This is a genomic window from Xylophilus rhododendri (genome assembly GCF_009906855.1).
Taxonomy (GTDB): domain Bacteria; phylum Pseudomonadota; class Gammaproteobacteria; order Burkholderiales; family Burkholderiaceae_C; genus Xylophilus; species Xylophilus rhododendri.
The window spans coordinates 5,505,353-5,558,992 of record NZ_CP047650.1; the positions used below are offsets into that span (position 1 = coordinate 5,505,353).

Annotated in this window: 55 protein-coding genes and 3 pseudogenes (1 of these 58 running past the window's edge); 29 read left to right on the forward strand and 29 right to left on the reverse strand. The window is 65.6% G+C overall.

Going from position 1 to position 53,640, the window contains the following annotated elements; translation table 11 throughout:
• Positions 1-129: 129 nt before the first annotated feature.
• The 7 genes and pseudogenes from GT347_RS25440 to GT347_RS25465 all read left to right on the forward strand — a co-directional run bounded on the left by GT347_RS25440 (position 130) and on the right by GT347_RS25465 (position 6,002).
• Positions 130-1,160, forward strand: a pseudogene (locus GT347_RS25440) (methionine ABC transporter ATP-binding protein).
• On the forward strand, positions 1,157-1,828 hold the full coding sequence (locus tag GT347_RS25445) for a methionine ABC transporter permease (protein ID WP_160554844.1): 672 nt from the start codon (positions 1,157-1,159) through the stop codon (positions 1,826-1,828). Before GT347_RS25440 ends, GT347_RS25445 begins: the two are co-directional and overlap by 4 nt.
• Positions 1,829-1,866: 38 nt before the next feature.
• The gene (locus GT347_RS25450) at positions 1,867-2,658 is read left to right on the forward strand and encodes a MetQ/NlpA family ABC transporter substrate-binding protein (RefSeq protein ID WP_160554845.1); all 792 of its coding nucleotides are present in this window, start codon (positions 1,867-1,869) and stop codon (positions 2,656-2,658) included.
• Positions 2,659-2,690: 32 nt separating this feature from the next.
• Complete coding sequence (epsC, locus tag GT347_RS25455; protein WP_160554846.1) at positions 2,691-3,572, forward strand: serine O-acetyltransferase EpsC; 882 nt, start codon at positions 2,691-2,693, stop codon at positions 3,570-3,572.
• 123 nt (positions 3,573-3,695) lie between these two features.
• Positions 3,696-4,025, forward strand: coding sequence for a low molecular weight protein tyrosine phosphatase family protein (locus GT347_RS27770; protein WP_229722515.1), 330 nt, complete (start codon positions 3,696-3,698; stop codon positions 4,023-4,025).
• Between the two features lie 234 nt (positions 4,026-4,259).
• Positions 4,260-4,565, forward strand: a complete 306-nt coding sequence (locus GT347_RS25460) for a hypothetical protein (RefSeq protein WP_160554847.1) — start codon at positions 4,260-4,262, stop codon at positions 4,563-4,565.
• 1,044 nt (positions 4,566-5,609) lie between these two features.
• A complete protein-coding gene (locus GT347_RS25465) occupies positions 5,610-6,002 on the forward strand; it encodes a hypothetical protein (RefSeq protein WP_160554848.1) in 393 nt (130 codons plus the stop codon).
• Positions 6,003-6,446: 444 nt separating this feature from the next.
• On the opposite strand, the gene GT347_RS25470 is transcribed toward GT347_RS25465, so the two are convergent.
• The 4 genes from GT347_RS25470 to GT347_RS25480 all read right to left on the reverse strand — a co-directional run bounded on the left by GT347_RS25470 (position 6,447) and on the right by GT347_RS25480 (position 8,672).
• Positions 6,447-6,890 (reverse strand): hypothetical protein, encoded by a 444-nt coding sequence (locus tag GT347_RS25470; RefSeq protein WP_160554849.1) that lies wholly within the window; start codon positions 6,888-6,890, stop codon positions 6,447-6,449.
• Between the two features lie 538 nt (positions 6,891-7,428).
• Positions 7,429-7,659: a hypothetical protein gene (locus tag GT347_RS27775; RefSeq protein ID WP_229722517.1), complete on the reverse strand. Its 231-nt coding sequence runs from the start codon at positions 7,657-7,659 to the stop codon at positions 7,429-7,431.
• Positions 7,660-7,741: 82 nt separating this feature from the next.
• Positions 7,742-8,227, reverse strand: a complete 486-nt coding sequence (locus GT347_RS25475; protein WP_160554850.1) for a hypothetical protein — start codon at positions 8,225-8,227, stop codon at positions 7,742-7,744.
• A gap of 82 nt (positions 8,228-8,309) precedes the next feature.
• Positions 8,310-8,672 (reverse strand): YunG family protein, encoded by a 363-nt coding sequence (locus tag GT347_RS25480; RefSeq protein ID WP_160554851.1) that lies wholly within the window; start codon positions 8,670-8,672, stop codon positions 8,310-8,312.
• Between the two features lie 453 nt (positions 8,673-9,125).
• On the opposite strand from GT347_RS25480, the gene GT347_RS25485 reads away from it, so the two are divergent.
• The 3 genes from GT347_RS25485 (at position 9,126) to GT347_RS25495 (ending at position 10,636) form a co-directional block, all read left to right on the forward strand.
• Positions 9,126-9,482 (forward strand): hypothetical protein, encoded by a 357-nt coding sequence (locus tag GT347_RS25485; RefSeq protein WP_160554852.1) that lies wholly within the window; start codon positions 9,126-9,128, stop codon positions 9,480-9,482.
• Between the two features lie 75 nt (positions 9,483-9,557).
• On the forward strand, positions 9,558-10,187 hold the full coding sequence (locus GT347_RS25490; RefSeq protein ID WP_160554853.1) for a class I SAM-dependent methyltransferase: 630 nt from the start codon (positions 9,558-9,560) through the stop codon (positions 10,185-10,187).
• A 173-nt stretch (positions 10,188-10,360) separates the two neighbouring features.
• Positions 10,361-10,636, forward strand: a complete 276-nt coding sequence (locus GT347_RS25495) for a hypothetical protein (protein ID WP_229722518.1) — start codon at positions 10,361-10,363, stop codon at positions 10,634-10,636.
• Here the strand turns inward: GT347_RS25495 and GT347_RS25500 are convergent.
• Positions 10,574-11,095, reverse strand: a complete 522-nt coding sequence (locus GT347_RS25500) for a DUF4265 domain-containing protein (RefSeq protein WP_229722520.1) — start codon at positions 11,093-11,095, stop codon at positions 10,574-10,576. The two genes, GT347_RS25495 and GT347_RS25500, sit on opposite strands and share 63 nt — an antisense overlap.
• A 15-nt stretch (positions 11,096-11,110) precedes the next feature.
• A complete protein-coding gene (locus GT347_RS25505) occupies positions 11,111-11,683 on the reverse strand; it encodes an SMI1/KNR4 family protein (RefSeq protein ID WP_160554855.1) in 573 nt (190 codons plus the stop codon).
• Positions 11,684-11,946: 263 nt separating this feature from the next.
• On the opposite strand from GT347_RS25505, the gene GT347_RS25510 reads away from it, so the two are divergent.
• Entirely contained in the window at positions 11,947-13,113 is a 1,167-nt protein-coding gene (locus GT347_RS25510) for a GGDEF domain-containing protein (protein ID WP_160554856.1), read from the forward strand.
• Between the two features lie 74 nt (positions 13,114-13,187).
• Here GT347_RS25510 and GT347_RS25515 read toward each other — a convergent pair whose 3' ends face one another.
• From GT347_RS25515 to GT347_RS25525, 3 genes are all read right to left on the reverse strand, one after another.
• On the reverse strand, positions 13,188-13,805 hold the full coding sequence (locus GT347_RS25515) for a glutathione S-transferase family protein (protein ID WP_229722522.1): 618 nt from the start codon (positions 13,803-13,805) through the stop codon (positions 13,188-13,190).
• A gap of 91 nt (positions 13,806-13,896) precedes the next feature.
• The gene (locus GT347_RS25520; protein ID WP_229722523.1) at positions 13,897-14,133 is read right to left on the reverse strand and encodes a YciI family protein; all 237 of its coding nucleotides are present in this window, start codon (positions 14,131-14,133) and stop codon (positions 13,897-13,899) included.
• Between the two features lie 90 nt (positions 14,134-14,223).
• Entirely contained in the window at positions 14,224-14,643 is a 420-nt protein-coding gene (locus GT347_RS25525; RefSeq protein WP_160554859.1) for a YunG family protein, read from the reverse strand.
• A 164-nt stretch (positions 14,644-14,807) separates the two neighbouring features.
• Here GT347_RS25525 and GT347_RS25530 point away from each other — a divergent pair, with 164 nt between their 5' ends.
• Both GT347_RS25530 and GT347_RS25535 read left to right on the forward strand, forming a co-directional pair.
• The gene (locus GT347_RS25530) at positions 14,808-16,034 is read left to right on the forward strand and encodes an MFS transporter (protein WP_160554860.1); all 1,227 of its coding nucleotides are present in this window, start codon (positions 14,808-14,810) and stop codon (positions 16,032-16,034) included.
• Between the two features lie 58 nt (positions 16,035-16,092).
• Entirely contained in the window at positions 16,093-16,884 is a 792-nt protein-coding gene (locus GT347_RS25535) for an aldolase (protein WP_160554861.1), read from the forward strand.
• On the opposite strand, the gene GT347_RS25540 is transcribed toward GT347_RS25535, so the two are convergent.
• Positions 16,874-18,271: an aminotransferase-like domain-containing protein gene (locus GT347_RS25540; RefSeq protein ID WP_160554862.1), complete on the reverse strand. Its 1,398-nt coding sequence runs from the start codon at positions 18,269-18,271 to the stop codon at positions 16,874-16,876. The genes GT347_RS25535 and GT347_RS25540 overlap by 11 nt on opposite strands.
• 116 nt (positions 18,272-18,387) lie before the next feature.
• On the opposite strand from GT347_RS25540, the gene GT347_RS25545 reads away from it, so the two are divergent.
• On the forward strand, positions 18,388-19,251 hold the full coding sequence (locus GT347_RS25545) for a DMT family transporter (RefSeq protein ID WP_160554863.1): 864 nt from the start codon (positions 18,388-18,390) through the stop codon (positions 19,249-19,251).
• 21 nt (positions 19,252-19,272) lie between these two features.
• On the opposite strand, the gene GT347_RS25550 is transcribed toward GT347_RS25545, so the two are convergent.
• Positions 19,273-20,451 carry a dipeptidase gene (locus GT347_RS25550; RefSeq protein ID WP_160554864.1) on the reverse strand — a complete coding sequence of 393 codons (1,179 nt, stop codon included), beginning with the start codon at positions 20,449-20,451 and terminating at the stop codon, positions 19,273-19,275.
• Positions 20,452-20,613: 162 nt separating this feature from the next.
• Here GT347_RS25550 and GT347_RS25555 point away from each other — a divergent pair, with 162 nt between their 5' ends.
• The 4 genes from GT347_RS25555 (at position 20,614) to GT347_RS25570 (ending at position 26,175) form a co-directional block, all read left to right on the forward strand.
• Positions 20,614-21,420, forward strand: coding sequence for a phosphate/phosphite/phosphonate ABC transporter substrate-binding protein (locus tag GT347_RS25555; RefSeq protein ID WP_229722525.1), 807 nt, complete (start codon positions 20,614-20,616; stop codon positions 21,418-21,420).
• A 30-nt stretch (positions 21,421-21,450) separates the two neighbouring features.
• A complete protein-coding gene (locus tag GT347_RS25560) occupies positions 21,451-24,162 on the forward strand; it encodes a putative bifunctional diguanylate cyclase/phosphodiesterase (protein WP_160554866.1) in 2,712 nt (903 codons plus the stop codon).
• Positions 24,163-24,455: 293 nt separating this feature from the next.
• Positions 24,456-25,223 (forward strand): SDR family NAD(P)-dependent oxidoreductase, encoded by a 768-nt coding sequence (locus GT347_RS25565; protein ID WP_160554867.1) that lies wholly within the window; start codon positions 24,456-24,458, stop codon positions 25,221-25,223.
• A 22-nt stretch (positions 25,224-25,245) separates the two neighbouring features.
• Positions 25,246-26,175, forward strand: coding sequence for an SMP-30/gluconolactonase/LRE family protein (locus GT347_RS25570; protein ID WP_160554868.1), 930 nt, complete (start codon positions 25,246-25,248; stop codon positions 26,173-26,175).
• A 152-nt stretch (positions 26,176-26,327) separates the two neighbouring features.
• On the opposite strand, the gene GT347_RS25575 is transcribed toward GT347_RS25570, so the two are convergent.
• The 5 genes and pseudogenes from GT347_RS25575 to GT347_RS25595 form a co-directional block, all read right to left on the reverse strand.
• Positions 26,328-27,311: a Bug family tripartite tricarboxylate transporter substrate binding protein gene (locus GT347_RS25575; protein WP_195812371.1), complete on the reverse strand. Its 984-nt coding sequence runs from the start codon at positions 27,309-27,311 to the stop codon at positions 26,328-26,330.
• A gap of 36 nt (positions 27,312-27,347) precedes the next feature.
• On the reverse strand, positions 27,348-28,496 hold the full coding sequence (locus tag GT347_RS25580) for a mandelate racemase/muconate lactonizing enzyme family protein (protein ID WP_160554869.1): 1,149 nt from the start codon (positions 28,494-28,496) through the stop codon (positions 27,348-27,350).
• Positions 28,493-29,473 (reverse strand): NAD(P)-dependent oxidoreductase, encoded by a 981-nt coding sequence (locus GT347_RS25585; protein ID WP_229722528.1) that lies wholly within the window; start codon positions 29,471-29,473, stop codon positions 28,493-28,495. The genes GT347_RS25580 and GT347_RS25585 overlap by 4 nt, the downstream gene beginning before the upstream one ends.
• A gap of 14 nt (positions 29,474-29,487) precedes the next feature.
• Positions 29,488-30,626, reverse strand: a pseudogene (locus GT347_RS28110) (mandelate racemase/muconate lactonizing enzyme family protein).
• Positions 30,627-30,651: 25 nt separating this feature from the next.
• On the reverse strand, positions 30,652-30,981 hold the full coding sequence (locus GT347_RS25595) for an NIPSNAP family protein (protein ID WP_160554870.1): 330 nt from the start codon (positions 30,979-30,981) through the stop codon (positions 30,652-30,654).
• A 112-nt stretch (positions 30,982-31,093) separates the two neighbouring features.
• On the opposite strand from GT347_RS25595, the pseudogene GT347_RS28115 reads away from it, so the two are divergent.
• The 3 genes and pseudogenes from GT347_RS28115 to GT347_RS25610 form a co-directional block, all read left to right on the forward strand.
• Positions 31,094-31,309: pseudogene (locus GT347_RS28115) on the forward strand (hypothetical protein); the annotation flags it as partial.
• 148 nt (positions 31,310-31,457) lie between these two features.
• Positions 31,458-31,874: a UTRA domain-containing protein gene (locus tag GT347_RS25605; RefSeq protein WP_160554871.1), complete on the forward strand. Its 417-nt coding sequence runs from the start codon at positions 31,458-31,460 to the stop codon at positions 31,872-31,874.
• 280 nt (positions 31,875-32,154) lie between these two features.
• Positions 32,155-32,439 carry a hypothetical protein gene (locus tag GT347_RS25610; RefSeq protein ID WP_160554872.1) on the forward strand — a complete coding sequence of 95 codons (285 nt, stop codon included), beginning with the start codon at positions 32,155-32,157 and terminating at the stop codon, positions 32,437-32,439.
• 13 nt (positions 32,440-32,452) lie between these two features.
• On the opposite strand, the gene GT347_RS25615 is transcribed toward GT347_RS25610, so the two are convergent.
• From GT347_RS25615 to GT347_RS25625, 3 genes are all read right to left on the reverse strand, one after another.
• On the reverse strand, positions 32,453-34,603 hold the full coding sequence (locus GT347_RS25615) for an alpha/beta hydrolase domain-containing protein (RefSeq protein ID WP_160554873.1): 2,151 nt from the start codon (positions 34,601-34,603) through the stop codon (positions 32,453-32,455).
• A gap of 210 nt (positions 34,604-34,813) precedes the next feature.
• Complete coding sequence (locus GT347_RS25620) at positions 34,814-36,337, reverse strand: FAD-dependent oxidoreductase (RefSeq protein WP_160554874.1); 1,524 nt, start codon at positions 36,335-36,337, stop codon at positions 34,814-34,816.
• Positions 36,313-37,164, reverse strand: a complete 852-nt coding sequence (locus GT347_RS25625) for a helix-turn-helix transcriptional regulator (RefSeq protein ID WP_160554875.1) — start codon at positions 37,162-37,164, stop codon at positions 36,313-36,315. The genes GT347_RS25620 and GT347_RS25625 overlap by 25 nt, the downstream gene beginning before the upstream one ends.
• Before the next feature lie 105 nt (positions 37,165-37,269).
• On the opposite strand from GT347_RS25625, the gene GT347_RS25630 reads away from it, so the two are divergent.
• The 3 genes from GT347_RS25630 (at position 37,270) to GT347_RS25640 (ending at position 39,735) form a co-directional block, all read left to right on the forward strand.
• Positions 37,270-38,163, forward strand: a complete 894-nt coding sequence (locus GT347_RS25630; RefSeq protein ID WP_160554876.1) for an SDR family oxidoreductase — start codon at positions 37,270-37,272, stop codon at positions 38,161-38,163.
• A 191-nt stretch (positions 38,164-38,354) separates the two neighbouring features.
• Positions 38,355-38,924: a PEP-CTERM sorting domain-containing protein gene (locus tag GT347_RS25635; protein WP_160554877.1), complete on the forward strand. Its 570-nt coding sequence runs from the start codon at positions 38,355-38,357 to the stop codon at positions 38,922-38,924.
• Between the two features lie 58 nt (positions 38,925-38,982).
• Entirely contained in the window at positions 38,983-39,735 is a 753-nt protein-coding gene (locus GT347_RS25640; RefSeq protein WP_160554878.1) for a PEP-CTERM sorting domain-containing protein, read from the forward strand.
• A 12-nt stretch (positions 39,736-39,747) separates the two neighbouring features.
• Here the strand turns inward: GT347_RS25640 and GT347_RS25645 are convergent, their stop codons facing one another.
• Positions 39,748-41,226 carry an EAL domain-containing protein gene (locus GT347_RS25645; protein ID WP_160554879.1) on the reverse strand — a complete coding sequence of 493 codons (1,479 nt, stop codon included), beginning with the start codon at positions 41,224-41,226 and terminating at the stop codon, positions 39,748-39,750.
• Between the two features lie 18 nt (positions 41,227-41,244).
• Here GT347_RS25645 and GT347_RS25650 point away from each other — a divergent pair, with 18 nt between their 5' ends.
• Entirely contained in the window at positions 41,245-41,571 is a 327-nt protein-coding gene (locus tag GT347_RS25650) for a hypothetical protein (RefSeq protein ID WP_160554880.1), read from the forward strand.
• A gap of 252 nt (positions 41,572-41,823) precedes the next feature.
• On the opposite strand, the gene GT347_RS25655 is transcribed toward GT347_RS25650, so the two are convergent.
• From GT347_RS25655 to GT347_RS25665, 3 genes are all read right to left on the reverse strand, one after another.
• On the reverse strand, positions 41,824-43,137 hold the full coding sequence (locus tag GT347_RS25655) for a HipA domain-containing protein (RefSeq protein WP_160554881.1): 1,314 nt from the start codon (positions 43,135-43,137) through the stop codon (positions 41,824-41,826).
• Positions 43,124-43,420 carry a helix-turn-helix domain-containing protein gene (locus tag GT347_RS25660; protein WP_160554882.1) on the reverse strand — a complete coding sequence of 99 codons (297 nt, stop codon included), beginning with the start codon at positions 43,418-43,420 and terminating at the stop codon, positions 43,124-43,126. Before GT347_RS25660 ends, GT347_RS25655 begins: the two co-directional genes overlap by 14 nt.
• 128 nt (positions 43,421-43,548) lie before the next feature.
• Positions 43,549-45,927: a hybrid sensor histidine kinase/response regulator gene (locus GT347_RS25665; RefSeq protein ID WP_160554883.1), complete on the reverse strand. Its 2,379-nt coding sequence runs from the start codon at positions 45,925-45,927 to the stop codon at positions 43,549-43,551.
• 305 nt (positions 45,928-46,232) lie between these two features.
• On the opposite strand from GT347_RS25665, the gene GT347_RS25670 reads away from it, so the two are divergent.
• From GT347_RS25670 to GT347_RS25680, 3 genes are all read left to right on the forward strand, one after another.
• The gene (locus GT347_RS25670; protein WP_160554884.1) at positions 46,233-46,709 is read left to right on the forward strand and encodes a VOC family protein; all 477 of its coding nucleotides are present in this window, start codon (positions 46,233-46,235) and stop codon (positions 46,707-46,709) included.
• Positions 46,706-47,170 (forward strand): SRPBCC family protein, encoded by a 465-nt coding sequence (locus GT347_RS25675; RefSeq protein ID WP_160554885.1) that lies wholly within the window; start codon positions 46,706-46,708, stop codon positions 47,168-47,170. Before GT347_RS25670 ends, GT347_RS25675 begins: the two co-directional genes overlap by 4 nt.
• A gap of 74 nt (positions 47,171-47,244) precedes the next feature.
• Positions 47,245-47,799 carry a hypothetical protein gene (locus GT347_RS25680; RefSeq protein ID WP_160554886.1) on the forward strand — a complete coding sequence of 185 codons (555 nt, stop codon included), beginning with the start codon at positions 47,245-47,247 and terminating at the stop codon, positions 47,797-47,799.
• Here GT347_RS25680 and GT347_RS25685 read toward each other — a convergent pair.
• From GT347_RS25685 to GT347_RS25705, 5 genes are all read right to left on the reverse strand, one after another.
• A complete protein-coding gene (locus GT347_RS25685) occupies positions 47,729-48,625 on the reverse strand; it encodes a helix-turn-helix transcriptional regulator (RefSeq protein ID WP_160554887.1) in 897 nt (298 codons plus the stop codon). The genes GT347_RS25680 and GT347_RS25685 overlap by 71 nt on opposite strands.
• Before the next feature lie 51 nt (positions 48,626-48,676).
• Positions 48,677-49,099, reverse strand: a complete 423-nt coding sequence (locus GT347_RS25690) for a DoxX family protein (protein WP_160554888.1) — start codon at positions 49,097-49,099, stop codon at positions 48,677-48,679.
• A complete protein-coding gene (locus GT347_RS25695; RefSeq protein WP_160554889.1) occupies positions 49,099-50,985 on the reverse strand; it encodes an amidohydrolase in 1,887 nt (628 codons plus the stop codon). Before GT347_RS25695 ends, GT347_RS25690 begins: the two co-directional genes overlap by 1 nt.
• On the reverse strand, positions 50,978-51,253 hold the full coding sequence (locus GT347_RS25700) for a XapX domain-containing protein (RefSeq protein WP_160554890.1): 276 nt from the start codon (positions 51,251-51,253) through the stop codon (positions 50,978-50,980). The genes GT347_RS25695 and GT347_RS25700 overlap by 8 nt, the downstream gene beginning before the upstream one ends.
• Positions 51,254-51,399: 146 nt before the next feature.
• The gene (locus GT347_RS25705) at positions 51,400-52,101 is read right to left on the reverse strand and encodes a pirin family protein (protein ID WP_160554891.1); all 702 of its coding nucleotides are present in this window, start codon (positions 52,099-52,101) and stop codon (positions 51,400-51,402) included.
• 100 nt (positions 52,102-52,201) lie between these two features.
• Here GT347_RS25705 and GT347_RS25710 point away from each other — a divergent pair, with 100 nt between their 5' ends.
• Positions 52,202-53,131 carry a LysR family transcriptional regulator gene (locus tag GT347_RS25710; protein WP_160554892.1) on the forward strand — a complete coding sequence of 310 codons (930 nt, stop codon included), beginning with the start codon at positions 52,202-52,204 and terminating at the stop codon, positions 53,129-53,131.
• On the opposite strand, the gene GT347_RS25715 is transcribed toward GT347_RS25710, so the two are convergent.
• A protein-coding gene (locus GT347_RS25715) for an EamA family transporter (protein ID WP_160554893.1) crosses the window boundary here: on the reverse strand, positions 53,124-53,640 show its 3' portion. The gene runs 353 nt beyond the window's last position; only the last 517 of its 870 coding nucleotides appear in the window; its start codon lies off the right edge, out of view — the gene reads right to left on this strand; its stop codon occupies positions 53,124-53,126. The genes GT347_RS25710 and GT347_RS25715 overlap by 8 nt on opposite strands.

Genomic DNA, 53,640 nt, shown 5'->3' on the forward strand with positions numbered 1-53,640 from the left:
GTTTTTCCTTTTAAGTAACTTTTCCTTAAAATCGCCCGCTCGCAAGTCAACCGGCTTGCCTAAGGCTTCTTCGTGTCGGCGTCTCCCCACCCATCCATTTCCCCCCCAGCCCGCGGCGCCACAGCCGCCGTGGCCCTGCAGAACGTCAGCGTTACCTATCCATCGGCCAAGGGCCTGGTGCATGCGCTGCGCGACATCGACCTGAGCATTCCGGAAGGCGAGATCTTCGGCATCATCGGCAAGAGCGGTGCCGGCAAGAGCTCGCTGGTGCGCACCATCAACCTGCTGGCCCGGCCCAGCGCCGGCAAGGTGCTGGTGGCCGGCCGCGACATGCTGGCCCTGCCCGACGAGCAGCTGCGCGCCGCCCGGCGCGACATCGGCATGGTGTTCCAGCATTTCAACCTGCTCGAATCCCGCACCGTGGCCGGCAACGTGGCCCTGCCGCTGGAGCTGGTCCACACCCCCAAGGACGAGATCCGCCGCCGCGTGGCCGAGTTGCTCGACCTGGTCGGCCTGGGCAGCTTCGCCGAGCGCCATCCCTCGCAGCTCAGCGGCGGCCAGCGCCAGCGCGTGGGCATCGCCCGGGCCCTGGCCAGCAAGCCCAAGGTGCTGCTGTGCGACGAGGCCACCTCCGCGCTCGACCCGGAAACCGCCCGCTCCATCCTGGCCCTGCTGCGCCAGATCAACGCCGACTTCGGCCTGACCGTCATCCTCATCACCCACCAGATGCAGGTCATCAAGCAGCTGGCGCACCGTGCCGCCGTGCTGGATGCCGGCCGGGTGGTGGAGCTGGCCGACGTGTCCGAGATCTTCCTGCAGCCCCGCCAGGCCATCACCAAGAGCCTGGTGGAAGACGTGGTGCCCAGGCATTGCCCGAGCCCGTCGCCGCCCGGGTGCGCGCCGTGATGGCCCAGCACCCCGGCGAGGCCACGCTGCTGCGCCTGGCCTTCCTGGGCGACGACGCCGAACGCTCGGTGCTGTCGGACCTGGTGCGCCGCTACGGCGTGGATGTGAACATCGTGCATGGCCAGGTCGATGAGATCCAGGGCCTGTCCTTCGCCTCGCTGACCGCGCTGCTGCGCGGCCCGGCCGAAGCCCTGGCCCGCGCCGTGGAACACCTGCAGGCCGCCGGCGTGCGCATCGAGGAGATCGCCCCATGAGCGACAGCATTCTTTTCAGCCCCATGTTCCTGGAGGTGTTCGGCACCTCGCTGTGGGAAACCATCGTGATGGTCGGCGTCTCCGGCATCCTGGGCGCGCTGCTGGGCATACCGCTGGGCGTGTACCTGCGCCTGTCCGACCGCGGCGCATTGCTGGAGAACGGCGTGGCCAACAGCATTACCGGCTGGATCGTCAACGCGGTGCGCTCCACCCCCTTCATCATCCTGCTGGTGGCCATCATCCCGCTGACCCGGCTGCTGTCGGGCTCCTCCATCGGCACCGCCGCGGCCATCGTGCCGCTCACCATCGCCGCCACGCCCTTCGTGGCCCGCCTGGTCGAAGTGGCCCTGCGCGAGGTGGACGACGGCGTGGTCGAAGCCGCCCTGGCCATGGGCGCCAGCACCTGGCAGATCGTGTGGAAGGTCTTGCTGCCCGAGGCCTTCCCCGGCATCGTCGCCGCCCTCACCATCACCCTGGTCAGCCTCACCGGCTATTCGGCCATGGCCGGCGCCATCGGCGGCGGCGGGCTGGGCGACCTGGGCATCCGCTACGGCTACCAGCGCTTCCTGCCGGAAGTGATGCTGGCCGTCGTCATCGTGCTGATCTTCTTCGTGCAGGCCTTGCAGAGCTTCGGCGACTGGGCCGTGCGCCGCCTGCGGCACCGCTGATCGAACCAACGAATTTCAACCAGAAGAGCACTCTCATCATGCAACGCAGAAACATCCTCTCGGCCGCCGTGCTGTCCACCCTGCTGGCCACCGGCATCGCCCAGGCGCAGGACAAGCCGATCAAGATCGGCGTCACCGCCGGCCCGCACGCGCAGATCATGGAACAGGTCAAGAAGGTCGCCGAGAAGGACGGCCTGAAGCTCCAGATCGTGGAATTCAGCGACTACGTGCAGCCCAACGCGGCCCTGGCCGCCGGCGACCTGGACGCCAACAGCTACCAGCACAAGCCCTACCTGGACGTGCAGGTGAAGGACCGCGGCTACAAGCTGGTGCCGGTGGGCTACACCATCAACTTCCCCATGGGCGTCTACTCCAAGAAGATCAAGAGCCTGAGCGAGCTGAAGGACGGCGCCCGTTTCGGCATGCCCAACGACGTGACCAACGGCGCGCGTGTGCTGCTGCTGCTGCAGGACCAGGGCATCATCAAGGTGCGCCCGGAAGCCGGCGTGAACGTCACCCCGCTGGATGTGACCTCCAATCCCAAGAAGCTGAAGTTCGTGGAGATCGACGCCGCCCAGCTGCCGCGCTCGCTGCCCGACCTGGACGCCGCCGGCATCAACACCAACTTCGCCACCAGCGGCGGCCTGGACCCGGTGAAGGACGCCATCGCCCGCGAAGGCGCCAAGAGCCCCTACATCAACATCATCGCCGTGCGTGAGCAGGACAAGGACAAGCCCTGGGTGGGCAAGCTGGTGAAGGCCTACCACTCCGACGAGATCCGCAGCTACATCGAGACCCAGTTCAAGGGCACCGTGCTGCCCGGCTTCTGAGCCCGGCACGCAAGCGCTGAACAAGGGCCGCGATGACGACGCTGCGCATAGACGCCATCGTGCAGGGACTGCACGCGGCGCGTAATGAATGGCGGGCGTCGCAATCGCGGCCCCGCGAGCCGGAAAGCCGCGAGTTCCCATCGCCCGACGCGGTGGGCGAGGCCATCGACGCGCTGCGCAAGGCGCTGTTCCCCATGCGCCTGGGGCCGCCGGACCTGCGGCAGGAGAACGAGGACTACTACGTCGGCCACACCCTGGACGCTGCCCTGCACACGCTGCTGTGCCAGGCGCGACTGGAGCTGCGCTACGGCGGCGTGCCCGCTGTCGAGGTGCATGAGCGGGCGACAGAGCTGATCCGGAGCTTTGCCGAAGGCCTGCCCGATATCCGCCGGCTGCTGGACTCGGATGTGCTCGCGGCCTACGAGGGCGATCCGGCTGCGCGCAGCGTGGACGAGGTGCTGCTCTGCTATCCCGGCGTGCTGGCGATGATCCACCACCGCCTGGCCCATAGCCTGTACCGGCTGGGCCTGCCGCTGCTGGGACGAATCGCGGCCGAGCAGGCGCATAGCCGGACCGGGATCGACATCCATCCCGGGGCGCGGATCGGCGGCCATTTCTTCATCGACCATGGGACCGGTGTCGTGATCGGCGAGACGGCTGTTATCGGGGAGCGGGTGCGGATCTACCAGGCGGTGACGCTGGGGGCGCGGCGCTTTCCCAAAAATGCGGATGGCACGCTGGCGAAAGGGCTCAAACGCCATCCGACGGTCGAGGACGATGTGGTCATCTACGCCGGAGCGACCGTGCTTGGTGATGTGACGCTGGGGCAGGGCGCTTCGATCGGTGGGAATGTCTGGCTGACGCATGATGTGCCGGCGGGTGGGTCGGTGACGCAGGCGAGTTCGGTGTCTTGACCAACCTAGCTCCGCGGGTCATCGGCAGTGACGCCGTTTTGGGCTAGGCCATGCGGGGTAAATGCTGGCTCGACGACTCCATTCGGCCAGAAGCGGACATAGTTTTCGGCAATAAAGAGAGTCATGAACGTTCTTTTTATCTGCAGCCGCAATAAGTTGCGCAGCCCGACGGCTGCGCAAGTCTTTGACGGTCGCGCAGGCATAGCAACCGACTCAGCCGGTCTGGCTCCAGACACTGAGTGCCAGTTAGAACTAGACCAGTTGGCCTGGGCGGATGTTGTCTTCGTGATGGAGAAGAGTCATAAAACCAAGTTGACTAGGATGTATTCTGCATATCTCCGGTCGAAGAAGCTCATTTGCCTAGACATTCCCGACAACTACGCTTTCATGCAGCCAGAATTGGTTGAGCTATTTGAGCGGAAAGTGCCGAGGCATCTTGGCCTAGAAATCTAACCGTGAACGGCCAGAAGCGGACACTGCGTTTTGAAAGGAATCTATGAGATTAGTTCACTGGATTTCGCTGTGCATTGCGTTAGTCGGGCTTGCGATGCTTAACGCAGGTGTGCCAAAAGTTGGTGGATTTCTAATCCTCGCTTCAACAGTTGCGGAGATTATTTACGCCGCAGTTGCAGGCAAAAAATCCAACGCCGGCACCCGATAGCCACTTTCGGTCAGAAGCGGAGATAGATGAAACTCTCCTATCCAGTTACAGGAACATATGGGTTTATATTTGCCCTCTCGGCATCATGGGCCTGGCTGACCGATGTTCGACACCTTCACAATCCGCTCGAACATATGCTTCCTGATGTCGTTCTGGTATTTGCGGTGTTTCCGGCATCGCTATCCTTAGACCCTCTGTACAAAGCATTGCCAAATCTTCTCTCGAAACCTTTGGCGCAGTTAACCTGGTTATCGCTCTGTGGCGCAGCTCAAGCTACCGCACTAGGCCTCATAGAGCGGCGCTTTCGCCGAGTAACCAAAGTACGGCCATGATGACCGGCGGACCAAACATTCCTGCTTCCATCGCGATGGCTATAAAGGAGACCACCATCGGCCAGAAGCAGACGTTCGAGACACATATATGAAAGTTGACCTCATGCGCGACAAGGCGAAGTCATTTCCGATGACGGAAAACAGGTCCGCTGTAACGCAACTCCGGATATGGCATTGCTCGTATCGAACTCTCAACGAGCTGTGCGACTTTGAAAACTTGGAATCGCTGACTGTTGCGACCTACCCAGATCCAACGCTCAACGCGCTAGGAGGACTATCAAAATTGCGCTACCTGCGAATAGTCCACTTGCCGCTAGTTTTGGATTTGAGTCCGATATGTGGTCTGGACCAGTTGTGTGCATTGCTGTTGGAAACATCCCCTAGTTGGGACACGAGTGGCAGACGAACAGTGGTCCGATCACTAGCACCACTTGCGGGCTTGCGAAGGCTTAGCCACGTGTCGCTGTTTGGCGTGGTGAATGACGAACGTTCGTTAAAGCCCATTGAGGAATGTGCCCAGCTAAAGTCAGCACAATTTTCGGGTTTCCCGAGTGCAGAGGTTGCTCGGTTTTATAAGGTCAAGCCGGTTCAGAATCTGAGCTTCGCTGAGCCAGTGTGGTGAGCATCGGCAAAAAGCGGACATTAAGAAATGAATCAAAAAGACTTTGTCAAGGCGCTCAAGGTTAGCTGCGTAGACGGGGCCGTTGATGGTTGCATTCGCACTTTCACTCGCCCCCCCTGGCCGAAAGCCATCTCACGATTTAATGCAGCTGTCGGAGTGGTTCAATGCTTTGTCCGCAACGGATGCTCAAATGGTCAGGAAAGCGATGTCAGAGGCTGCCGACGCAACTCTATTTGGCGCACTGTGTGTTCTTGATGGTGTTCGAGTTATTGAGCCGGGACCTGAAAAATCAAATTTCACCCTCATTGCCTCGAAGAATAGTGTGGTTTCTACCATTTGCCCTGGTTCGGAATATCTGCACGATTTGCTCCGTGTCATACTTCAAGACTCTTAACTGCCAGAAGCAGACATCCGCCTAAATAATGGTTTTCTCTCAATTTGACAAGGCACTTTTGCCCTTTGAGGCCAAGGTGTTGCGTGCGACCCTTGACGTACTGCCGCCGGCGCTTACCAAACGTTTTGACGCGCAAGTTAGTGCGATTAATAAAGTGCAGCGACGTCTAGATTGGCGCGAAATTGAGTTCTATTGCGTGAGCTGGTTTAAGGTCCGTTGGCCACAGGCGGAACTGTTTGATTTCAGAAACGAGTGGCGTCTTGCGACCATTGACTGCACGTTTGCTGAGCATGCAGTATCTGTAGGCGTATGGGCCGCAGGAGGTCATGTGTTTTCTTTGGAGGCCGAATGCCCTATGCGGCCTCTGCACCGTTACAGCCCGTTTTCAATAACAGGTGCCGAATTTCACGAGTTGAGCTAACGTCTGCTTTGGGCCCAAAGCGGACCTACGTGCATTAGTCTGCCCGACGCTGTCTATTCCATCTAGCCAATGCCACCTGCAGAACGCTAATCAACCCCATCACACACGCAAAACAAAACGAGGTGAATCCGACGAGAAAAGCGGCGCTTAGTATTGATGCCTCTAAACCAGAGTCATCCGAAAAAGCTCCTATGAACCACAAACAGTCGAGAAGAACAAGAACGGCGCACATAAGCCTCTACAGACCTTGTCGCCGCCACATCACCCTTACAAGCACTGCCGTGGGGATTGGCACAGTAATCAGCCCAATAAAAGCAAGCACGTAAAATCCGCTACTCACACGTTTGCCTCTCTTCGATTCATAAGTACGCAGTAGTGAGTGACATACGTCCGCTTCTGGCCGTCAAAAGTCATAGGTTATTTTTCTAACAGCCATCACAGTCTTCAAAGCTTTTGGCTTTTCAGCCATGAGCCACGCGCTGAAAGCCAACCTGCAATAAATACAGTAGGGGGCACGCAGTACCATACAAACATTGCGAGCCACGTCCTAGGCTCTGGAATTGGAGCGAAAATGTAGCTAATAAATATTAGGCTGAGGATGATTGCGGGCGGCATGAGCGCATTTCGCGCGATTCGAAAGTTCACTAATCCACTAATGAAGCTACTTGCTGCGAACATGCCGCTCATTAATAGCCAAGGAGCCGACCCAGCCATTTCCAAGTCCTTGGATATTTTCGCCATTCGCTCAAGCGACGTTGCAGCAACGCCCCCAACGGCAACCAGAAGCGTAGAAACAATTAACGCCGCCCAATATGAAAGTGCCGAGCCAATCACACTAAGCAACGTGGCTTTGATAGACGGAGAGAAAACTAATGGAGGATTTGTCATGCGTTAACTTGAATGTCTGCTCATGGCCGTTAGGTGCCGTGCTCGACCGTGATTAAGTCCAACTTGCTCTTGAATTGCAAAACTCGAGTTGCGGCATGGTGACTCAAATGTAGAACATCATTTGTACGCCAAGTGAGACCAACCTCAGGCCCACCACGCGGCCCAGGCGGGGCCGCGCCATGGTTGGTATCAGCGACAAAAACGTTGCCGACGCTGTCCCCAAGGCTTTCGTTCGCATCCATGACGGAGACTTGTGTACTAAATCCCGTTGTTGCCCCGCAGTCTCTTTGAAAAACAACGGCCTTCATCTTTCCGTTTGGCGACAGCGCAGAAGCAATTGGCTCGTTTGTGCACATCACCGTCAAACTCCAAATGAATGCGATGACAACTGCACCAAGCCAACAAACTCCGGCAGATACTATTGTGAAGATTGCTAGTCGGAGGATGCGCATGAAAGAATCATTATGTCCGCTTTTGGCCGATGGTAGACGTTCCCGCCTTCACAGGGAAGGGGCGAGAGCCCCCCTGGAAAGACAACTTAACCACAGCAGCCGGAGTCTATGCCAAGCCGAATAAATCCAGTGAGGTCAGCTAGGCCGAGACAGCCCGCGAATGCAAAAAAGAGCCCTATAACACGCGCACGCCAGCCATAAAGCCAGGTGTCAGCCTTCCCGCCCTCAACACTAATAGGCAAACGGCCTGTGATGATGACGTAGCCACCACCGCCGATTAGCAGCAGCACCCACAAAACATCGATAATAGTTTTCATGACGTCGTGTCTGCATTTGGCCGATGGTAGGCGTCAATGCGTTTAACAGAAGGGTTCGAGGCGGACAGTTGACGTGACGCTTTCAAGCGGGGCATAAACTTGCGCCACTCGTCGCACCAAGTCTTACGGCCGTACCGTTAAATTGCATGGTCGCTTTCGTATTAGGAGATATGACCGATATCTGGCCATCCTTATCTAGCACATACGTAAGTTTTCTGCCGCGTAATGTGTTCTCTATCCAGTCCGGGGGAATCGCCCTGTCTGGCTGGTCACGAACGGAAAAGTTATCAATGGAAAAATGGAGTCCACCTTGCCAAATTCCGCCAACGCGGGTAATTAGCATGGTTGGCGTTCTATCAATAAAACCTGCTTTGATGAGGACAGACTCACCTGGATTTGCCTCAATCCCTTGATGCTCCGACATCATCACAATGGTGCATGGAGAGGCGTTACGAAGATAAATTCGGTCTCCAAAATGTCGCCCCATCAGTTCTCCAGCTGCGAAGATGGTGACCAGAACCAAAACGAGCAAGAATGTAATTCTTCCCAATTTTAAAAGAAAATTCAAGTTGTTTGGCCTTTAATCGGCGCTGATATGCGATGTCCGCTTCTGGCCGATAACTGACATTCACTTGTGGCCGCATAAGACTTTAAAAATTGCTTGCCAGCCGTTCGACCACAAGCCTGTACTTCTGATCTGAAGTGTCGCCTATGGAGATGTCGCGTGACGACCGTAAATCTTCGTAGGGGATTGGCTCCGAAAATTGATTTGCCGTCAGGTCCCATCTCACGCCGTCAATCAGATTGTAGAAGTGCGTTCCGCCTGAAGTCTTGGTGTTGAGAATTTCGCCGCCAAAATAATCCTGCACGATCAATGAAGTAACGCTGCAATGATTCATGGCAGCATTCGATGGCGACCAGCCATTGGGTGGGCTGGCGGTATCGGAAGACCATACCGAAATCAAAGCCCGATAGAGGTCTAGCGGCGTTGCAAACGTTCTGGTCTTTGTCATTGGTCTTAGTTGTGCAGATGAGCAAAGCCACCAGTATATGAACCGAGTTCCGCTTTTGGCTAATGGAATAGTGGCCGCTAACCACCGCGCGGCATCCACACTGGACCGCTGCATGCCGTGCAGAAATGGCGCCAACCGTCATGGTTGGGCATATCCCCAAGGGCGATTGCCTGTGCCGTACCGTCTGCACTACATTTGCGCCTCGCGCGCAAAACGCGCGAGCAGGATTGGCGTCCTGGCACGGGATCCCATGGCCTAAGGCCGTGGAACATGTACCGCATGACTGCGGCCTTTTCATTCGAATTGCTTATGGCGGTTCGGATGGGAGGGCTCACGCCCTGCCGGTTCTCTCATGGGATTCCACCGGAACGCCAACCCGTCCGAACCGCCGCCATTTCATCGCTTCGATGCACTGACGGCGGGTTCCCAAAGGAGCCAACGACAGGAGCGAGCATGAAGACCAGGACCGCGCCGACGCGCATCCCTCAGGACGATCCGGCGGCAGACAGCGCCAACCCCCAAACCCACGACATTCCGGCCAGCACGCCTCCACCCATAGCTGCGCATGCGGCCAGCCAGGCCCGCGCGCTTCTGCACGAGATCAGCGGCCTGGCCAACAGCGCGATCCGCCTGTCGGCGCCACGCGCAAGCTCGGCGGATGACCCGGAAGACGACGACCGCGACGAGCGCATCCAGATGCTGCGCCAGAGCCTGGAGCGCGTGGGCTGGGTCGCCGACGTGGCGCTGCGCCAGCTGGGCGACACGGGCGCCTTCGAACGGGCCGAGGACTGGATGCTGGCCCGGCTCTGACCGGAACCGCCCGGCGGGCCGTTCGCGGCCCAGAATCCGGTCTCACCCCAACCGCCACTTTGCAGCCCAAGCCCCATGCAAGACTATTACGCCGCCCGCGCCCACGAATACGACCGCATCTATGCCAAGCCGGAGCGGCAATCCGACCTGCGGCGCATGGAGTCCTGGCTACCCCAGGCGCTGGCGGGCCGCAGCGTGCTGGAGCTGGCCTGCGGAACAGGCTACTGGACCCAGTTCTATGCGCCGGCCGCACGCCAGGTCGTGGCGCTCGACAGTTCCCCGGAGACTCTGGAGATTGCGCGAACCAGGGTGCCGCCCCAGGTGCAATTGCTGACGGGGGACGCCTACCGGCCGCCCCAGGCCGCAACGGCATTCGACGGCGCCTTTGCCGGGTTTTGGTGGTCGCACATACCGCTGCAGCGCATCCCGGCCTTTCTGGAGCGCCTGCATGCCGTGCTGCAGCCGGGGGCGAAGGTCGTCTTCATGGACAACCGCTTCGTGGCTGGCAGCAGCACGCCTTTGTCCGAACGCACGCCGGAAGGCGACACCTATCAGCTGCGCAAGCTCGAAGACGGCTCCAGCCACCGGGTGTTGAAGAACTTCCCGACAGCGGAATTCCTGCTCGCCACGGTCGAACCGAATGCGGCGGTGGCCAGCTATCACCAGTGGACTTATTTCTGGGCGCTGGAGTATTCGCTGAAATAAGCGGCGTGCCGGCGATAGCGGTTCGTTCGGGCCGGATTGATCGGGTCTGATTGTATTTTGGTCTTCGGCCATTGCCGAAAATTGAAGGGAATGGTGGGATACTTCCCCAGGAAAACCTTGGCCTCAGCCTCCGCCGAGTGGGGAGCCGCCAGGATTAAACTTGTGCAAGGCAGATGGTTTCCGCTGAAAGCCTGGGATGGGTAGGAAATATGGATTGGGTGCCGGTTATCTTTATCGTGTTCAAGGTGCTGGTGCTTGGCACGGGGATGTTCTTTGCTGTCAAGTGGCATTATGAGCAAGGAAAGAAGGAAGGCGGCAAGGAGCGGCGCAGCACTGTGGTGCGCGCGGGAGCCAAGGCGGTGGCAGTCTTCGCGGTACTGCTGCTTTTACTTCTGATCCTGACCTTCGGTGTGAGCCGCCTGCTCGGCTTGAACTTGACCGCTCCATAACACGGCATGTTCATAATTTTGCTCTTGAAAGTGCCACACCCCGGCATCCTCGCCCGCCTGCATCAGCCGGAACGCTTCCACTACGTCGGCCGAGGCTGGTACGTCGACTGAAATCAACTGGCCGTGTGCGCCTTCGTAAGTGCATCCGGCTTTTTCCAACGACTGCCAATGCATTGAAAAATCGGCATTGCCTTCGATGCCATTGGCGATCCAGATGGCATATGTGGAATGGCCGGATTTGCCAACGACTTCTTTCACCACCAGAAAACCGGCATCGTCGGAAAATTCGGCTCGGACAATGTCAAGATAGCTAAAGCCTTTGGTGAAAAAGGGCGAGTTCTTCAGCTGGTAGAGGTGGTCGCCCATCGGGCTTGCCCAGAGAGTTTCGGTGCTGACGGAGTGCCAGTCGGCGGGCGCCACCTCCAACAGCACTTTGACAAGCTTGGTATCCATCGCCATCAGATCATTTTCATGTCAATGTCCGCTTCTTGCGGCCGGCCAAGGCGTTTCAAGAGCCTCGCCATCCCACGTTGCCTTTTCCAGCATCGCGGCCCATTCAGACAGGAATTCGGTGAACGACGGCGCCAGCAGGCGTTTGGTGTCTTCGTCCCGTCCGAAAACAATGACTTGGCCGCTCGTGCCGGATACCCCGGGATCGAAATCGAGTCCGATGTGATTTCCGCCGGCATCATGGGTCAGTGGAATCCACCGGGTATTGCAATACATGGGCTGGACGGCGCCTTCGGGTGCTGACTTCATCCATTCGGCACTATCGGCATTCATGTCCGCTTCATCCAGCGAGCGCCAGGTGTCCCATTGGTTTCGAATGCCGTCTACCGACAGGAATTGTTCACCATACATCAGGCCGAAGCCGTTTTGCCCATCGTGGCGGGCGAGAAAATCTCGAAGGGCGTCCGGAAGCGTCACGGCCAGATGCTTCTCGAGGCACCGGATCTCGGCTTCGGACGCGCCTGCGCGCAGTTCCATGGCCTCCAGACATCCCAATTCTTCAAGACGACGTTCTACCTGGGCCCAGATTTGCTGCATGGATTTCCTTGATCTTCCGGCTGAGTAGGCCATGGTAGGGCGGTCGCCGCCCGCTGCTGGCCAAAAAGCACCTATTTCACCCGGATGAGCCGCTTGTGGGCGGCTCGGCGCGACCCGTGTCGGATGCCTGAAAACGGCATGCTGCGACAATTCGGCCTCGCGCGCGGGCCGGTTCACGTTCAATGCGACGGCCCCGACCGTCGCCGGCAGGCAGCCCGCGGGCTCTCACGAGGAGCCCGCACGCGCCGATACAGTCATCGTCCATGCTTCTAGACCCCTTAACCCTGCTCGTCCTCAGCACGGCCATGGCCGCCGCCTCGGCGCTGTACCTGGCCGCGGAATGGAGCAGCGTGCGCGAACGCTCGCTGCTGCTCTGGAGCGCGGGCTTCGCCGTCATCGCCGTGGGCTGTGTGCTGGCCCTGCTGCGTTTCAACGGTCATGTGCTGTTCGGCATCTGGTTCCCCAATGGCTTGCTGATCCTCGCCCACTGGCTGTTCCTGGCCGGCGTGGCCGGGTTCACCCGGGCGCGGCTGTCGCGCGCCTGGTGGCTGCTGGTGGTGGTCTGGCTGGCGATGCTGTTCCTGCCCGACGGGCCCTGGTGGTCCAAGGCGATGCTGGGCATCCAGTCGCTGCTGATCGCCTTCACCACCTTGCGCGCCGGTCTGCTGCTGCGCCCGCATGGCGGCGGCGCGCTGGGCGTGGGGGCGGCGCAGCTGCGCTCTGTGCTGCTGACGCACGGCCTGTTCTACCTCGCCAAGGCCACCTCCACCGTGGCGCTGGACGCCTTCGTCAACCTGGCCAGTTTCCGCGGCGCGGTGATCCTGATCTCGCTGGTGGAAGGCGCGATGGCGATCATGCTGCTCGCCATGTCCATGACCGGCACCGTGCGCCATCGCCGCGAGCAGCGCATCGCGCGCATCGCCGCCCGCGACCCGCTCACCGGCCTGGACAACCGGCGCGGGCTTCAGCTGCGCGCACCCAAACTGTTGAAGGAGGCTTCGCCGGCCAGCCCGGGCGCCTTGCTGCTGCTCGATATCGACCACTTCAAGCCGGTCAACGACCTGCACGGTCACGATGCCGGCGATCGCCTGCTGGTGATGCTGAGCGACCTCATCCGCTTCACCATGCCACGGGGCGCGCTGGCCGCGCGGCTGGGCGGGGACGAATTCGTGATCCTGCTGCGCAGCGGCTCCGTCGCGGCTGCCCAGGCGCTTGGCGATGACTTGCGGGCGGTCTTCGCGCAGCAGGCGCGCGCGATGTTCGAGACGCCGGAGCCGGTGTCGCTGAGCATTGGTGCGATCTTGCTGGATCAGCCCGGGACTGAGCTGTCCCACTGGCTCAAGCGGGCCGATGAAGCACTGTACTTATCCAAGCGCAAGGGGCGCAACCGAATGGAGCTGGTGCAGTTTCCGCCGATGCGGGCGGACTGATGATCCGCTGAGTCGCGCTTCCCCGATTTGGTTTTCACTGCTGCGTGGCAGGGAAATACCGCGTCAGGCGCGAACTATCCGGCGGAACTAAAGAAGCTTTCTTGGATTTTTTCTGTGGCGATTGCTCTTTGGACCGCCGGTCGCGAGCGAACTGACTGCAAATATTTCTTCAAGAAGGGAAGGGAATTTGCCGGCTGGTTAAGATTTCGAGTCCAGCAACACAAAACAAATGCCATGCAGTCGGCAATGGAGTAATCGGCGCCCAAGAGCCATGGGCCTTTCTTCGACAGCTCATTTTCAAGCTGCAGCAACAATTTTTCAACTCTGGCTCCGGCGCAATCCTTGACTTCGGCCGCACCAGCCGTGTTCCCGGGTAGCACGTAGCGCTCCGAATAAAAGTACGTCACCAGCATTGCTTGCAGGGTGTTCGACAACCACGAGACCCACTTGTAGCAATGTGCTCTGTCCGTCGATCCAACGGCAGGAGCAAGTTTTGCATCCGGATATTTGTCGGAGAGATATAGCAGTATTGCCGGCGTCTCAAAAAGCGTCAGATCCCCGTCCGTGATAACGGGAATCAAGCCGTTGGGGTTCTTGTCCAGAAAATATTTGCTTTTTTGCGCGTTGATTGACCTGTCGACGAATTCAAGAGTGAAGGGGATTCCCAGTTCTTCCAAGGCGATATGCGTCATCAGGCTCGCATCCGTTGGGTGATAATACAAGGTTATCATATGGATTTATAGCTTGATTGATTTTCTATCGGTGGCAGTGGATGGCAAATTATCAAATCAATGCTTTGCGGGAAGGGTTCGCCTTCGACCAATAAAGAATTTCATATTCCTGCCGCAAACCCGCAGTGTAGAACGGGTCGGTTTTCAGCAATGCATCCAGATCGTGCTTCGTTTCTGCTTCGGCTATCCACAGCCCACCCTTGGGCACTTCGCCCGGCTCACTGCGCAGAGAGCCGCCGATCGGGATGATTTCTTTGTTGACTTCCAGCCACTCCAGATGGGCGTCCATGTACTGAGTTCTGACATCTCCTTTGCCCGGAACGTCAGTGAATATGACTGCAAACAGCATTCAATTTCCTTTGGCTTGGACGGATGGCTTTCAGGTGTCAGCTTTGGGTAAAGGGTAGGTGAGGGCGGCAGCCAAGCGCAAACGCGACGAAGCTTTGCTTGCCAAGCGCTCGACTACGATTTTGTATTTGCCCTCTGAAGTGTCCGCGAGTGCCATTGCGCGTGACGAGGGAGAATCCTGATAAGGAATGGGTTCCGCAAACTGGCTGACCGTCAGGTCCCATTTCACGCCGTCGATCAGGTTGTAGAAATGCGTTCCGCCCGAAGTCCTGGTGGTGAGGATTTCTCCGCCGAAATAATCCTGCACGATCAGCGATGTCACGCTGCAGTGATTCTTGGCGGGGTTGGATGGCGACCAGGCCTCGGGTGGGCTGGCGGTATCTGCCGACCATACTGAAACCAAAGCGTGATAAAGGTCCAGGGGCGTCGCAAAAATTCGGGTCGTGGACATCGGTCTTCGCTGTGTGGATGAGCAAAACGCAAGTATGGCCGAGGACCGGGTGCTCACCAGGCTCTCGCCAGCGCCGCTGACGGGCCGTCCTGCAAACATCTGCGTCTGATAGGAAAATGCCCCCAGCCGCCCGCCCGGGCGGACCGGTGCAGCTTCGGTTTTCCATGTCCAACACTTCTGTCTCCCCCGGCGCCCAGGCTCCGGCCGCTTTCTCGCTGCGCAGCATCGCCGTCGTGGCCTTCGGGCCCTCCCTGCTGTTCGGCATCGGCGAGGGCGCCATCCTTCCCATCATTCCGCTCACCGCCCGCGACCTGGGCGCCTCCATCCCGATGGCGGCGATGATCATCGCGCTGGTCGGCATCGGCTCGCTGCTCAACAACATTCCGGCTTCCGCCATCACCATGCGGTTCGGCGAGCGCTGGGCGATGGTGGTGGCGGGGTTGTGGAGCGCGGTCGGCATGGGTTTGTGCCTGTGGACTTCGCAGCTGGCGCTGCTGGCCCTGGGCTGCCTGATGGTGGGCATGTCGCAGGCGGTCTACAACCTGGCGCGGCAGAGCTATATGAGCGAGGTGGTGCCGCAGCACTACCGGGCGCGGGCGCTGTCCGCGCTGGGCGGGGTGATGCGCATCGGCATGTTCGCCGGGCCTTTCCTGGCGGCGGGCGCGGTGCATCTTTTCGGGCTGCCGGCCGCCTATGTGATCGGGCTGATCGCGGTGCTGGCGGCGGCCGCGCTGGGCGCGAAGATTCCCGATCTGCAGGCGCCGCCGCTGCCGGCCGGGCAGGCCGAGCCTGCGCGCACCACGGTGCTCTCCACGCTGCGCGATCACCGGCGGGTGTTTCTCACGCTGGGGCTGGCGGTGGTGATGGTCAGCGCGGTGCGGGCATCGCGGCAGGCGGTGATTCCGCTGTGGGCCGATCACCTGGCGCTGGCGCCTTCGGTGGCCTCGCTGATCTACGGCATGTCGGGCGGCATCGACATGCTGGTGTTCTATCCGGCCGGCAAGGTGATGGACCATTTCGGCCGGCGCTGGGTGGCCGTGCCGTCGATGCTGATCATGGGTCTGGCCATGCTGCTGATGCCGCTGACGGCGGGCGCGACGACGCTGCTGCTGGTGTCGATGGCGATCGGTTTCGGCAACGGCATCGGCTCGGGAATGATCATGACCCTGGGCGCCGACCATTCGCCGCGCCACGGGCGGCCGCATTTCCTGGGGGTGTGGCGGCTGATGTCGGACATCGGCTCCTCGGCCGGGCCGGCGCTGTTGTCCTTGCTGGCGGGTGGCCTGTCGCTGGGGGCGGGGATCGCGGTGACGGGCGTGATTTCGCTGACGGCCGCGGCGGCGCTGGGGCACTGGATTCCGCGGCGGGCCGTCAAGGTTTCCGCAGGGTGACCGTCCCCCGCGCCCGGGACACGGTCGCGTTTTTCCTCCATCACCGGTAACTACTGCCATGGCTCAGGTCCTCGATATATCGCCCGCATCGCCCGCCACGGTGAGCGATGCCGAACTCCACGCCCCGGCCGTGATCCAGGCGCGCATCGACCTCGCGGCCTGTTTCCGCATGGCCGCCCGGCTGGGCATGCATGAGGGCGTCTGCAACCATTTCTCGGCGGTGATGCCGGGGCGCGACGACCTGTTCCTGGTCAATCCCTTCGGCTATGCCTTCGAGGAGATGACCGCCTCGCGCCTGCTGGTCTGCGATTTCAACGGCAACGTGGTGGCGGGGGAGGGGGTGCCGGAGATCACGGCTTACTTCATCCATGCCCGGGTGCATTTGCGCAATCCCCGGGCGCGGGTGGCCTTCCATACCCACATGCCAAACGCCACGGCCCTGGCCATGCTCGAAGGCGATCCGCTGGTCTGGGCCGGCCAGACCGCCCTGAAGTTCTATGGCCGAACCGCCATCGACGAAAACTTCAACGGCCTGGCGCTGGACACGGCCGAGGGCGACCGCATCGCCTCCGCCATCGGCGATGCGGATGTGGTGTTCATGAAGAACCATGGCGTGATGGTGGTGGGCCAGACCATCGCCGAAGCCTGGGACGACCTCTACTACCTGGAGCGCGCCTGCGAGGTGCAGCGCCTGGCGCAGTCGACCGGGCGCCGGCTGAAGCCGGTCGCGCTCGAGGTCGCCGAGCGCACCTATCGGCAGATGCGCGCCGGCGGCCGCGACAGCGCGGTGCAGCACCTGGAAAGCGTCAAACGCATCCTGGCCGGCAGCGACGCGGCGTTCATGCGCTGACGTTCCGCACGGCGAGCGCCCGCGCCAGAACGCCGAACACCTTGTCGTCCGCGCACTGCGAGACATTGAAGCGCATGAAATCGCCGGCGCTGAGGGACTGGCTGAAGGCATTGCCCGGCGCCATCACCACGCCTTGCGCCAGGCAGCTGCGGGCGACGGCCGCGGCGTCCGTGCCCTGGGGCAGGCGGCACCAGAGGAACATGCCGGCCTCGGGCTTGAGCCAGGGCTTCACGCCCAGCTTCTGCAGGCGGGTGGCGGTTTCGTCGCGGGCGCGGGCCAGGCGCAGGCGCAGGGCGTCCATGTGCTTGCGGTAGCCGCTGTCGGTCAGGGTCTTCAGGATGATGTCGGCCGCCAGCCGGCCGCCGCCGAAGGTGGTGGCCAGCTTCAGGTCGATCAGGCCGTCGATCCAGTCCGGGCGTGCCGCGATGTAGCCGCAGCGGATGGAGGCGGAGACGGTCTTGGAGAAGCTGCCGATGTGGATCACCCGCGCCAGGCCGTCGAAGGCGGCCAGGCGCGGGGCGGGCTGGCTTTCGAAGTCGGCGTAGATGTCGTCTTCCACCGTCACCAGGCCCGACTGGTCGATGAGCTTCAGCAGGCGGTGCGCGACCAGCGGCGACAGGGTGGCGCCGGTGGGGTTGTGGGTGCCGGAGTTGGTGATGTAGAGGCGGGGCGAGTGGGCCTGCAGGGCCTGGGCGAACAGCGCCACGTCGGGGCCCTGCGGGGTGTAGGGGACACCCACGACCTGCACCTGGTGGGCCTTGAGCAGTGCGTGGAAGTTGAAGTAGCAGGGATCGTCCACCAGCACCGTGTCGCCGGGCTTGAGCAGGAAGCGGCAGATCAGGTCGATGGCATGGGTGCCGGATTCCGTCAGCATCAGCTGCCCGGGCGCCGCCTCGATGCCGATGGCGGCCATGCGGCGGGACAGCAGCTGGCGCAGGGCCGGGTCGCCCGTGGGCGTGGCGTAGTCCACCAGTTCGCAGGACGGGGCGCGGGCCTGGGCGCGCAGGGCGCGGCGCAGGCCTTCCTCGTACATCCATGAGGCGGGAAGCCAGCCGCAGCCGGGCTTGAGCACGCTGGGGTCGGTCTCCAGCGACTGGCGCGACACCCACAGGGGATCGACTTCGCGGTCCAGGCGCGGGCCGAGCTGGGTGAGCGCGAGCGGCGCCACCGGGCCCGCCACATAGAAGCCGGCGCCGGGGCGCGGCGTGATCACGCCCTCGGCGGCCAGTCTTTCATACGCTTCCACCACCGTGGAAACCGACACGGCCAGGGACCGGGCCTGGGCCCGCACCGAGGGCAGGCGGGTGCCGGGCACCTGGGTGCGCGAGGCGATTCCGGCGCGCACATGCGCCATCACCTGTTCGATGCGGGTGGTGGTCCGGGCCATGGATGCGCCTTCCGTACTGGTTCATCGACCATAACAGTATCGAAGAATTGTATTGGACTGTGCCTGGAGCTGGCGCTGCCTCGGTGGTGTACTGGCGGGCTGATGCAGGAACTTCGATGAACAAGACAAGCAGCGGCTGGATGAACGGTTTCATGGGCGTGGCGATCTTCGCGGGCTCGCTGCCGGCGACCCGGGCCGCGGTCGCGGACATCGATCCGACCTTTCTGACCTGCGCCAGGGCCTGCATCGCGGCGGTGCTAGGGGCCGTGCTGCTGATCCTGCTGCGCCAGCCGCGGCCGGCGCTGGTCGACCTGCCTTCGCTGGCGCTGACGGCCGGCGGGGTGGTGCTGGGTTTTCCGCTGCTGACCGGGCTGGCGCTGCGGCATGTCACCTCGGCGCATTCCATCGTGTTCCTGGGCCTGCTGCCGCTGTGCACGGCGCTCTTCGCGGTGCTGCGGGGTGGGGAGCGGCTGCGGCCCGCGTTCTGGGCCTTCTCGCTGGTGGGGGCGGCCTGCGTGGCGGGCTTCGCGGCGATGGGGGACACGGGGGCATCGGCAAAGGGCGATCTGCTGATGCTCGCGGCCATCCTGGTCTGCGGCATGGGGTATGCGGAAGGGGCGCGGCTGTCGCGCACGCTGGGCGGCTGGCAGGTCATCTGCTGGGCGTTGCTGCTGGCCTTGCCGCTGATGCTGCCGGCGGCGCTGTGGACGGCGCCCGCCTCCTTCTCTCAGGTGGGGCCGGCCGCCTGGCTGGGGTTTGCCTATGTGTCGGTCTTCAGCATGTTGATCGGGTTTTTCTTCTGGTACCGGGGCCTGGCCCAGGGCGGTATCGCGGCGGTGGGGCAGCTGCAGCTGGTACAGCCTTTCATGGCGCTGGGGCTGGCGGCCTTGCTGCTGAACGAGAAGGTGAGCGGGGCCATGGTGCTGGCGACGATGGCGGCCGTGCTGTGCGTGGCGGGGGCCAGGAAGTACGCGAAGTAGTGGCGGCCGGGGGCTTCTTGTTCAGGGCAGTTGGGCCAGCAGGAAGCGCTGCACGTTGCCGCCCATGATGGCGGTGATGTCGGCCTCGGCGAATCCCGCGTCCATCAGGCCCTGGGTGATGAGTCCGATGCCGCTGGCGTCGAACGGCGCCTGCACCGCTCCGTCGAAGTCCGAGCCCAAGGCGACATGGTTCACGCCGACCAGGCCGGCCACATGCGCGATGGCCCGCACGATGGCCGAGGCGTCGGTGCCGCAGACCGCGCCGGGAAAATAGGCGATGCCGATCAGGCCGCCGCCGGCGGCGATGGCGCGCAGCTGCGCATCGCTCAGGTTGCGCGGGCCGGGGCAGGTGGCCTGCACGCCGGTGTGGGACACCAGCACCGGCCGGCGTGCCATGGCCAGCACGTCGGCGATGACGGCGGGCGAGGCATGGGCCAGGTCGATCAGCATGTGGCGCTCCTCCATGCCGCGTACCACCGCGCGGCCGAAGGGCGTCAGCCCGGCCTGGGCCACGCCGTGGGCGGAGCCGCCGAGTTCGTTGTCGAAGAAATGGGTGATGCCGGCCATGCGGAAGCCTGCCTGGTAGAGCTTGTCGAGGTTCTCCAGCCGGCCTTCGAGCACATGCAGGCCTTCGGCGGAGAGCAGGGCGGCGGTGGGCCGCTGCGGCAGGGCGGCGCTGGCCTGGAGCAGGGCCGACAGTTCCGCGCGGCTGCTGACGATGCGCAGCGCGCCCTGCGAATCGGCGGCGGCCTCGTGCAGTTGGCGGCTCTGGTACAGCGCCCGCTCCAGCAGGCTGCCCCAGGTCCGCACCGGCCAGCCTTCGGCCATCACCAGGGGGGTGATGGTGTCGGAGTCCGCGCGGTTGCTCTGGAAGTTCAGGCCCCGGGGTGTCTTGGTCACCGTCGAGAAGACCTGCAGGCCTACATGGCCCTGCTGCAGGCGCGGCAGGTCGACATGGCCCCGGTCATTCGTGCGCAGGAGGTCGCGGGGCCAGAGCAGGGTGTCTGCGTGCAGGTCGGCGATCCACAAACCTTGTTGCAGGCTTTGCGCGGCCGGGCTGACCGTAAAGGGCGGGCGGCCCGATACCGCGTTGAGGCGAGCATCGACTAGGCGGGGAAGGGCCAGAAAGACGGCCAGGCCGATGGCGAGCACCGCCAGCAGGACGTGAAGGCCGATTCGGAACGGGCTAGGCAGGTGCATGGCGGCAGGATAGAGCGGGCTGAACGAACCATAAGCGTGGCGCGGAAATGCCATCGTCGGCGCCGGCCCGATGATTCCAGCTGCCTTGGCTGTACATTACAAAGGATGCGTTTACTAACAATAACGAAGATCGCACTTCTCGGTTTATGCACTGCTGTCTGCGTGTTCGCCGCCGCCAAGGACCAGCCGAAAACCCGTCCGCATTATGAGTTCTCGCCGGTCAATCAATATGGCTTGCAACTCACGGCGGGATATTGGAATCCGATTATTGCGTATGTCTCGCGCACCAGCGGTGTGGACCTCACCCTGAAAATCGGGCGCACTTCCGCCGATACCACCAGTTATGTGCTGGCGCAGGAAGTCGATTTCGCTTTCACCAACCATCTGTTCAGCCCCAGCCGCCTGCGGATGGGCTGGAAGGTGCTGGCCCGCCGCGATTCGCCGCCGGTGCGTTCGCAGATCGCCGTGATGGAAGATTCGCCGGTGCATGATCTGGCGCAGCTGCGCGACCAGGAAGTGGGTTTTCCGGGGCCGGAAGCATTTCTCGCCTACAAGGTTTCCCGCGCGCATTTGATCAACAGCGGCGTACCGGTGCGGGTGGTTTTCGGCGGAAACATGGACAGCGCCCTGGCGCAGATGGCCAGCGGCAAGGTGGCCGCCGTCGGCGGTAATTCGCAATTGCTCGCCGGTTATTCGGCGCGGGAGAATCGCAGCCTGCGGGTGCTGTGGAGTTCCGAGCCTTATCTGGATCTGCCGCTGATGGTGTCTCCCCGCGTGCCGCCCGAGCATGTGCGGGCCGTGCGCGCCGCGTTTGTCGGCATGATGGCCAGCCCCGAAGGCCGCCTGGTGCTGCAAAGGGCATCGTCCACCGCCGGATTGCCCAGGACCACCGGATTCGTGGCGGCCGAAAACCGCGATTATGACAATTACTTGCGTTTCTCCGAAACCGCGCCCGAATCCTTGCGCTGATCCGCATAGTCCCACCACGCTGTAAATCCTGTGCGATTCCTTCCTCGCTCGCTGCTGAACCGCGTCTTTCTGCTGTTTGCCTGTATCTCGGGCATTTTGATGATGGGCAGCATGGTCATGTTCCTGCATGGCCAGATGACGCGGGAAATCGACGACGCCAACGATACCGGCACCATGGTGATCGAAATCGTGGCCCAGGCGGTGGCCGATGCGGCGGTGGTGAACGACCTGGATTCGATCAAACGCACGCTGGATGCGGCGGTGAACCGCACGCCTTTCGGCAGCGCCCGATATATCGAAGTGCATGGCGCGCCGGTCGTCTCCCGGGCGCCGCTGCGTGAATCGGATGCGCCTCGGATCATTCAGGAGATGGTGAAAGAGCGCCTGCCCGATTTCAACCGGGTGATCGAGGTGGGCGGGCGCGATTACGGGGTGCTGCGCCTGGGTTTTCTATCGGAGAGCGTTTCCGACTACCTGTGGTGGACTTTCGTGCGCACCGCGCTGTTCGGCATGCTGGCCATGGCGGCCGGGCTGCTGGTGGTGCGCTGGCTGCTGGCGCGCTGGTTGTCCAACCTGGGCCACCTGCAGTATTTCGTCGACCAGATCCAGGCCGGCCGGCTCGATGCCAAGGCCAGTGTCTCCACCGACGCGCCGGTGGAGATCCGCCGCACGCTGGAGCAGTTCAATTCGGTGGCCGCGCGTTTTGTCTCGACGCTGCAGCACGAGAAACAGCGCGCGGAAGTGACCCTGCATTCGATCGCTGACGGCGTGATGACACTGGACCCGGAGCGCCGCATCGTCTATGCCAATGTGGCGGCCGAACGCATCCTGGGCCAGCCGGCCGGCAGCATGCAGGGCCGGGCGCTGGACTCCGTGTTGCCGATGCAGGGCGGCGAGGGCGCTGGGGGCGGCCCCTTCGTGAAGGTGGAATTGCCGGACAACCATGCGGCCGTGCTGGAACTCTCGCGCGCGCCCTTGCAGGATCAGCAGGGTTCGGTCTCGGGCGAGGTGCTGGCGTTTCGCGACGTCACCCAGGACCACTACATCCGGCGCGAACTGCAGCGTGTGTCCCTGGCGGTGCAGCATGCCGCCAGCGCCATCCTGACCACCGATGCCGCCGGCCGCATCGATTATGTGAACCCCACCTTCACCGCCATGACCGGTTATGCCTTCGAGGAGGTGTGCGGCAAGACGCCGGCCTTCCTCAAGTCGCGCAAGGTCAAGCCGGCTGTCTATGTCGAGCTGTGGGCCGCCGTGCGGGCCGGGCGCATCTGGCGCGGCGAGCTGGTCAACCGCTGCAAGGACGGCAGCGAGCTGTGGTGCGGGCTGACGATTTCCGTGGTGCTGGACCACGAGGGCCGGCCGGTGCAGTTCGTCTCCGTCATGGAGAACACCACCGAACGCAAGAAGGCCGAGCAGACCATCCACCGCCTGGCGTATTTCGACTCGCTCACCACCTTGCCCAACCGGCGCATGTTCATGGAACACGCCGAGGAATCGGTGGCCACGGCGAGCCGGCGCGAGCACCCCCTGTTCGTGGGCTACCTCGATCTGGACGGCTTCAAGCATGTCAACGATTCGCTGGGCCACCACATCGGCGACAGCCTGCTCGCGGCGGTGGGCCAGCGCATCACCGGCTGCCTGCGCAGCGGCGATTTCCTGGGGCGTATCGGCGGCGATGAATTTGCATTGCTGCTGCCGGATGCCTCGGTGGAGACGGCGCGGCGGATCGGGCACTCCATCATCGAGACCTTCGACCGGCCCTTCCTGATCGGCGGTCACGACATCCAGATCAGCACCAGCATCGGCGTGTCCCTGTTTCCCGCCGACGGACTCGATGTGGCCAACCTGCTGCGCCGGGCCGACATGGCGCTATACAAGGCCAAGGAAATGGGCAAGCGGCAACTGGTGCTGTTTTCGGAAGACATCGAAACCGACAAGCTCGAACGCTCGCAGCTGGAACTGGCCCTGCATGCCGCGCTGGCGCGCAAGGAGCTGAGGGTGCACTACCAGCCCAAGATCGAACTGGGCAGCGGCCGCATCGTCGGCGCCGAGGCCTTGATGCGCTGGAACCATCCGGACAAGGGGCCGATCGGGCCGGACCGCTTCATCCCGATCGCTGAGGAGTCGCGGCTGATCATCCCCATGGGCCGCTGGATCATCGACGAGACCTGCCGGCAGATCCGCGAATGGAGCGACGCGGGCATGCGGGGCATCAAGGTGGCGGTGAACATCTCGGCGGTGCAGTTCCGCTCGCCGGACCTGGCGGGCGATATCGAACGCATCGTCGCCAGCCACGGCATCTCGCCCGATCAGCTGGAGCTGGAGGTGACGGAGAGCGTGCTGATGGAAGATCCGGCCGGCGTCGCGGCCATCATGGCGCGGCTGCGGCTGATCGGGCTGACGATCGCGATCGACGATTTCGGCACCGGCTATTCATCGCTGGCCTACCTGAAGACCTTCCCGGTGAGTGTGCTCAAGATCGACCGCACCTTCGTGCGCGACCTGGAGACGGATACCAACGACAAGGGCATCGCCGAGGCCATCGTGTCGATGGCGGCGGTGCTCGGCATGCGGGTGGTGGCCGAGGGGGTTGAAACGGCGGCCCAGGCCGGCATCCTGCAGGCCATGGGCTGCGGCCTGGCCCAGGGCTATTTTTTCGGCAAGCCGATGGACAAGACGCTGTTCGAAGACCACTGGCGCGACCGCCAGGCGGACGGCGCGCTGGCCATCGCCGGCTGATCGGCCCGGGCTTATTTGTTTTTCAGCTTGCCCTTGGGCAGCACCGAGGTGATCGGGGCATGGGGCGGGTCGAAACGCTGGAGGACTCCTGCGGAGGGCTGGTGTCCTTCTTCGGCTTCTTGGTCATCTTGTTGCTGCGTTGCTCGCCTTTGGCCATTTTGGGTTCCTCGTTGAATCTTCGAATGTAACGTGCCGCCCGAGGGGCCTGCAAACCCTGTTTGCGCCTGCGCCGGGACGGGCGGCGAGGGTTTGCACCCGGGGCGGGCTGCCGCTGTGGACGGGATGATCAGACGATGAATATTGCAGCCGCGGGGAGCGTTTTCCAGGATTCGGTCGTGGTCGTCACCGGCGGCGCGGCCGGCATCGGCCGGGCGGTGGCGCAGGCCTTCATCGAGGCGGGCGCGGTGGTGGCGGTGCTGGACCGCGAGCTGGCCGAGCTCCCGCTCGGCGCCGTTGCCCTGCAGGCGGATGTTTGCGACGAGGAAGCCGTTGCGCGAGCCATCGGCGGCTTCGGCAAGACCCACGGCCGTATCGATGTGCTGGTCGCAAACGCAGGTGTGAGCTACCCGGCCACGGTCGAGGACGGGCCTCTGGCCGACTGGCAACAGGTGTTCGACATCAATGTGCTGGGTTATGTGCGCGCCATCCGGGCGGCCTTGCCCTGGCTGCGGCGGTCGCGGGCGGCGGCCATCGTGAACATGTCTTCCTGCACCGCGACGACGGGTTTGCGCCGGCGTGTGATGTATTCGGCCGCCAAGGGCGCGATCGAAGCCATGAGCCGCGCCATGGCGGCCGACCTGGTGCACGAGGGCATACGCGTCAACTGCGTGAGCCCCGGCACGGTCGATACGGCGCTGATTGCGCGGCTGGTCGATGCCGCGCCGGACCCGGCCGCCCAGCGGCAGGTCTACAACGAGCGCCAGCCCACGGGCTTCATGGTCGAGCCGCAGGAGGTGGCGCGCGCGGTGCTGTACCTGGCCGATCCGCGTGCCCGGTCCAGCGTGGGCACGGTGCTGACGGTCGATGGCGGCATGGCATCGTTGAGACTCTTCGATTCCTGAGATAGAGAGAGAAACCGACACCATGTGGCAAGCCTGCGCCAGCTATCCCGATCCTGCCGTCCGCATCCTGCATCCGAGTTTCGAGCGCTACCGCGTGCTGCTGGCCGGCGTGGAGCGCCTGGCCACCGGCTTTCGCTGGGCCGAAGGGCCGGTGTGGTTCGGCGACGGCCGTTATCTGCTGTTCAGCGACATACCCAACAACCGCATCATGAAGTGGGAGGAGGAGACCGGCACGACCACGGTGTTCCGCAAGCCTTCCGACTACGCCAACGGCCACACCCGCGACCGGCAGGGCCGGCTGGTCAGCTGCGAACACGGCACGCGGCGGGTTACCCGCACCGAGTACGACGGCAGCATCACCGTGCTGGCCGAGCGTTTCGAAGGCAAGCGCCTGAATTCGCCCAACGACGTGGTGGTGAAGTCCGACGGCAGCATCTGGTTCAGCGACCCGGCCTTTGGGCTGAACGACTACGAGGGCTTCCGCGCCCAGCCGGAACTGCCCACGCATCTCTACCGCATCGACGGCGCCACGGGTGAACTCACCGTGGCCGCGCGCGATATCGCTTCGCCCAACGGCCTGGCTTTCTCGCCCGACGAATCGCTGCTCTATGTGGTGCAGAGCCGGGGCACGCCGTATCGCAACATCGTCGCCTTCGATGTCATCGACGGCGGGCGTGCGCTGGCCAACCCAAGGGTGCTGATCGACTGCGGGCCCGGCGGCACGCCTGACGGCATCCGTTGCGACGAGGACGGCAATCTCTGGTGCGGCTGGGGCATGGGCCCCGAGATGGATGGGGTGATGGTGTACTCGCCGCAGGGCCTGGCCATCGGCCATATCCGCCTGCCGGAGCGCTGCGCCAACCTGTGCTTCGGCGGACCGCGGCGCAACCGGCTGTTCATGGCGGGAAGCCAGTCGCTGTACGCCCTCTACGTGAACACACGCGGCGCCTGAACGGGGCCGGCTAAAAGAGGGGTGGCCCGCTGCGAGCCACCCCAAACCCTTCGGAGACACATGATGCCCGCTCGGCAACGGGCAGACTCAGTCTGCGCCGATGAACGCGTGTCCAAAGTAGGACTGCACCGATAGATTCGGCGCGCTTCGCTTCAGTCCGGTTTGATGCCGGCGTCCTCGATCACCTTGCGGGCCTTCTCGGTTTCGCTGCGGATGAAGCTGCCGAATTCGGCCGGGCTGCTGCCGACGATGAGCACGCCGGCCTTGGTCAGCGTCTCGGCCACTTGCGGCTGCTGCAGGGCGCGCACGATCTCGGCATGCAGCTTGTCCAGCACCGGCCGGGGCATGCCGGCGGGGCCGACGAAGCCGTACCAGGAGGTGGCTTCGTAGCCGGGCACGCCGGACTCGGCGACGGTGGGCACGTCCGGCAGCTGCGGCAGGCGTTTGGCCGATGCCGTGGCCAGGGCTAGCAGCTTGCCGCTGCGCACATGGGGCATGGCGGTGGGCAGCACGTCGAACTCCAGCTTGACCCGGCCGCCGAGCAGGTCGGTATACGAATTGGACGAGCCCTTGTAGGCCACGTGGGTCATCCGGATGCCGGCCATGTGGGTGAACTGCTCCATCGCCAGGTGCTGCGAGGAACCGCTGCCGCCCGAGGCATAGGCGATGCCGCCCGGGTCGGCCTTGGCGGCGGCGATCACGTCCTTCACCGTCTTGGCGTTGAGCGAAGGATTGGCCACCAGGATCATCGGCGCCGATACCGCGAGCGTGATCGGCGTGAAGTCCTTCAGCGTGTCGTAGCTCACGTTCTTGTAGAGCGTGGCATTGGCCGCATGGGTGCCGGGCGAGGCGATGCCCAGGGTGTAGCCGTCCGGCGCGGCCTTGGCGACCGCGTCGGCGCCGATCATGCCGTTGACGCCGGGCCGGTTCTCCACCAGCACCGGCTGGCCCAGGCGCTCCGAAAGCTGCTGGCCGACCACCCGCGCCAGCAGGTCCGTGGTGCCGCCGGGCACATAAGGCACGATGATGCGGATCGGCTTGGCGGGGAAGGCCGGCTCCTGCGCCACCGCGGCCGAGGCCGCCGCCACCACCACCGCGCACAGCAGGGCCCGCCGCAGCATGTTCTTCGTCTTCATGGTTTGTCTCCTTCAGGGGTCTGCGCCCCGGGTTGATCAGACGTATGCCGGCCCCTCGATCACCGGGTGCGCGGCCAGGAAGGCTTCATCCACTTCGATGCCCAGGCCGGGCGCGTCCGGTGGCAGCACGCAGCCATTGGCGTCAAGCTGGTCGCAGCGGGTGGTGAGTGCGTCGCGGAACAGGTTCTCGCGCGCCACGTCGGCCTCGAAATAGCCGGGGTTGTCGATGGCGGCCAGCAGGTGGATGCTGGCGGCCATGTTCAGGCCGCTGGCCGAGGTGTGGGGGTGCATGTCAAGCTTCTCGGCCGAGGCCATGGCGGCGATGCGCAGGCCTTCGGTGATGCCGCCGGTCTTCGACAGGTCGGGCTGCAGCACCCGCACCGCACCCTGGGCGATCAGGCGGTTGAACTCGTAGCGGGTGAAGTGGTTCTCGCCGGCTGCGAGCGGCACGCCGCCCAGGGCCGCTGCGTCGCGGTAGCTGCGTTCGTCCTGCGGCGGGAAGGGCTCTTCCAGCCACAGGGCGTCGAACTCGCGCAGGGCGGGCATGGCGCGGCGCACATCGTCGGGGCGGTAGCCGGTGTTGGCGTCCACCATGATGCCCAGCGTGGGATGGGCGGCGCGCACGGCGGCCAGCCGCTCCAGGTCGCGCGCGACGGTGTCGCCGAAACGCAGCTTCACCGCGCGGTAGCCCTGCGCGGTCAGCGCCGCCACTTCATCGACCAGCTCGGCCGGCGGCTGGAAACCCAGCGAGATCCCGCCCGCATAGGCCTTCACCGGCCGCCGGCTGCCGCCCAGCAGCCGCCACAGCGGCCAGCCGACCGCCTTGCCGCGGATGTCCCACAGGGCCTGGTCGATGCCGCTCATGGCCAGGGCGCAGGCCGTGCCCATGCCGTGGCTGGCCAGCTGGCGCTGGTAGATGCGCGACCAGACGCCGACCACGTCGCTGGCATCGAAGCCCACCACCAGTTGGCGCAGCGTGGTGTTGATCAGCTGGGCGATGGCGCCCGGGCAGCGGCCGTGGTGCGATTCGCCCCAGCCGACCAGGCCGCTTTCGGTGGTGACCTTCACGATCAGCGCATCACGCTTGACGGCCCTGCCTATGCCCAGCGTCACGCCCTGCTTCACCGGAAAGGAGGTGGCGATGCCCTCGATGCGGGCGATCTTCAGGCTGGATTCGCCGCTCATGCCGCCACCTCGCCTCGTGCCTGCCAGACCTGGGGATTGACCAGGTGGTCCGGCCGCTGGCCCGCCATCAGCTGCAGGATCTGCCGGGCCGCGCCTGTGCTCATGGCGCGGGAGCTTTCCTCGGTGAGCGCGGCGGCGTGCGGGGTGAGCAGGATGTTGTTCAGCGGCAGGAAGGGGTGGTCGCGCCGCAGCGGCTGCTCGGTGAACACATCCACCGCCGCGCCGGCCAGTCGGCGGGCGGCCAGCGCATCGGCCAGGGCGGCTTCGTCCACCACCTCGCCGCGGGCGGCGTTCAGCAGGAAGGCGCTGGGTTTCATCAGGGCGAGGCTGCGGGCGTCGATCAGGTGGCGGGTCTCCTCGGTCAGCGGGCAGTGCAGGGAGACGAAATCGCTGGCACCAAGCAGGGCTTCCAGCGGCACCAGCTCCACGAAGTCCGGCATCGGCGCATCGCCGGGCTGGTAGCCCAGCACCCGCATGCCGAAACCCGCATGGGCGATGCGCGCCAGGCGCTGGCCGACATTGCCCAGGCCGACGATGCCCAGCGTGCGGCCGGAGATTTCGAAGGTGCTGGCCGACAGCGCACGCGCCTGGGCCCAGCCTTGGTCGCGCAGCTTCCGGTCCATGGCGCCGAAGCGGCGGGCCAGTTCCAGCATGGCGCCGGCGCAGTACTCGGCCACCGCCTGCGCATTGGCGCCGGGCACGTTGGCCACGGGGATGGACTGCGCGGTCGCGGCTTCGACCGGGATCATGTCCAGCCCGGTGCCGTTGCGCACGATGCCGCGCAGCCGGTGCGGCCGGTCCAGCAGGTCGGCGGGCAGGTGGTTGCGCACCAGCAGGTAGTCGGCATCGCCGACCAGGCGGCGCAAGGTGTCGGCACCGGTATCGGGCGCGACCAGGATGCGGGCCTTGCCGGCCAGCAGGGCGTCGCCGGCCGGGTGCATCGGCAGGGTGCAGAGAACGACGGGGAGTCCGGTCATGGCGTCTTCTCCCGTCATGCCACGCGGTACCTGGCGAGCACCTCGCGGTCGATGTCGATGCCCAGGCCCGGTCCGTCCGGCACCTGCACGATGCCGCCGGTATGGGTGAGCTTCGCGCTGCTGAGTTCGTCGCGGAAAGGGTTGAAGGTCTGCTCGTACTCCAGCATCGGCGGCACCGGCACCAGGCAGGGCGGGGTGTCGGGCAGCGAGGCCAGGAAATGCAGGGTGGCGGCCAGGCCGATGGCCGTGCCCCAGGCATGCGGCACGCACTGCACCGCATGGGCCTGGGCCAGGGTGGCGATCTTCTTGCATTCGGTGATGCCGCCGGCGGCGCAGACGTCGGGCTGCACGATGTCCATGGCACGCTTCTCCAGGATGCGGCGGAAGCTGAACTTGGTGAACTCGTTCTCGCCGCCGGCGATGGCCATGTCGAGCTTGCGGGTCACTTCCACATAGCCGTCCAGGTCCTCGGGGAGATCGGCTCCTCGAACCAGTGCACGTCGAGCTTCTGCAGCTCGCGGCCGATGGCGATGGCCTGCGGCACGGTGAAGCAGTGGTTGGCATCGACCATCAGCTGCACGTCGCGGCCAATGGCCTCCCGCACCGCGGCCACGCGGTCGATGTCCTTGACGATGGAGCCCAGGCCGATCTTCATCTTGATCGCCTTGAAGCCCTGGTCGGCATAGCCCCGGGCTTCCTCCACCGCCTGCTCGTTGAGCCTGTCCATGTCCTTGAAGTACAGGCCGGTGGCATAGGCCTGCAGCTCGGTGCGGAAGGCGCCGCCGATCAGCTTGTGGATGGGCTTGTTCACCGCCTTGCCGACGATGTCCCAGAGGGCGATGTCCACGCCGCTGATGGCCGAGATGGTCATGCCGGTCAGACCGTAGTCCTTGACCTTGTTGTAGAGCTGCTCCCAGATCACTTCCACGTCGAAGGGGTCGCGGCCGATCAGGTTGGCCTTGAGCACGGTCTCGACGATGGCGCGGTTGACGGCGGCCGGCCCATAGCAGTCGCCCCAGCCGACGATGCCCTCGTCGGTGACGATCTCCACGACGAGCGCGCCCTTGGTCTTGTAGTACCAGCCGCGCGAGGAGGTGAAGGGCTCGTCGACATCGACGAGGAGCTGGTGGGTGATGACGTTGGTGATCTTCATGTTCGCTGGTCTCCGTTCTTGCTGCTCAGTAAGCGGGCCCCGAAGCCCAGGGCGAGAAGGCCGCGGGCGTCAGGATCATGTTGTGCTGCTCCAGCACCAGGGGCTGGACCTTCGCGGCGTAGGTGCGCCAGGCGGGGTCGGCGAGCAGGCGGCCGCGGCGCTCGGCGCGGTCGGCCAGGCTCTCGTAGGCCCAGAGGTGGATCACCTGGTTCAAGGTGCCGATGTCGGAGGTGAAATAGCCCAGCAGGTGGCCCAGGATCGGCCGCTGGATCGCCAGGCCCTCCTGCTGGTACATGGACACGTAGACGGGCGCCTTGCCGCAGTGGCAGGTGTAGATGCGTTGCTCGACGATCAATCTTGTCTCCTGTCTTAATTGCTATAGTCCTATATAGGAATTATCGCGTCGGGGCATGGTAGAAATGGCCTGCCGCGGTGTCAACCGGGGAAAGCCTCTCTACGCGTAATCCATGACCCTGACGACCACCTCCACCACCACGCCCGGCGGCAACTGGCTCGCGCCGCTGCTGCTGCGCGCCGACGCCGGCCTGCCCAAGTACCTGCAGCTCAAGCAGGCCCTGGCCCGCGCCATCGAATCGGGTTCCCCCGCCGGCGGCGAAAAGGTGCCGACCGAGGAGATGCTGGTCGGCATGAGCGGCTTCAGCCTGGGCACGGTGCAGCGGGCGCTGAACCTGCTGGTGGCCGACGGCCTGCTGCTGCGGCGCCAGGGCGCGGGCACTTATGTGAACGGCGACGAGTCGCGCATGCAGGCGCCTTTCCAGCACTGCCGCTTCCTGGACGAGGGCAGCGGGGAGACGCTGCCGATCTACTCGCATGCCAGGGGCGCACGCTGGTCTCGGGCACCGGCCCTGGAGCGCCCACCTGGGCGAGGGCGAGCAGCTGTGCATAGAGCGCATCTTCTCGATCGGCAACGAGTTCGATGTCTACACCCTGGCCTGGCTGCCGGCGGGCGCCTTTCCCCGGCTGGAGGCTATGTCGCTGAAGGACCTGAGCGGCGTCAACCTCAAGGACCTGCTGGCGCGCGAATACCACCGGCCGGCCACCCGCTTCGCCGAGAAGCTGGGCATAGGCGCCTTGCCGCCGGCCGCCTGCAAGGCGCTGAAGCTCACAGCGAAGACGGGTGGGGCGACGCTGGAGATCGCTGCGTCGGACCGGCGCGGGGAGGCGGTCTATTTCCAGGCGCTGTACATACCGCCGAATCAGCGCAAGCTTTTATTGGGCAGCTATTGAGTGGGCTGACTGCATGCCGACGGCTGAAGAGGTGGCTACGAGGTTGCAGGACGACGACTGAGACGGGTCGGCTGGGGGAGGCGGTACGAGGGCCAGCTTCATTACCTCCAGTAGCCGGCGTGCATTCGCTTTTTTGGCGGCTCGGATGGGAGGGCTCACGCCCTGCCGGTCTCATCGTAAAGGTCCTCCGGCACGCCAACCTGTTCGAGCCGCCGCCACTTCATCGCGGGATGAATGGACGGCGGTTTCCCCAAGGGAAGCCATCGATCAGGAGGCCAGCATGAAGACAAAGAAAGCATCCCAGCCGCAGTTCGTTCGCGACGGGTCGCCATCCACCGAATCCACCCGCGCCCTGCTCAGGGAAGTGGGCGCCATCGCCAGCAGCGCGATCTGCCTGACCCTGCCCGGTTCAGGCGAGGCAGGCGACGAGACCGGCGCCGACCGCATGCTGCTGCTGCGCCAGGCCCTGGAGCGTGTCGGCTGGGTCACCGACGTGGCCCTGCGCCAGCTGGGCGAGCCCGGCGCTTTCGCCAGCGCCGAGGACTGGATGCTGGCGCACGTCTAGTCCCGTCGAGACCTCAGGGCAGCACCGGATTGGCCTGCGCGCGCGCGATCCGCCGGTCCGCATCCCGCTGCAGCAGGAAACGCTGGCCGACCAGGCTGTTGGCCGCGGTGGTCACCGCCGTCACATAACCGGCCTGCGTGCCGTACAGCGATTCGATCGAGGGCCGGGTGTCGCCCGCCGCGATGCGCGCTGCCTCGGTCTTGTGGAAGGGCAGGTAGCTGCCGCTCAGGTTGACCAGGTCGATGATTCCGGGCGTGGCCACGTAGTTGTATTCCAGGCTGGTGCCGAGCGGCGCCTGCACGTCCACGTTGCGGATGCCGGCACGGGTCAGGCCGGTGGAGGGATCGACCTGCGGTACCAGGATGGCGTAGTCGCGGGCCAGGTAGGCCGGCGGCACGATGCTGGGGATGCCGGACTCGTCCTGCGGCCGGTAGTTGGGGCCGTAGTCCAGCAGCGGGAAGCCGTTGTAGCGCGCCAGGTAGTTGAAGGCCGGGATGGCGGTGCCGCCGGTCGCCGGCCAGCTCACGCCGGTGATGGTGGGATAGACCAGCGCGCTCGGCCGCACCAGGGTGCCGTCGGCCACCTTGGGCACCTGGCTGGCGGGCGGCGCGGTGTTGCGCACCACCCAGTCCTCCAGGTCGAAGAAGAGGGCGCGGAAGGTGTCGGCGAAGTCGGTCATCGAGCCGATCGGGTAGACGGCCGAGCTGGGCGCGAAGCTGATGCCGGTGGCCAGGCCGCCGGTGCCGCCGCCGTGCTGGGTGCTGGCGTAGTAGTAGATGCGGGCGTTGTCCGGCTGGCTGAGGTCGGCGAAGCCGTTTGCATCGGTCAGCACCGGCGAGCCCTGCAGCTGCCAGAACTCGGTGCCCGACATGCCCAGGAAGAACTTGGGGCAGGTGGCGGTGGCGCTGCAGCGGCGCATCACGCCGCCGGTGCGGCCGGAGACCGAATCCACATAGTCGGCTGCAAGGCCGCGCGGCGCGGTCTGGCCGAAGGCGCGGTGGTCGGTGCGCAGGCCGCCGCCGCCGCCGGGCACGGCGAAGCGGGTGTTGATGTTGGTCTGGCGCGCGGCCACGTGGGCATAGATGCCGTCGAAGACCTTGCCGCCGTCGAGCCGCTGGTTGAAGCCCAGGTGCAGGAAGGTCTTCATCGCATTGCCGGACTGCGAGGTGCCCTGGCCGATGGTGGCGGTGATGCGGCCGGCCAGCGGGTTGGCGGTGCCGGCGGCGTCGGCCGTGTTGCCGCGGAAGAAGCTGATCGTCTCGCGCAGCGCGGCCAGGCCCACGCCCATCACCTTCGGGTCCTTGGCGACGTATTGCAGCTCGTAGAGGATGTTGGGCTGGAAGCCGCCGCGCAGGCAGACGCTGGCGCCGTTGGCCGTGCCGGGGAAGGGGTTGGCGGCGGCGTCGCAGGTGGCGAACTTCCAGTCGGCCGGGGAGATGGCGATCTTGGGATCGGTCTCGTTGACGCGGCGGGTCAGCAGGTAGCCGGGCTGGGTGTTGTCGAGGCTGGCCGGGGCGTAGGGGATCATGGTGCCGTTGAACACGCTGCCGGGCAGGGTCAGCGCGGGCGAGGCGACCGAGGCCAGCAGTTCGGTCGCGTAGGGGCCGGTGATGGAGCTGCCGTCGGGGTTCTTCGCCACCGGCACGGTGGCGGTCAGGCGCTGGGCCGAGCTCTTGGGCACGTCGCCCTGCCAGGCCGAGAACAGCCAGACATAGCCGCGCTCGAGGTACTCGGAATCGCTGGGGTTGGCGGTGAGGTTGGGCGCGGTGAGGATGTTGCCGCGGTTGGGCGCGTCGTAGCGCAGCACGCCGTTGGCCTTGCTCATGTCCTTGGGCTTGAGCATGACGAAGTCGGCGCTGTACTCCACCATGCCGCGGCTGTTGACGGGGGCCAGTTCCAGGTCCTGGATCACGGCGTTGTGGCTGTCCTTGGGGTCGAGTTCGCCGCTGATGGTGCCGGTGAGCTGCTCGTAGGCGCCCACGCTGCCGAAGCTGCCGGGATAGTCCGCCGTGGCGCTGATGGTCATGCGCAGCTGGGGCGTGGCGGCGACCACGACGGGCGGCGTGGTGGCGCCGCCGACGACGGTGCTGTTGCCGTCGCCGCCGCAGCCGGCGACGAGTACGGCCAGGCCGATCGCCGCGAGGGCGATGGATTTCGGATGCATGTGGTGTCTCCTGTCTTGTGGAAGGGAATTCCGCTCCCTGCGCACCTCTGCTTCGGCATGGCCGTGGGTGCTTCTTGGTCACAATCTAGGAGGTGTTTGGCGATTCGTGAAATCGAAAATGCGGATCGATTCATCGAGTGTCTGGATGAATCGGGGCGCTGTCGCCGACAGCGTCCGGGCTTGAAAAAAAGACGCTTCGGGTATGTCCTGCTATGTGGCGGGCCCGAGGTGCCGCAGCAGGTAGGCCTCCAGCGCATCCACGCTGGCATCGGTGTCGGCGCAGCCCACATAGGTGTCCGGCCGGATGAGATAGGCCGCGTCCTGCTCCAGGCCGGCGGCCTGCTGCGCCGGGCCGAAATCGAAGCGGTGCAGGGGGATGTTCCGCCAGTGGCACCAGTCGGCCAGGTCTTGATGGGGCTGGCCGTAGACGTGGACCTGCCAGCCGATGTTGGACAGCGGTCCGTAGTTGTCGGCCCCGGCCACCCAGGGCAGGCGGTCGCCGCCGCGCACCTCGCCGGCCCGGCCTTCTGCCAGCGGGCCCTCGTGGTAGCTGAGCATGGTCTGGGAGACCAGCCGGAAGGCGTATTCCCGCACTGCCTCGATGCCGTAGGCCAGCGGCGCGACCAGGGGCGCGATGCGGGTGCGCATGAAGTCGGCGAAGCTGCCGTCGGCGGTGACGAAGCCGAAGACCCGGTCGGTGGTCTCGACGAGTTTCAGGGCGAAGGCGCGGCGTTCGGCCTGGTAGCTGTCGAGCAGGCTGTCGGGCGCGGCCCGCTGGAGCACGGCGGCGAGTTTCCAGGCGAGGTTGATCGCATCGCCGATGCCGGTGTTCATGCCCTGGCCGCCGGCCGGGCTGTGGATGTGGGCGGCGTCGCCGACCAGGAAGGCGCGGCCGCGGCGGTAGTGGTCGGTGACGCGGTGGTGCACGTGGTAGGTGGAGAACCAGCGTACCTGCTCGACCCGCAGGCCGATGCTGGCGATGGCCTCATGGCCGACGTCGTCGAAGGTGAGCGAGTCGGGGTGCTCGGCGTCCTGCGTTTCATGGCCCTCTGCTACGCCGATCAGCCGACCGCTGCCGTGTTCGTCGTAGGGCAGCCAGGCGACGAAGTCGGCATGGTCCAGCGCCACATGGGCTTCGCCGCGGGCCGCTTCGCCGCTGGCCTGCACGTCGGCCACGTAGAAGAACTTGCTGTAGCTGCCGCCGGGAAAGCCTGCGCCGATCTGGTGGCGCACGATGGAGCGGGCGCCGTCGCAGCCGGCGATGTAGGCGGCTTCGCAGTCTTCCTCGCGGCCGTCGGGGCGGCACAGGCGGGCGACGATGCCGGTCGCGTGCTCCTCGAAGCCCAGGCATTCGGTCTGCCGCTCGACCACCACGCCCAGGGCCTTCAGGCGCTTGACCAGCCTTTGTTCATGCCGGTCCTGCGGATAGAGCAGCAGGAAGGGGTAGGGCGTGAGCTGCTTGCCGACCGTATCCATGGGCAGGCGGGCACGCTGCCGGCCGCCGATCCAGAAGTTGACCGCCGGCGCCGGATGGCCGGCGGCCACCACGTCGTCGGCCAGTTCGAGCTGCCGGTAGAGCTCCAGCGTGCGCGCCTGCACGGCCATGGCGCGCGAGCTGGTGCCGGGGCCGTCGCTCTTGTCGACGATACGCACCTTGACGCCCTGGCGGGTGAGCCACAGGGCCAGCACCAGGCCGCTGGGGCCGGCGCCTACGATGAGGACGGTGTCTTGCATGCCTGCTCCCTTCGGGTGGCGATCAGCGCCATGATGCGCTGTGTGTCTGCAGCTGTCGTGGGGTTGTAGACCAGCATCGAGAGATCGGGCCGGCCGTCCACCGCGAAGCTGGAGAACTCCAGCGCGATCTCGCCCAGCACCGCATGGCGCAGGCGCTTCACGCCCTCTCCGACGTGGCGCACGTCGTGCTCGCTCCACATGGCGGCGAAGTCCGGGCTGGCGCGGCAGAGTTCGTCGACCAGGGGCTGCACCGTGGCCGCCGCGCCGACGCGGGTGGCCTCGGCGCGGAACACGCCGACGACATAACGCGCGATGCTTTCCCAGTCGAACTGCGCGGCGCGCGAATGCGGGCTCAGAAACATCAGCCGCAGCACGTTGCGCTGCGGCGGCGGCAGGTTGCCGTAGTCGGTCAGCACGGCGGCGGCGGCCGCGTTCCAGGCAATGACGTCCCAGGTCACGTTGCGGACCAGCGCGGGACTGTGCGGCATCGCGTCCAGCACGCCCTGCAGCCGGGGCGTGAAGGTTTCGCTGTCGCGCAGGCGCACTTCCGGCGGCCGGCCCAGGCCGAGCAGGAAGACATGTTCGCGTTCGACTTCGGTGAGCAGCAGTGCGCGGGCGATGCGGTCCAGCACCTCGGCGGAGGGCGCCCCGCCACGGCCCTGTTCCAGCCAGGTGTACCAGGTGGCGCTGATGTTGGCGCGCTGCGCCACCTCCTCCCGGCGCAGGCCGGGTGTGCGGCGGCGCAGGCCGGTGAAGCCGAGGGCGGCCGGGTCGAGCCGGCTGCGCCGGTCCTTGAGATACGAGGCGAGGGAAGGGCTGTCGGCCAAGGCGGAGAGATCCTGTTAGCGGCTATACCGGGATAAGGTCACTACTTTAACGGGATCGATCCTGCGCCCAGACTGGCCCTCGTTCCAGGATTTCAGGAGTTCTCGATGAAGGTATTCGTGACGGGTGCGACCGGCTGGGTCGGTTCCAAGGTGGTTCAGGAGTTGCTGCAGGCCGGCCATGCGGTGACCGGACTGGCCCGCTCGCCGGACAAGGCGGTGGTGCTGGCGCAGACGGGCGCCGAGGTGCTGCACGGCACGCTGGACGACCTGGCGCTGCTGGCCAGCGCCGCGGACGCGGCCGACGCCGTGATCCACACCGCGTTCAACCATGATTTCTCGAAATTCGCCGCCAATGCCGAGCAGGACCGGCGCGCGATCGAGGCGATGGGCCAGGCGCTGGCGGGCTCCGGCCGGCTGCTGCTGGTGACCTCCGGCGTGGCCTTGCTGGCGCCGGGCCGTGTCGCGACCGAAGCCGATCTGCCGCCTTCGGATCCCGGCTTTCCCCGGCGGTCGGAGGCGATGGCGCGCTCCCTCGCCGCGGGCGAGGGCGTCAAGGCGCCGGTGCGGACATCGACGATCCGCCTGGCGCCTTCGGTGCACGGTGTGGGCGACCACGGCTTCGTGCCGATCCTGATCCGGCTGGCGCGCGAGAAGGGCGTCTCCGCCTATCTGGGCGACGGCCTCAACCGCTGGCCGGGCGTTCACCGGCTCGATGCCGCGCGGCTCTACCGGCTGGCGCTGGAGCAGGGCGCGCCCGATGCCGCCTATCACGCCGTTGCCGACGAGGGCGTCGCCTTCCGCGACATCGCCGAAGTCATAGGCCGGCGACTGGGCCTGCCGGTGCAAGCGCGCGCTGCGGAACACTTCGGCTGGTTCGCCGGCTTCGCGGGTGCCGACATGGCGGCGTCGAGTGCCCATACCCGGCAGGCGCTGGGTTGGGCGCCCACCGGGCCCGGGCTCTTGGCCGACCTCGACCAGGCGGCTTACTTCGCGCCTTAACCGGCGCGGGCTTCGAAGGTGGCGAGCGCTCATGCCGCCATCGCGCACAGCCCGGGTCATGCGCCTTTGAAATGCCGGCATCTCGTACAACGCGATGGGGCTGGCAAGACTATTTGCAGGAAAGGTGCGAGGCAGAAAACTGGCAGTCCGATCCACATCCGGGTTTCGAAAGAAATCCTTCAGGAGTTGCCATGCGTTTTCATCCATGTGTCCTGTTCGGCGGCTTGCTGGCCCTGTGCGCCGCCACGGCGGCCGAGGCCAGCCAGACCTACAGCTTCAGCGGCGAGACGACCGCATCGAGCCCGATCTTCGCGATTCCCAAGCCGGGAAGCCCGCCGACCGAACTGTTCCTGCCCGGCGATGAACCCTATTCGGCATTCGTCTTCTCCGTCTCCACCAGCGGCAGCTACAGCTTCGCCTCCACCTCGACCGGCTATGACAACTACACGGTTCTGTACGCGGGCAGCTTCGTGCCATCGTCGCCGCTGACCAATGTGCTGATCGCCAACGACGATCTGGGCTCCGCCGAGGTTTCCGGCTTCGACTATTCCCTGGCGGCGGGCACCCGCTATGTGTGGGTCAACACCGCCTTCCTGCCCATGGAGTTCGGGCCCTTCAGTGCCACCATCACCGGGCCGGGACAGGTGCAGGCCCTCAGCCCGGTCCCCGAGCCGGATGGTCTCGCCATGCTGCTGGCAGGCACCGGCGTGGTCGGTCTGATGGCCCGCCGCTTGAGGGGCCGCCGGAATGTAAGCGGATGATATTATTTGTTTACATTTTGCGAACAAAACAGGCGAGGACTCAGCGATGGTTCGGTGGATGACGCGGGCAGGTATGGCCCTGGGATGCGCGGCGGCTTCGATGGGCGCTTCGGCGGCGACGGCCACCTTCCAGATCGATGTGCAGGGCTGTTCGATCTTCGGCAGTTCCGGCAGCTGTGCGGGCTTCAAGCCGTCGAGCTTCCAGGCGACCTGGACCTATGACGAAAACGCGCCCGCCGCGGCCGTCAGTTCCTCCGTCAACAGCCAGGGCAACACGGTGACGGGTTCCTCGCTCAAGCTGTCCGCGACCCTGGCCAGCCCCTATGGCACGGCCGCGCAGCAGATGGCCGACATGGGCGTGCAGGCGTCGGCTGTCACCAGCCAGGGTCTGGTCACCAGCACCCGCACCACCACGCCATCGGGCGCCTTGGTGGCCGATCCCTACGGCGCCTACACGGCGCGGCTGGAACAGCAGGGTGACAACGCGAGCTTCGCCAACGGCGTATCGACCACCCAGTCGTACATGAGCAGCCTCTCGGCCTATCTGGCCCCGGGTACGGTGGTGTCGGCGGTGAGCGGGGCGACCATGCAGACCTTTCTGGAAACCGCGCCTTACTGGAGCTTCAACTCCATCGCCTTGGTCAGCACCTACGCCAACGGCGTGTCGAGCTATGGCGAGCAGGATCTCTACGGCATCGCGCGGGTCGTGTCGCTGTCGGCCGTGCCGGAGCCGGCGACGGCTGGCCTGCTGCTGGCGGGCCTGGCTGGCGTTGCCGGCGCGGCGCGCCGCCGCAAGGCCCGGGCTCTCTAGGAACGCAAGCCTCTAGACGGCCGAATCGACGAAGGTATCGGCCGCCGCCGCAGGGATCGCGGCCTCGGCGGCCACGGCATGGGCCGCCATGAAACGCTGCAGGTCGGCCATCGCCATCGGCCTGGCGAAGTAGTAGCCCTGGCCGTACCGCACGCCCAGCGTGCGCAGCTGGTCGAGCTGGTCGATCGTCTCGATGCCCTCGGCGATCACCTCGCTGCCGACCGCGGTGGCGATGGCGATGATCTCGGGGATCAGGCTGGAGCGGATGGTCTCGTCGCCCATCTCCAGCACGAAGGAACGGTCGATCTTCAGGAAGTCCGGACTGACCTTCTTGACCATGCCCAGGTTCGAATAGCCGGTGCCGAAGTCGTCTATGGAGATGCCGTAGCCGTCGGCCTTGAGGCGGCGCAGCTCGGGCGCCAGCTCGGGGGAGAAATCGTATTCGGTGACTTCGAGTTCGATCTGCAGATCGGTCCGGCCGACACGCGCCATCACGTCCTGCAGGTGGGCGTGGATGGTGTCGCGCCGCAGGTTCTGCGGAAAGAAGTTCAGCGCCACGGCGAAACGCGTCTGCGGCGGCAGGGCGGCGGCCAGTTCCAGCAGCGCGGCGCGGCTTACGGCGGCGTCGAAGGCCCAGGTCAGCTTGCGGCGGTTCAGGGCGGGGATGAACTTGTCGGGATAGATCAGCTTGTCGCCGTCGCGCAGCCGCGCCAGCACTTCGCAGCCGATCATGCGGCCGGTGGCCAGCTCCAGGATGGGCTGGTAGTGGCAGACCACCTTGTCGGGCGCGAAGAGATGGCGGATGCGGTAGTCCATCGTCTCGTAGGCGCGGCAATGGCGGGCGATGGCCCGGCTCAGCACCAGGCCGAACAGGGCGCAGAAGATCGTCGCCACCGCGAGGATGCGCAGGCGGAACACGTCCAGGGAATGCACGCCCAGGATCGACTGCACCGAAACCGGACTGACGCCCTGGACGGTGTCGGTGACGAACAGCCGGGCATGGCGCCAGTCGAAGCTCAGCTGCGCCACGTCGGGCGACAGCACCGGCTCGCTCCACTGGCCGTAGGTGCCGGTGAAGATGCGCCGGCGCTGGCTGCCGGCGCCGGCCCAGACCGCGTCGGAATGTTCCCGGAAGGCGTCCTGGGTCGGCGCGCTGTCGGCCAGCACCTGGAAACGGCCGCGCTCGATGGCCGTGCCGCGGATTGAATCTTCGATCGGCCCGACGAAACGCCGCACCGGCGTGTTGAGCTGGTAGCGGCCGATGGAGCCGTCGATGACGCTGCGGCTGGGCGGCGCCGGCTGGTCCAGCCGGCCGGCCCCGACGCTGCAGAACAGGCGCCCCTGCTCGTCGAGCAGGCCGATGCCGCGCACATAACGATGGGCGTACATCAAGGCATTCAGGCGCTTGAGGTTTTCCGGCTCGCAGTCCGGGCGAAAACGCGTGTTGAGTTCGTCCAGCAGGCTGCTGGTGTCGGCCATGACGGCCTGCATGCGCTGGTGGATCCGCTGGTGACCTTCCTCGATTTGCTGCAATTTCAGGCCAATTGCCGCGAGTGCAAAGACCGCCAGCAGAAGCAGGGCGACGCCGAAACCGGCCAGATTTCCGGCGAGATCGGGGTGTCGGCCCAGGACATGGGTCATCGGCCGATAGCGGTCGTGCCAGGCCGGCGCGTGCAGGGTCGTCGTCATCCTGGAAGCTGGATTCCTCGGACGGGATGGCTGTTTGGCAAAAGCGCTTCGGCCGTACTGCGTGTCATGGAGCGGTATTGGTTAGGAGTGCGTCGGCCTGTCGAGCCCGATACGTTTGCTTGCACGTATCAGCCTCGTTTCGGTTAATCGATGCAAATTGTGTTCCATGTTGGGTAAGCGCTGACACAAACGATCCAACCGCTGGGCGCGCATCCATAGTTCCTGCACATGGGTGACATTCTTATGACAGATCGCGGCCGTATGCTAGCCGGATGGGTCTGTGGGATGCATTGAAGGCGCTGTGGGATTTTCTGCTGCTGGTCGGGCGCTTCTTCGGATGGTTGCTGAATCATCTTTCATGAGCCGTGGGCCAGCGGTGGGCGGAGAGGGCACTTCGTTTCAACCTTGCGGGGCGGTCCGCCGCAGCATCTCGGCCACCACCACATGCTGGATGGTCCTGAGCAGGCGGAGTTCGCCGCCCAAAACGGCCGCGCCCTGCGGGCTCAGCCGGTTCTCTGCCTCGATGGCGGCGATGGTGGCAGGGACCGCCGCGGCGATGCCGGCGCGCAGCCGGTCGAGTTCTCGTTCGCCGATGCGTCGCGGCAGTCCCAGGGCTTCGCCCGCCAGCAGGACGTTGCTGCGGCCGACCTCGCCGAAGCGGGCGGCACCGGGCAGCGGCAGCATCAGATCGACCCGCGGCCAGTCTGCTCTTTCATTGACGATGGCGGGTGTCCGGTAGCTGGCCGTGGCGAGCATGTCGTACCAAGGCGACAGGTCCAGGCCTTCGGGGCCGACCACGAAGGACAGGTTCTTCAGATGGTTGTCGTCATTGCCGAGCAGCAGGTTGAAGACCAGCCAGCCGTAGAGGCGCAGTCGCGTGCGTGTCCGGTTGCGGCACTGGGCCACGACCTGTGCCAGCGATTCCAGCGAGGCCGCGCGGTACTTGAAGGCGCGTGGTTTGTCGAGCAACTGACAGGCATCGATGATGTGCCGGCGCCGCGTGGGGCCGTTGGCGTCGCTGTCACGGTCGAAACGCTGGACCAGATACACCGGCTCCGGCACATAACGCCGATACACGGCCGGCACATCGCCCAGCACGGCCTGTGCGAGCCGCATCGTGAAGTATTCGTTGATGACGGAGTGTGGATAGTCCTGTCCCGGATGGTCGGGCTTGAGGATGTGGGTGGACGGCTCGCTGCCCACCGGTTCGAAGAGTTGCCCTTGGCGCAGCACCACCAGCAACTTGTGCTGTGCTCCCGCCGCCGACATGCGTTTGGGCGCGCCGCTTCCGAGCGTGCTTCGTGGCAGGGCGCGGATACGCTGGCTCAGCGCCTCGTCGCTCAAGGGCCGCAACTCGCCGCCGCTGACCGGCCGCTGGCCGGACACACCCGGCGGTGTCAGCACAAGCGAGCCGGCCGATTCCGCGCCCAGGTACTGCAGCAGTGCGAAAGCATCGTCGCCCTGGATGCGGGCTTCCTTGCTGACCGCCTCGCGCAGGGTTTCCTCCGGCAGCAGGTTGTCGAAGTACCACTGCACGGGACGATGGCTGCCGCCGTCCTCATGCAGCACCTGGGTGCGCGCCAATGCGGGCGACAGATCGAAGCCATCCGGCGCCTGCCGCCATGCCGGGTCGTAGCGGAAGCTCCACAGGTCCTGGCCTTCGTTCAGCGTGCCGACGAGGCGTTCGTTCAGATGGACTTCAAGGCTGCGCATCGCTCTGTGCCCGCTTCGCCCGAGGGCCGCCCTGGCGGTGCAGGGCCTGCAGTTCATCGGCGGCCGCCTGGGGAATGTCGGCCAGCAGGCGGATGCCCAACTCGTCGAGCAGCTTCAGCACCAGGCCCAGCTGCACGGTCGGCTTGCCGTATTCGGTGTCTGACGTGAATTGCTTGCTGACGCCGGCCGTGGCCGCCAGGTCGTCCAGCCGGATGGCGTTGTGGCGGCGCACGGCGCGAATGGCCAGGCCGAGTTCGGCGACGGTGGAGATCGGGATTTGCATGGCAGTTCCTGCGTTTGCAGGAATTTTGCCCGAAACTACCGTTGTTGATTAGAAAAATCCTGCAACCGTAGGAAATTTCTAATTTCAAAGGTCTATCGACCCAAAAATCCTGTGAACGCAGGATTTCATCAGGCCTTTTGAGGCCGCTGGTAGTCCAGCATTTCGCGCACCTTCTCCCCCAGGCTCTGCAGGCTGAAGGGCTTGCAGAGCAGGTCCATGCCGTCTTCCAGGAAGTCGGCGCGCACGGCGGCCTGGCTGGCGTGGCCGGTCATGAACAGCACGCGTGTGGCGGGCAGCCGGCGCAGCACCATGGCGGCGAGCTGCTGGCCGTTGATGCCGGGCAGGCCGACGTCGGTGACCAGCAGCTCGCAGCGCACGCCGCTGTCGAGCAGCATCAGCGCGGCCTGCGCAGACGAAGCTTCGTGCACCGCATAGCCCAGACTGCCGAGCGATTCGCGCACCACCGATCGCAGGCTGGTGTTGTCCTCCACCAGCAGGATGCACTCCTGGCCGTGAGGCGGCGCGGCCGGATCGCTGCCGGCGGCCGGGCGGGCCTTGCCGGGCGACGGATCTACATGCGGCAAATAGATGCTGACGGTGGTGCCCACGCCGGGCTGCGAGTCGATCGCCGCGCAGCCGCCGCTCTGCTTGGCGAAGCCGTAGATCATCGACAGGCCCAGCCCGGTGCCCTGGCCCGCCGGCTTGGTGGTGAAGAAGGGATCGAAGGCCCGCGCCAGCACCTCCGGCGGCATGCCGGCGCCGTCGTCGGCCACGCTCAGGCAGACGTAATGGCCGGCCGGCAGGTCCAGTCCCAGCGCGCGATCGTCCAGCTGCAGGCCGCGCACGCCGATGCGCAGCCGGCCGCGGCCGCCCATGGCGTCGCGCGCATTGATGGCCAGGTTCAGCAGCGCGTTTTCCAGCTGGTTGAAGTCGGTGCGGGCGCAGCAGGGCTTGCAGGCCAGCTCCAGCGTGACTTCCACGTTTTCGCCCAGGGTGCGGTGCAGCAGGTCTTCCATGCTCTCGGTGAGTTCGCTCACATCGACCGGCTTCAGGTCCAGCGACTGGTTGCGCGAGAAGGCCAGCAGCCGCTGCACCAGGGCCGAGGCGCGCTGCGCGGCGGCCGATGCCATCTGCATCCAGCGCGCCAGGCCCTGGGTCTCGCCGGCCTCGGTCTTGCGCTTGAGCAGTTCCAGGCTGCCGGTGATGGTGGCCAGCAGGTTGTTGAAGTCGTGGGCGATGCCGCCGGTGAGCTGGCCCAGGGCCTCCATCTTCTGGCTCTGGCGCAGCTTGGCCTCGGTCTCGCGCTGCTGGCTGACGTCGCGGCCCACCATGTAGAAACGGCCCTGGTCGGGCGACACCATCCAGGACATGGTGCAGTAGCGGCCGTCGCGGTGCAGGACCCGGGTCTCCAGCCACATGGCCTTCTGCGTGTCCTGCGCGGTGGTGAGCACGGCGTCGGTGCTCAGGCGCTGGTCGGGATGGACGAATTCGGTGAAGGGCCGGCCGACCAGCAGTTCCTCCGGCCAACCCAGCACCGCGGTCCAGGCGGCGTTGACCGACATCAGGCGCCGCTGGCTGTCGCAGACATCCATCAGGTCGTTGGAGAGCTGCCAGATGCGGTCGCGTTCGGCCGCCTTCTGCGCCACCCGCTGCTCCAGGCTCATGTTGAAGTTGTAGAGCGCTTCCAGCTTCACCGCCTGCTCGCGCGCCAGGTGTTCGCGCTCGGTCTGGTCGCGCAGGATCTTCAGGAAGCCGCACACCTCGCCGTCGGTGCCGCGCAGGGTGGTGGTCTGGCCGCTGACCCAGAAGCGCTCGCCGCTCTGGCGCACATGCCAGCCGTCGTCGGGCGCCTTGTGGTTGCGCGAGGCCAGGCGGCGCTCGTGCTCGGGCTGGCCGGACATCACGTCCTCCGGCAGGTAGATGCGGTCCAGCGACTGGCCGAGCATCTCGGCCTCGGTCCAACCCAGCACGTTCATGGCGCCGCGGTTCCAGCCGGTGACCGTGCCGTCGAGGTCGGTGGCGATGATGGCGTAATCGACCGCGCCGTCGAGGATCTGCCGGGTGAGTGCCTGCTGGGTGCGCAGGCTCTGCTGGGCCTCGACGGCGGCGCCGACATCGCGCGCCAGCAGCAGCACATATGCCAGCGCGCCGGATTCGTCGTGGACGGGGGTGTGGGTCAACTCCCAATGGCGGGTGACGGCGCTGCCGTCGGGCGCCAGCACAGTCAGCGTGGCGGCGGGCAGGGATTCCGGCTGGCGCCTGGCCAATACCCGCAGCAGCGATTGCCGCACGGCTTCCACGCCGCCGTCCGGGTAATGCTGCGCAGAACGCACGCATTCGAAAAGTGGCCGGCCGATCAAATCCTCGCGGCGGGAAAAGCTGGCCTTCAGAAACGAGCCGCTGACCGCCAGCACACGAAAATCCGGCGTGGCCGACAGGCAGACCAGCATGCTGGACATTCCGTCGAACAGCCGTGCGATATCGATCTTCGTATCCAGCGGGGTCATTTTCACCTTCCGGCTGTGGACATTATCTGGCGCATTGCTTATTTCATGAGGCGCTGGATAAACATTGTCGGACAAGGCGCCGGATGCCATCGCGATATTTCCGACGGCGGGATGAAATTCCGTAAGTGCTCCATCACTCTGCACGGTTCGAGGTGAGAATATATCAATGAACTCGTGTCCATCAATGCTCGAAATATCCGCGGATTCCTGAATGGGGGCTTCGTGATAATCCGCTGGAGCGCCACGCCCCCGATTTGATAGGCTTGCGCCCGCTCGCTCGTTTTTACTTTTATCAGGAGTTTTCCATGAGCACGACACTCACCCCCTACCTGAGCTTCGACGGCACCACACGCGAGGCCTTCGCCTTCTATGAGCAGGCCCTGGGCGGACGCATCGACGCAATGATGCGTTACGCCGACATGCCGGCCCCGGCAGCGCCCGCCGAGGGCTGCGGCCCCAGCGCCGAAGGCATGGGCGAAGCGATCATGCACGCCTGCCTGACCCTGCCCGGCGGCGCCATGCTGTTCGCGGGCGATGCGCCGCCCGGCCGGCAGCACCAGGGCATACAGGGCGTGATGCTGACCCTGCAGTACGACACGGTGGCCGAGGCGCAGGCGGCCTTCGCAGCCTTGTCGCAAGGCGGCCAGGTCACCATGCCCCTGGCGCCGAGCTTCTGGGCCAAGACCTTTGGCATGCTGACCGACCGCTTCGGCCTGAACTGGGCGATCAACGGCGAGTCGATTCCGCGTGACCGCACCCCCGCCCCGGAAAGCGCACGATGAGCGAGAACCTCGAACTCAGCCTGAGCCGGGATTTCCCCGTATCCGCCGACAAGCTCTACCGCTGCTGGACCGAGCCCGAGCTGCTGGTGCAATGGTTCGCCCCGCCGCCCTGGAAGACGCTGCGTGCCGACCTCGACGTGCGCCCGGGCGGCGCCAGCCTCGTTGTGATGCAGGGCCCCGATGGCCCGGAGGTGCCCAATGCCGGCGTCTACCTCGAAGTGGTGCCGAACCGCCGTCTCGTCATGACCGATGCCTACACCCGGGCCTGGGTGCCTTCGGCCAAGCCTTTCGTCACCATCATCCTGGACTTCCTGGACCTGGGAAACGGCAGCTCCCGCTACACCGCCACCGTGCGCCACTGGACGCTGGAAGACCGCCAGGCCCACGAGAACATGGGATTCGAACAGGGCTGGGGCACGGCCGCCGCGCAGATGGGCGCGATGGCCGCCACATTGGGATAAGCCCGCGGGGGCTTCCCTTCGCGTCCAACGTCGGTTAAGGTTTGCTTACATTTTCTTCGCAGCAGGAGAAACCGATGGCGAATGACGGCAGCTTCATCTCCGAGGTTTTTTGCGATGGCCGCACCTTTCACTTCGAGGCGGCGTTCACGGCGAGGCGCTGGTCGGCCACCATCTGGGACGAGCAGGGCCGGCCACGCGGCTCGATCGCATGTGCCTCCACGGCGCCGCATCTGCAGGACGATGAGCTGGAAGACGAGGTGTGCGAGTGGGTGCACCGGTCGGTGCGGCACCGGGTGGGCGTGGTGCTGGATGCTGAGGCCAGCGTGCGCGCGGTGAACCTGCGCGAGCCGGTGGGCCCGGGGGCATCGAAGGCAGCGGCTTACGGGCAGCCGGAGCTGGCGGAAGACCCCGAAGTGCTCTGGCAGATGGTCGATGCCCTGGCCACCAAGTCCCGCACCGCGCTGCAGCGCACCCGTACCGGCATCGCGCCGGCCGGCTTCCTGGTCTCGGCGCACGCGGCGCGGCAGCCGCCCTGCGAAACCCACGACGAAGCCGAGCCTATGAATGAGGTGGCGAGGGCGAAACCGCTTTACGCCAAATCCCCGGTGGCATACCGGCCGCCTGCGTGAACACCCGGGTGAAGTGGCTCTGATCCGCGAAGCCGCAGCTGGTGGCGATCTCGGCCAGCGGCTGCACCGTCTTGGCCAACAGGCCGCGCGCCAGTTCCAGGCGCTGGTGGGTCAGCCACTGATGCGGCGTGAGCCCGGTGGTCTCGCGGAAGGCACGGATGAAATAGCTGCGCGACAGGGCGCAGGCCTCGGCCACCGCAGCCACCGAGATCTCGCCGTCAAGCCGGGCCCGCAGCATCTCCTTGGCGCGTTCCTCCAGCTGCCGCGACAGTGTGCGCGGCCGGCGCGGCGAGCCGGCGATGGCGCCGCCGTACTGCTCCAGCAGGTAGGTGGCCATGGTCACGCCGAGCTGGTCGATGAACAGCGGGCTGGCCCGGCCCGGCCGCTCCAGCATCGGCAGGGCCGCGGCCGCCAGGTGCACCAGCACCGGATCGGGCAGGGCGGTGACGCATTCGAGCGAACGCACCTGGGTGTCGCAGCGGCCGTCGGTGGCGTTCTCGAAGAATTCGTGGGAGATCTCCAGCAGCAGGAAATCCATTGGGCCCTGCAGGTCGGCCCGGTAGTGGTCGGAGAAGTTGCGGATGTAGATCGCGCCTTTTTCGAAGGCATGGCTGGCCGACTCGCGGCCATGGAAGATGCGGCGCTGGTGGCCGTGGCCCATGGCGATGCCGACCAGATAGCCGCGGTCGGCGGCCGGTGTTTCCACCCGGTTGATGCCGTCGGCGGCCGCGCGCTTGCGATGGAAGACGATGCCGGAGCCGCGCAGCTGCTGGTCCTGGTGCAGGCCGCTGGCCATGCAGCCCAAAGAATCCATCGCTTCCGACATCCCAACACTCCCCGGGAGAACCCTAGATTCCCCGAGGCTAGCACCGCTTCCCTACGTCTTGCTTGCAAGGCCCCTGTCCGCAGCGGGCCGGCGCGCCGAAAAATCCCACAGCGCGACCAGCAGGAATGCGCCGACCAGGCCCAGATGTTCGAAGAAGGCGTTCTCCAGCATGAAGCGCTCCGGCCCCGCCACCTCCCAGAAGCGGTTGGCCAGGAAGGTCGCCACCAGGGTGAAGCCTGCCAGGCCCAGCGCCGCGAGCCAGCGCCCGTAGCCGGCCACGATCATCACCGGCGCGACGATCTCCAGCACGATGGTGGCCAGGGCCAGCGGCACCGCCGGCGCCATGCCGAAATGCTGCAGCTCGGCCACCGCGCCGCCGAAGTCGAAGGCCTTCATCAGGCCGCCCTGCAGATAGGCCGAGCACAGCAGCAGCAAGCCGCCGCGCTGCAGCCAGGAGCCGGTGGCGCGCGGCATCACACCGCCCAGCAGGCGCAGCCCAGGGCGCCCCAGAAGCCCTTGAGGTCGGAGATCGGCAGCTTGCTGGTCCAGGCCGTGGCGTGCTGGTGGCCGTGCACACCGCAGCTGCTGGCGCAGGCGCAGGCCGCGGCCATGCGGGCGGCGTTCTGCAGCGGCGCGGCCTGCTGCTCGCCCCAGGCGCCGTAGCCGCCGAAACGGCGCACCGGCGACCAGTCGGGCATGGCGGGCGGGACCGGCTTGTCGTCATGGCTGGCGAAGTCGCCGGCGCCCCAGACCACCTTGCCGCCGACCACGGTCAGCAGCGATGTGGTGTCGGCGATCTCGGACTCGGCGCAGGCATAGAAGTCGCGGTCCGGCACGATCAGGTCGGCCAGCTGGCCTTCCACGATCTGGCCCTTCTTGCCGACCTCGTTGGAGAACCAGGTGACCTTCTCGGTGTACATGCGCAGCGCCGTCTCGCGGTCCAGGCAGTTGCGCTGCGGCGTGAGCTGCATGCCGCCCACCGTCTTGCCGGTGATCAGCCAGGACAGGCCGACCCAGGGGTTGTACGAGGCGACCCGGGTTGCATCGGTGCCGGCCGAGACCTTCACGCCCTTTTCCAGCATGCGCGCCACCGGCGGCGTGGCCTCGGCCGCGCCATGGCCGTAGCGCTCGACGAAGTACTCGCCCTGGTAGGCCATGCGGTGCTGCACCGCGATGCCGCCGCCCAGCGCCGCGATGCGGTCGATGGACTGGTCGGAGATCGTCTCGCAATGGTCGAAGAACCAGTTCAGGCCTTCGAGCGGGATCTCCTGGTTCACCCGTTCGAACACGTCCAGCGAGCGGCTGATCGTCTCGTCGTAGGTGGCGTGCAGGCGCCAGGGCCAGCGGTTCTCGGCCAGCACCCGGATCACGCCTTCGAGTTCGCCTTCCATCTCCGGCGCCATGTCGGGCCGGGGCTGGCGGAAGTCCTCGAAGTCGGCCGCCGAGAAGACCAGCATCTCGCCCGCGCCGTTGTGGCGGAAGTAGTCGGTGCCCTGCTTGTATTTCGAGGTGGCCGTCCAGTTCAGGAAATCTTCCTTCTCCTGCTTGGGCTTCTGGGTGAACAGGTTGTAGGCCAGGCGGATTGTGAGCTGGTCCTTCTCGGCCAGCTCCTCGATGACGCGGTAGTCGTCCGGATAGTTCTGGAAGCCGCCGCCCGCATCGATCGCGCCGGTCACGCCCAGGCGGTTTAGTTCGCGCATGAAGTGGCGGGTGGAATTGAGCTGGTATTCGTAGGGCAGCTTGGGCCCCTTGGCCAGCGTGGCGTAGAGGATGCCGGCATTGGGCTTGGCCAGCAGCAGGCCGCTGGGGTTGCCGGCGGCATCACGCACGATCTCGCCGCCGGGCGGGGCGGGCGTGTCCTTGGTGTAGCCGACGGCGCGCAGGGCGGCGCCGTTGAGCAGGGCGCGGTCGTAGAGGTGCAGCAGGAAGACGGGTGTGTCCGGCGCCACCGCATTGATCTCCTCGATGGTGGGCAGGCGTTTCTCGGCGAACTGGTGTTCGGTGAAGCCGCCTACCACCCGCACCCATTGCGGCGCGGGGGTGATGGCGACCTGGGCCTTGAGCATGGCCATGGCGTCGGCCAGCGAACGCACGCCGTCCCAGCGCAGCTCCAGGTTGAAGTTGAGCCCGCCGCGGATGATGTGCAGGTGGTTGTCGATCAGCCCCGGCAGCACGCGGCGGCCGCGCAGGTCGATGACCTTTGTGTCGGCGCCGGCCAGCGGCATCACCTCGTGGTCCTGGCCCACTTTCAGGAAGCGGCCGTTCTGGATGGCGACCGCGCTGGCGGTGGGCTTGCTCTTGTCGAGCGTGGCGAAGAGCCCGCGGTGCAGGATCAGTTCGGGAGTGGTGCGATCAGCCATCGTGACGTTCTTCCAGCGAAGGGTTGGTGGGGGTGCTCTCGGGCAGGCGGCCGAACATGTGCGGCCTGACCTGCTGGTGCAGCCAGGCGTGCGGGGTATCGCTGCCCTGCCAGAGGTGGCGGGCCAGCGGCGGCAGCTGCTCGCCGACCAGGATGCCCAGCAGGCCGACCAGCGCGATCACCGGCGGCGCCGGGGAGCGCACATTGATCAGCGCGTAGACGATGCCGACCAGCAGGCCTGCTGCGGCGGAGAGGAGATAGGGCTTCATGGCGAAAAGGCTTTTGAGGGGCGGCGGATGCAAGCTTAGGCAGCCGGCGCGGCGCCGCACAGCCGCTTTGGTGGCAGCGCCGCAGCGAAAAAGGCCGGGGCCTCTCCACCTCTTTCGAGAGAGATCGCCCCGGCCTTTGCGCTGCCTCAGGCCGCCGTGTCCACCAGGATCAGTTCGGCATCGGCCAGCGCCGTGACCGTGAAGCTGTCCTGGTCACGGATGGCCGCGCCGTCGCGCGCCTGCAGCGTCACGCCGTCGATCTTCACCTCGCCGCTGGCCGGCACCAGGTAGGCGCGCCGGCTCTTGCCGATGGTGTAGGTGGTCGTCTCGCCGGCCTTCAGCGTGGCGCCCGAGACGCGGGCGGCGGCGCGGATCGGCAGGGCCTCCTCATCGCCCGGCAGTCCGCTGGCCAGGGCCACGAATTTGCCGGAGCGGTCGCCCTTGGGAAAGGGCTTGGCACCCCAGGCCGGCGCCTGGCCGCGGCCGTCCGGCAGGATCCAGATCTGGAAGATGCGGGTGGTGCCCGGCTCCAGGTTGTATTCCGAGTGGCGGATGCCGGTGCCGGCGCTCATCACCTGCACGTCGCCGGCTTCGGTGCGGCCCTTGTTGCCCAGGTTGTCCTGGTGGGTGATCGCGCCTTCCCGGACGTAGGTGATGATTTCCATGTCCGCATGCGCATGCGGCGGAAAGCCGGTGCCGGCGGCGATGGTGTCGTCGTTCCACACCCGCAGCGCGCCCCAGCCCATGCGGGCCGGGTCGTGGTAGCCGGCGAACGAGAAGTGGTGCTTGGCATCCAGCCAGCCGTGGTTGGCACCGCCGAGGGAGGCATAGGGGCGAGCTTCGATCATGGTCTTTCTCCTGCGTTGAATGTTGCGATGGAGTGACTTTAGGATTCGCCGAACCATAAGAGAATAGAAGAGATGGAAAACCATTCATTCCAAAAACACCATGGCAAGACTTCCTGACCTCGAAGCCTGGGCGATCTTCGCCAAGGTGGCCGAGACAGGCTCCTTCGCCAGGGCGGCGGCCGAGCTGGGCGTGGCCCAGCCCACGGTGTCCAAGGCGCTGACACGGCTGGAGGCGCGCTTGAAGACCACGCTGTTCCACCGCACCTCTCGGCGCATGTCGCTGACGTCTTCCGGCCAGGCATCGCTGGAGCGCGCGGCGCGCATCCTGAGCGAGGGCGAGGCGGTGGAGGCCGAACTGGGCGAGCAGTCCAAGGCCCTGCGCGGCGCCGTGCGCATCGCGGCGCCCATGTCCTTCGGCCTGGCCCACCTGGCGCCGGCGCTGCCGGCCTTCATGGCCGAGCATCCGGAGGTGACGCTGGACGTGCACTTCAGCGACGAGCTGATCGACATGGTCGGCGGCGCCTTCGACATCGCCCTGCGCATTTCCTCGCTGCCCGATTCCAGCCTGCTGGCGCGGCGGCTCTGCGGCGTGCGGCTGCTGCTGGTGGGCTCGCCCGGCTACTTCGAGGCCCATGGCCGGCCGCAGCATCCGCGCGACCTGGCATCGCACCGGGCGCTGCGTTACGTACACGCCCGCACGGGAGAGGCCTGGCGCTTCACCCACCGCACGCGGGGCGAGTATTCGCAGGTCGTGCCTTCGGCCCTGCGGGTGAACAATGCCGACGGCCTGGTGCCGGCCCTGCGCGCCGGCCTGGGCCTGGCGATACAGCCCGAATTCCTGGTGTGGGAGGACCTGCGCGACGGCATCGTCGAAGCCGCCATGCCCGACTGGCAGCCGCCGCCCATCGCCCTGCACATCGTCACGCCGCCGGGCCGGGCCAAGCCGGCGCGGGTGCAGGCGCTGATCGAATACCTGGCCGCGCATTTCGCCGCGGCGCCCTGGGCCAAGCCGGAAAAGGCCGTCAGCTGAAACGCAGGGTGGCCACGCCCACCACCACCAGCCCGGTGCCGGCGGCCCGCACCCAGCCGAAACGCTCGCCCAGCAGCAGGGTGCCGATGAGGGCGGCGAAGATCACGGAGGTTTCGCGCAGGGCCGCCACCAGGGCCACCGGCGCATGGGTCATGGCCCAGAGCGCGATGGAGTAGCTGCCCAGCGATGCGGCGGTTCCGCCGATCGCCAGTGGCGCCCGCCGCCGCATGTAGCCCAGGGCTTCCCGGCGCCGCGGCCCGGCCTGCCACAGGACCAGCGCGGTATAGGGCAGGCCGTCGAACAGGAAGATCGCCGCCGCGTACGAAAAGGCATCGCCCGAGGCCCGAACGCCCATGCCGTCGATGACGGTGTAGGCCGCGATGATGCAGGCATTGGCCAGCGCGAAACCCAGCGCCTTGCCCCGGTGTTGGCCGCCGCCGGGCGTGCCCGCCACCCGCGCCAGCCCCACCATCAGCACGCCGGCCGACAGGATGCAGACGCCCGTCCAG

Excerpts from the sequence above, each read along its gene's own strand:
- GT347_RS25665 (WP_160554883.1), bottom strand. The coding sequence starts at position 45,927 with ATGACCCCGCTGGATACGAAGATCGATATCGCACGGCTGTTCGACGGA.
- GT347_RS25575 (WP_195812371.1), bottom strand. The coding sequence starts at position 27,311 with ATGAAGACGAAGAACATGCTGCGGCGGGCCCTGCTGTGCGCGGTGGTG.
- epsC (WP_160554846.1), top strand. The coding sequence starts at position 2,691 with ATGACGACGCTGCGCATAGACGCCATCGTGCAGGGACTGCACGCGGCG.
- GT347_RS25620 (WP_160554874.1), bottom strand. The coding sequence starts at position 36,337 with ATGCAAGACACCGTCCTCATCGTAGGCGCCGGCCCCAGCGGCCTGGTG.
- GT347_RS25685 (WP_160554887.1), bottom strand. The coding sequence starts at position 48,625 with ATGTCGGAAGCGATGGATTCTTTGGGCTGCATGGCCAGCGGCCTGCAC.
- GT347_RS25655 (WP_160554881.1), bottom strand. The coding sequence starts at position 43,137 with ATGCGCAGCCTTGAAGTCCATCTGAACGAACGCCTCGTCGGCACGCTG.
- GT347_RS27775 (WP_229722517.1), bottom strand. The coding sequence starts at position 7,659 with ATGAAAACTATTATCGATGTTTTGTGGGTGCTGCTGCTAATCGGCGGT.
- GT347_RS25505 (WP_160554855.1), bottom strand. The coding sequence starts at position 11,683 with ATGCAGCAAATCTGGGCCCAGGTAGAACGTCGTCTTGAAGAATTGGGA.
- GT347_RS25515 (WP_229722522.1), bottom strand. The coding sequence starts at position 13,805 with ATGACGCATATCGCCTTGGAAGAACTGGGAATCCCCTTCACTCTTGAA.
- GT347_RS25485 (WP_160554852.1), top strand. The coding sequence starts at position 9,126 with ATGAAGACCAGGACCGCGCCGACGCGCATCCCTCAGGACGATCCGGCG.
- GT347_RS25705 (WP_160554891.1), bottom strand. The coding sequence starts at position 52,101 with ATGATCGAAGCTCGCCCCTATGCCTCCCTCGGCGGTGCCAACCACGGC.
- GT347_RS25535 (WP_160554861.1), top strand. The coding sequence starts at position 16,093 with ATGGCTCAGGTCCTCGATATATCGCCCGCATCGCCCGCCACGGTGAGC.
- GT347_RS25550 (WP_160554864.1), bottom strand. The coding sequence starts at position 20,451 with ATGCACCTGCCTAGCCCGTTCCGAATCGGCCTTCACGTCCTGCTGGCG.
- GT347_RS25565 (WP_160554867.1), top strand. The coding sequence starts at position 24,456 with ATGAATATTGCAGCCGCGGGGAGCGTTTTCCAGGATTCGGTCGTGGTC.
- GT347_RS25460 (WP_160554847.1), top strand. The coding sequence starts at position 4,260 with ATGAAACTCTCCTATCCAGTTACAGGAACATATGGGTTTATATTTGCC.
- GT347_RS25615 (WP_160554873.1), bottom strand. The coding sequence starts at position 34,603 with ATGCATCCGAAATCCATCGCCCTCGCGGCGATCGGCCTGGCCGTACTC.
- GT347_RS25545 (WP_160554863.1), top strand. The coding sequence starts at position 18,388 with ATGAACAAGACAAGCAGCGGCTGGATGAACGGTTTCATGGGCGTGGCG.
- GT347_RS25675 (WP_160554885.1), top strand. The coding sequence starts at position 46,706 with ATGAGCGAGAACCTCGAACTCAGCCTGAGCCGGGATTTCCCCGTATCC.
- GT347_RS25585 (WP_229722528.1), bottom strand. The coding sequence starts at position 29,473 with ATGACCGGACTCCCCGTCGTTCTCTGCACCCTGCCGATGCACCCGGCC.
- GT347_RS25510 (WP_160554856.1), top strand. The coding sequence starts at position 11,947 with ATGCTTCTAGACCCCTTAACCCTGCTCGTCCTCAGCACGGCCATGGCC.
- GT347_RS25570 (WP_160554868.1), top strand. The coding sequence starts at position 25,246 with ATGTGGCAAGCCTGCGCCAGCTATCCCGATCCTGCCGTCCGCATCCTG.
- GT347_RS25670 (WP_160554884.1), top strand. The coding sequence starts at position 46,233 with ATGAGCACGACACTCACCCCCTACCTGAGCTTCGACGGCACCACACGC.
- GT347_RS25635 (WP_160554877.1), top strand. The coding sequence starts at position 38,355 with ATGCGTTTTCATCCATGTGTCCTGTTCGGCGGCTTGCTGGCCCTGTGC.
- GT347_RS25540 (WP_160554862.1), bottom strand. The coding sequence starts at position 18,271 with ATGGCCCGGACCACCACCCGCATCGAACAGGTGATGGCGCATGTGCGC.
- GT347_RS25710 (WP_160554892.1), top strand. The coding sequence starts at position 52,202 with ATGGCAAGACTTCCTGACCTCGAAGCCTGGGCGATCTTCGCCAAGGTG.
- GT347_RS25530 (WP_160554860.1), top strand. The coding sequence starts at position 14,808 with ATGTCCAACACTTCTGTCTCCCCCGGCGCCCAGGCTCCGGCCGCTTTC.
- GT347_RS25500 (WP_229722520.1), bottom strand. The coding sequence starts at position 11,095 with ATGGCGATGGATACCAAGCTTGTCAAAGTGCTGTTGGAGGTGGCGCCC.
- GT347_RS27770 (WP_229722515.1), top strand. The coding sequence starts at position 3,696 with ATGAACGTTCTTTTTATCTGCAGCCGCAATAAGTTGCGCAGCCCGACG.
- GT347_RS25480 (WP_160554851.1), bottom strand. The coding sequence starts at position 8,672 with ATGACAAAGACCAGAACGTTTGCAACGCCGCTAGACCTCTATCGGGCT.
- GT347_RS25525 (WP_160554859.1), bottom strand. The coding sequence starts at position 14,643 with ATGTCCACGACCCGAATTTTTGCGACGCCCCTGGACCTTTATCACGCT.
- GT347_RS25695 (WP_160554889.1), bottom strand. The coding sequence starts at position 50,985 with ATGGCTGATCGCACCACTCCCGAACTGATCCTGCACCGCGGGCTCTTC.
- GT347_RS25490 (WP_160554853.1), top strand. The coding sequence starts at position 9,558 with ATGCAAGACTATTACGCCGCCCGCGCCCACGAATACGACCGCATCTAT.
- GT347_RS25610 (WP_160554872.1), top strand. The coding sequence starts at position 32,155 with ATGAAGACAAAGAAAGCATCCCAGCCGCAGTTCGTTCGCGACGGGTCG.
- GT347_RS25645 (WP_160554879.1), bottom strand. The coding sequence starts at position 41,226 with ATGCAGGCCGTCATGGCCGACACCAGCAGCCTGCTGGACGAACTCAAC.
- GT347_RS25690 (WP_160554888.1), bottom strand. The coding sequence starts at position 49,099 with ATGCCGCGCGCCACCGGCTCCTGGCTGCAGCGCGGCGGCTTGCTGCTG.
- GT347_RS25465 (WP_160554848.1), top strand. The coding sequence starts at position 5,610 with ATGGTTTTCTCTCAATTTGACAAGGCACTTTTGCCCTTTGAGGCCAAG.
- GT347_RS25680 (WP_160554886.1), top strand. The coding sequence starts at position 47,245 with ATGGCGAATGACGGCAGCTTCATCTCCGAGGTTTTTTGCGATGGCCGC.
- GT347_RS25470 (WP_160554849.1), bottom strand. The coding sequence starts at position 6,890 with ATGACAAATCCTCCATTAGTTTTCTCTCCGTCTATCAAAGCCACGTTG.
- GT347_RS25640 (WP_160554878.1), top strand. The coding sequence starts at position 38,983 with ATGACGCGGGCAGGTATGGCCCTGGGATGCGCGGCGGCTTCGATGGGC.
- GT347_RS25580 (WP_160554869.1), bottom strand. The coding sequence starts at position 28,496 with ATGAGCGGCGAATCCAGCCTGAAGATCGCCCGCATCGAGGGCATCGCC.
- GT347_RS25700 (WP_160554890.1), bottom strand. The coding sequence starts at position 51,253 with ATGAAGCCCTATCTCCTCTCCGCCGCAGCAGGCCTGCTGGTCGGCATC.
- GT347_RS25495 (WP_229722518.1), top strand. The coding sequence starts at position 10,361 with ATGGTTTCCGCTGAAAGCCTGGGATGGGTAGGAAATATGGATTGGGTG.
- GT347_RS25660 (WP_160554882.1), bottom strand. The coding sequence starts at position 43,420 with ATGCAAATCCCGATCTCCACCGTCGCCGAACTCGGCCTGGCCATTCGC.
- GT347_RS25445 (WP_160554844.1), top strand. The coding sequence starts at position 1,157 with ATGAGCGACAGCATTCTTTTCAGCCCCATGTTCCTGGAGGTGTTCGGC.
- GT347_RS25605 (WP_160554871.1), top strand. The coding sequence starts at position 31,458 with ATGCCAGGGGCGCACGCTGGTCTCGGGCACCGGCCCTGGAGCGCCCAC.
- GT347_RS25630 (WP_160554876.1), top strand. The coding sequence starts at position 37,270 with ATGAAGGTATTCGTGACGGGTGCGACCGGCTGGGTCGGTTCCAAGGTG.
- GT347_RS25450 (WP_160554845.1), top strand. The coding sequence starts at position 1,867 with ATGCAACGCAGAAACATCCTCTCGGCCGCCGTGCTGTCCACCCTGCTG.
- GT347_RS25520 (WP_229722523.1), bottom strand. The coding sequence starts at position 14,133 with ATGGACGCCCATCTGGAGTGGCTGGAAGTCAACAAAGAAATCATCCCG.